This is a genomic window from Caballeronia temeraria, from assembly GCF_001544795.2.
Taxonomy (GTDB): domain Bacteria; phylum Pseudomonadota; class Gammaproteobacteria; order Burkholderiales; family Burkholderiaceae; genus Caballeronia; species Caballeronia temeraria.
Genome location: NZ_FCOI02000004.1, coordinates 168736 through 224539, shown reverse-complemented (window position 1 = coordinate 224539; position 55804 = coordinate 168736). Strand labels below are relative to the sequence as shown.

General features: G+C 64.0%; 57 protein-coding genes and 2 pseudogenes (2 of these 59 running past the window's edge). 37 read left to right on the top strand and 22 right to left on the bottom strand.

Annotation, left to right across the window (positions count from 1 at the left end; genetic code table 11):
* Window positions 1-56: the 3' end of a murein biosynthesis integral membrane protein MurJ gene (gene murJ, locus AWB76_RS08195; protein WP_061159629.1), read on the top strand. 1315 nt of this gene lie to the left of the window's left edge; the window shows 56 of its 1371 coding nt (coding positions 1316-1371); its start codon lies off the left edge, out of view; its stop codon occupies window positions 54-56.
* Between the two features lie 58 nt (window positions 57-114).
* On the opposite strand, the gene AWB76_RS08190 is transcribed toward murJ, so the two are convergent.
* Complete coding sequence (locus AWB76_RS08190) at window positions 115-3258, bottom strand: acetoacetate--CoA ligase (protein WP_061159628.1); 3144 nt, start codon at window positions 3256-3258, stop codon at window positions 115-117.
* 518 nt (window positions 3259-3776) lie between these two features.
* Between AWB76_RS08190 and AWB76_RS08185 the strand changes: the two genes are divergently transcribed.
* The 8 genes from AWB76_RS08185 (at window position 3777) to AWB76_RS08150 (ending at window position 11098) form a co-directional block, all read left to right on the top strand.
* Window positions 3777-4586, top strand: a complete 810-nt coding sequence (locus tag AWB76_RS08185) for an alpha/beta hydrolase (protein WP_244173264.1) — start codon at window positions 3777-3779, stop codon at window positions 4584-4586.
* A gap of 157 nt (window positions 4587-4743) precedes the next feature.
* Entirely contained in the window at window positions 4744-5439 is a 696-nt protein-coding gene (locus tag AWB76_RS08180; protein ID WP_061159626.1) for a CBS domain-containing protein, read from the top strand.
* An 80-nt stretch (window positions 5440-5519) separates the two neighbouring features.
* The gene (locus AWB76_RS08175; protein ID WP_061159625.1) at window positions 5520-5957 is read left to right on the top strand and encodes a MarR family winged helix-turn-helix transcriptional regulator; all 438 of its coding nucleotides are present in this window, start codon (window positions 5520-5522) and stop codon (window positions 5955-5957) included.
* A 59-nt stretch (window positions 5958-6016) separates the two neighbouring features.
* A complete protein-coding gene (locus AWB76_RS08170; RefSeq protein WP_061159624.1) occupies window positions 6017-7486 on the top strand; it encodes an efflux transporter outer membrane subunit in 1470 nt (489 codons plus the stop codon).
* Between the two features lie 31 nt (window positions 7487-7517).
* The gene (locus AWB76_RS08165) at window positions 7518-8711 is read left to right on the top strand and encodes an HlyD family secretion protein (protein ID WP_061159623.1); all 1194 of its coding nucleotides are present in this window, start codon (window positions 7518-7520) and stop codon (window positions 8709-8711) included.
* 58 nt (window positions 8712-8769) lie between these two features.
* Window positions 8770-10323 carry a DHA2 family efflux MFS transporter permease subunit gene (locus AWB76_RS08160; RefSeq protein ID WP_061159622.1) on the top strand — a complete coding sequence of 518 codons (1554 nt, stop codon included), beginning with the start codon at window positions 8770-8772 and terminating at the stop codon, window positions 10321-10323.
* Between the two features lie 76 nt (window positions 10324-10399).
* On the top strand, window positions 10400-10711 hold the full coding sequence (locus AWB76_RS08155; protein ID WP_082864392.1) for a superinfection immunity protein: 312 nt from the start codon (window positions 10400-10402) through the stop codon (window positions 10709-10711).
* A 192-nt stretch (window positions 10712-10903) separates the two neighbouring features.
* A complete protein-coding gene (locus tag AWB76_RS08150; RefSeq protein WP_061159839.1) occupies window positions 10904-11098 on the top strand; it encodes a hypothetical protein in 195 nt (64 codons plus the stop codon).
* Between the two features lie 14 nt (window positions 11099-11112).
* Here the strand turns inward: AWB76_RS08150 and AWB76_RS08145 are convergent, their stop codons facing one another.
* Both AWB76_RS08145 and AWB76_RS08140 read right to left on the bottom strand, forming a co-directional pair.
* Window positions 11113-12969: a sulfatase-like hydrolase/transferase gene (locus AWB76_RS08145; protein WP_061159620.1), complete on the bottom strand. Its 1857-nt coding sequence runs from the start codon at window positions 12967-12969 to the stop codon at window positions 11113-11115.
* Window positions 12970-13191: 222 nt separating this feature from the next.
* Complete coding sequence (locus AWB76_RS08140) at window positions 13192-14019, bottom strand: MetQ/NlpA family lipoprotein (RefSeq protein WP_061159619.1); 828 nt, start codon at window positions 14017-14019, stop codon at window positions 13192-13194.
* Between the two features lie 214 nt (window positions 14020-14233).
* Between AWB76_RS08140 and AWB76_RS40380 the strand changes: the two genes are divergently transcribed.
* The 5 genes and pseudogenes from AWB76_RS40380 to AWB76_RS08115 form a co-directional block, all read left to right on the top strand.
* Entirely contained in the window at window positions 14234-15220 is a 987-nt protein-coding gene (locus AWB76_RS40380) for a sulfonate ABC transporter substrate-binding protein (RefSeq protein ID WP_096031266.1), read from the top strand.
* A gap of 138 nt (window positions 15221-15358) precedes the next feature.
* The gene (gene ssuD / locus AWB76_RS40375; RefSeq protein ID WP_061159838.1) at window positions 15359-16507 is read left to right on the top strand and encodes an FMNH2-dependent alkanesulfonate monooxygenase; all 1149 of its coding nucleotides are present in this window, start codon (window positions 15359-15361) and stop codon (window positions 16505-16507) included.
* Window positions 16504-17286 carry an aliphatic sulfonate ABC transporter permease SsuC gene (ssuC, locus tag AWB76_RS08125; RefSeq protein ID WP_061159617.1) on the top strand — a complete coding sequence of 261 codons (783 nt, stop codon included), beginning with the start codon at window positions 16504-16506 and terminating at the stop codon, window positions 17284-17286. The genes ssuD and ssuC overlap by 4 nt, the downstream gene beginning before the upstream one ends.
* Complete coding sequence (locus tag AWB76_RS08120; protein WP_061159616.1) at window positions 17283-18074, top strand: ATP-binding cassette domain-containing protein; 792 nt, start codon at window positions 17283-17285, stop codon at window positions 18072-18074. Before ssuC ends, AWB76_RS08120 begins: the two co-directional genes overlap by 4 nt.
* Window positions 18075-18143: 69 nt before the next feature.
* Window positions 18144-18422, top strand: a pseudogene (locus AWB76_RS08115) (SDR family NAD(P)-dependent oxidoreductase); the annotation flags it as partial.
* A gap of 28 nt (window positions 18423-18450) precedes the next feature.
* Here the strand turns inward: AWB76_RS08115 and AWB76_RS08110 are convergent.
* On the bottom strand, window positions 18451-18924 hold the full coding sequence (locus tag AWB76_RS08110) for an Lrp/AsnC family transcriptional regulator (protein WP_061159615.1): 474 nt from the start codon (window positions 18922-18924) through the stop codon (window positions 18451-18453).
* Window positions 18925-19061: 137 nt separating this feature from the next.
* Between AWB76_RS08110 and AWB76_RS08105 the strand changes: the two genes are divergently transcribed.
* From AWB76_RS08105 to AWB76_RS08095, 3 genes are all read left to right on the top strand, one after another.
* A complete protein-coding gene (locus AWB76_RS08105) occupies window positions 19062-20435 on the top strand; it encodes an amino acid permease (protein WP_061159614.1) in 1374 nt (457 codons plus the stop codon).
* Between the two features lie 11 nt (window positions 20436-20446).
* Window positions 20447-21652, top strand: a complete 1206-nt coding sequence (locus AWB76_RS08100; protein ID WP_061159613.1) for an amino acid aminotransferase — start codon at window positions 20447-20449, stop codon at window positions 21650-21652.
* A 67-nt stretch (window positions 21653-21719) separates the two neighbouring features.
* Window positions 21720-23300, top strand: coding sequence for a class I adenylate-forming enzyme family protein (locus AWB76_RS08095; protein WP_244173263.1), 1581 nt, complete (start codon window positions 21720-21722; stop codon window positions 23298-23300).
* On the opposite strand, the gene AWB76_RS08090 is transcribed toward AWB76_RS08095, so the two are convergent.
* The 4 genes from AWB76_RS08090 to AWB76_RS08075 all read right to left on the bottom strand — a co-directional run bounded on the left by AWB76_RS08090 (window position 23257) and on the right by AWB76_RS08075 (window position 27321).
* Window positions 23257-24195: a 3-hydroxyacyl-CoA dehydrogenase NAD-binding domain-containing protein gene (locus AWB76_RS08090; protein WP_061159612.1), complete on the bottom strand. Its 939-nt coding sequence runs from the start codon at window positions 24193-24195 to the stop codon at window positions 23257-23259. The genes AWB76_RS08095 and AWB76_RS08090 overlap by 44 nt on opposite strands.
* Entirely contained in the window at window positions 24192-25118 is a 927-nt protein-coding gene (locus AWB76_RS08085) for a beta-keto acid cleavage family enzyme (protein ID WP_061159611.1), read from the bottom strand. Before AWB76_RS08085 ends, AWB76_RS08090 begins: the two co-directional genes overlap by 4 nt.
* A 33-nt stretch (window positions 25119-25151) precedes the next feature.
* Complete coding sequence (locus AWB76_RS08080; protein WP_061159610.1) at window positions 25152-26510, bottom strand: MFS transporter; 1359 nt, start codon at window positions 26508-26510, stop codon at window positions 25152-25154.
* Window positions 26511-26634: 124 nt separating this feature from the next.
* Complete coding sequence (locus AWB76_RS08075; protein WP_374729917.1) at window positions 26635-27321, bottom strand: Crp/Fnr family transcriptional regulator; 687 nt, start codon at window positions 27319-27321, stop codon at window positions 26635-26637.
* 107 nt (window positions 27322-27428) lie between these two features.
* On the opposite strand from AWB76_RS08075, the gene AWB76_RS08070 reads away from it, so the two are divergent.
* Window positions 27429-27842: an acyl-CoA thioesterase gene (locus tag AWB76_RS08070; protein ID WP_061159608.1), complete on the top strand. Its 414-nt coding sequence runs from the start codon at window positions 27429-27431 to the stop codon at window positions 27840-27842.
* An 11-nt stretch (window positions 27843-27853) separates the two neighbouring features.
* Window positions 27854-28627 carry an SDR family oxidoreductase gene (locus tag AWB76_RS08065; protein WP_061159607.1) on the top strand — a complete coding sequence of 258 codons (774 nt, stop codon included), beginning with the start codon at window positions 27854-27856 and terminating at the stop codon, window positions 28625-28627.
* 6 nt (window positions 28628-28633) lie between these two features.
* Here the strand turns inward: AWB76_RS08065 and AWB76_RS08060 are convergent, their stop codons facing one another.
* The 4 genes from AWB76_RS08060 to AWB76_RS08045 form a co-directional block, all read right to left on the bottom strand.
* The gene (locus tag AWB76_RS08060; protein WP_061159606.1) at window positions 28634-29839 is read right to left on the bottom strand and encodes a benzoate/H(+) symporter BenE family transporter; all 1206 of its coding nucleotides are present in this window, start codon (window positions 29837-29839) and stop codon (window positions 28634-28636) included.
* A gap of 17 nt (window positions 29840-29856) precedes the next feature.
* Window positions 29857-30135 carry a muconolactone Delta-isomerase gene (gene catC, locus AWB76_RS08055; RefSeq protein WP_035505070.1) on the bottom strand — a complete coding sequence of 93 codons (279 nt, stop codon included), beginning with the start codon at window positions 30133-30135 and terminating at the stop codon, window positions 29857-29859.
* 27 nt (window positions 30136-30162) lie between these two features.
* Window positions 30163-31290: a muconate/chloromuconate family cycloisomerase gene (locus AWB76_RS08050; RefSeq protein ID WP_061159605.1), complete on the bottom strand. Its 1128-nt coding sequence runs from the start codon at window positions 31288-31290 to the stop codon at window positions 30163-30165.
* Between the two features lie 105 nt (window positions 31291-31395).
* Window positions 31396-32319: a LysR family transcriptional regulator gene (locus AWB76_RS08045; protein ID WP_061159604.1), complete on the bottom strand. Its 924-nt coding sequence runs from the start codon at window positions 32317-32319 to the stop codon at window positions 31396-31398.
* Between the two features lie 177 nt (window positions 32320-32496).
* Here AWB76_RS08045 and catA point away from each other — a divergent pair, with 177 nt between their 5' ends.
* The 7 genes from catA to AWB76_RS08010 all read left to right on the top strand — a co-directional run bounded on the left by catA (window position 32497) and on the right by AWB76_RS08010 (window position 39162).
* The gene (gene catA / locus AWB76_RS08040; RefSeq protein ID WP_061159603.1) at window positions 32497-33432 is read left to right on the top strand and encodes a catechol 1,2-dioxygenase; all 936 of its coding nucleotides are present in this window, start codon (window positions 32497-32499) and stop codon (window positions 33430-33432) included.
* 113 nt (window positions 33433-33545) lie between these two features.
* Window positions 33546-34904 carry a Rieske 2Fe-2S domain-containing protein gene (locus AWB76_RS08035; RefSeq protein WP_061159602.1) on the top strand — a complete coding sequence of 453 codons (1359 nt, stop codon included), beginning with the start codon at window positions 33546-33548 and terminating at the stop codon, window positions 34902-34904.
* The gene (gene benB / locus AWB76_RS08030) at window positions 34901-35389 is read left to right on the top strand and encodes a benzoate 1,2-dioxygenase small subunit (protein ID WP_061159601.1); all 489 of its coding nucleotides are present in this window, start codon (window positions 34901-34903) and stop codon (window positions 35387-35389) included. Before AWB76_RS08035 ends, benB begins: the two co-directional genes overlap by 4 nt.
* A gap of 35 nt (window positions 35390-35424) precedes the next feature.
* Entirely contained in the window at window positions 35425-36453 is a 1029-nt protein-coding gene (gene benC / locus AWB76_RS08025) for a benzoate 1,2-dioxygenase electron transfer component BenC (RefSeq protein WP_061159837.1), read from the top strand.
* Entirely contained in the window at window positions 36450-37226 is a 777-nt protein-coding gene (benD, locus tag AWB76_RS08020) for a benzoate diol dehydrogenase BenD (RefSeq protein ID WP_061159600.1), read from the top strand. The genes benC and benD overlap by 4 nt, the downstream gene beginning before the upstream one ends.
* 19 nt (window positions 37227-37245) lie before the next feature.
* Window positions 37246-37653 (top strand): RidA family protein, encoded by a 408-nt coding sequence (locus AWB76_RS08015; RefSeq protein WP_061159599.1) that lies wholly within the window; start codon window positions 37246-37248, stop codon window positions 37651-37653.
* Between the two features lie 168 nt (window positions 37654-37821).
* On the top strand, window positions 37822-39162 hold the full coding sequence (locus tag AWB76_RS08010) for an MFS transporter (RefSeq protein WP_061159836.1): 1341 nt from the start codon (window positions 37822-37824) through the stop codon (window positions 39160-39162).
* A gap of 18 nt (window positions 39163-39180) precedes the next feature.
* Here AWB76_RS08010 and AWB76_RS08005 read toward each other — a convergent pair whose 3' ends face one another.
* Both AWB76_RS08005 and AWB76_RS08000 read right to left on the bottom strand, forming a co-directional pair.
* A complete protein-coding gene (locus AWB76_RS08005) occupies window positions 39181-39375 on the bottom strand; it encodes a hypothetical protein (protein WP_061159598.1) in 195 nt (64 codons plus the stop codon).
* Window positions 39376-39430: 55 nt separating this feature from the next.
* Window positions 39431-40270 carry a universal stress protein gene (locus tag AWB76_RS08000; RefSeq protein WP_061159835.1) on the bottom strand — a complete coding sequence of 280 codons (840 nt, stop codon included), beginning with the start codon at window positions 40268-40270 and terminating at the stop codon, window positions 39431-39433.
* 155 nt (window positions 40271-40425) lie between these two features.
* On the opposite strand from AWB76_RS08000, the gene AWB76_RS07995 reads away from it, so the two are divergent.
* The 3 genes from AWB76_RS07995 (at window position 40426) to AWB76_RS07985 (ending at window position 42398) form a co-directional block, all read left to right on the top strand.
* Complete coding sequence (locus AWB76_RS07995; protein WP_061159834.1) at window positions 40426-41466, top strand: zinc-dependent alcohol dehydrogenase family protein; 1041 nt, start codon at window positions 40426-40428, stop codon at window positions 41464-41466.
* 113 nt (window positions 41467-41579) lie between these two features.
* Entirely contained in the window at window positions 41580-42014 is a 435-nt protein-coding gene (locus AWB76_RS07990; RefSeq protein WP_061159833.1) for a universal stress protein, read from the top strand.
* 78 nt (window positions 42015-42092) lie between these two features.
* Complete coding sequence (locus tag AWB76_RS07985) at window positions 42093-42398, top strand: DUF1488 family protein (RefSeq protein WP_061159597.1); 306 nt, start codon at window positions 42093-42095, stop codon at window positions 42396-42398.
* 9 nt (window positions 42399-42407) lie between these two features.
* On the opposite strand, the gene AWB76_RS07980 is transcribed toward AWB76_RS07985, so the two are convergent.
* The 6 genes from AWB76_RS07980 to AWB76_RS42040 all read right to left on the bottom strand — a co-directional run bounded on the left by AWB76_RS07980 (window position 42408) and on the right by AWB76_RS42040 (window position 45580).
* Window positions 42408-42875 carry a universal stress protein gene (locus AWB76_RS07980; protein WP_061159596.1) on the bottom strand — a complete coding sequence of 156 codons (468 nt, stop codon included), beginning with the start codon at window positions 42873-42875 and terminating at the stop codon, window positions 42408-42410.
* 79 nt (window positions 42876-42954) lie between these two features.
* Window positions 42955-44037, bottom strand: a complete 1083-nt coding sequence (locus AWB76_RS07975; protein ID WP_061159595.1) for a PAS domain-containing sensor histidine kinase — start codon at window positions 44035-44037, stop codon at window positions 42955-42957.
* A 45-nt stretch (window positions 44038-44082) separates the two neighbouring features.
* Complete coding sequence (locus tag AWB76_RS07970) at window positions 44083-44313, bottom strand: hypothetical protein (protein WP_061159594.1); 231 nt, start codon at window positions 44311-44313, stop codon at window positions 44083-44085.
* Window positions 44314-44380: 67 nt separating this feature from the next.
* Window positions 44381-44641, bottom strand: a complete 261-nt coding sequence (locus AWB76_RS07965; RefSeq protein WP_061159593.1) for a hypothetical protein — start codon at window positions 44639-44641, stop codon at window positions 44381-44383.
* 156 nt (window positions 44642-44797) lie between these two features.
* Window positions 44798-45163 (bottom strand): hypothetical protein, encoded by a 366-nt coding sequence (locus tag AWB76_RS40750; RefSeq protein WP_157696079.1) that lies wholly within the window; start codon window positions 45161-45163, stop codon window positions 44798-44800.
* Between the two features lie 27 nt (window positions 45164-45190).
* On the bottom strand, window positions 45191-45580 hold the full coding sequence (locus AWB76_RS42040) for a hypothetical protein (RefSeq protein ID WP_244173262.1): 390 nt from the start codon (window positions 45578-45580) through the stop codon (window positions 45191-45193).
* Between AWB76_RS42040 and AWB76_RS07960 the strand changes: the two genes are divergently transcribed.
* The 5 genes from AWB76_RS07960 (at window position 45567) to AWB76_RS07940 (ending at window position 52147) form a co-directional block, all read left to right on the top strand.
* Window positions 45567-47087, top strand: a complete 1521-nt coding sequence (locus AWB76_RS07960; RefSeq protein WP_244173261.1) for a PQQ-binding-like beta-propeller repeat protein — start codon at window positions 45567-45569, stop codon at window positions 47085-47087. The two genes, AWB76_RS42040 and AWB76_RS07960, sit on opposite strands and share 14 nt — an antisense overlap.
* A 66-nt stretch (window positions 47088-47153) precedes the next feature.
* Window positions 47154-47726 (top strand): DUF1993 domain-containing protein, encoded by a 573-nt coding sequence (locus AWB76_RS07955; RefSeq protein WP_061159591.1) that lies wholly within the window; start codon window positions 47154-47156, stop codon window positions 47724-47726.
* 106 nt (window positions 47727-47832) lie between these two features.
* Window positions 47833-48522, top strand: a complete 690-nt coding sequence (locus tag AWB76_RS07950; protein WP_061159590.1) for an ABC transporter ATP-binding protein — start codon at window positions 47833-47835, stop codon at window positions 48520-48522.
* On the top strand, window positions 48519-51062 hold the full coding sequence (locus tag AWB76_RS07945) for an FtsX-like permease family protein (RefSeq protein ID WP_061159589.1): 2544 nt from the start codon (window positions 48519-48521) through the stop codon (window positions 51060-51062). The genes AWB76_RS07950 and AWB76_RS07945 overlap by 4 nt, the downstream gene beginning before the upstream one ends.
* Window positions 51062-52147 (top strand): lipocalin-like domain-containing protein, encoded by a 1086-nt coding sequence (locus tag AWB76_RS07940; RefSeq protein WP_061159588.1) that lies wholly within the window; start codon window positions 51062-51064, stop codon window positions 52145-52147. The genes AWB76_RS07945 and AWB76_RS07940 overlap by 1 nt, the downstream gene beginning before the upstream one ends.
* Before the next feature lie 119 nt (window positions 52148-52266).
* Here the strand turns inward: AWB76_RS07940 and AWB76_RS41520 are convergent, their stop codons facing one another.
* Entirely contained in the window at window positions 52267-52467 is a 201-nt protein-coding gene (locus tag AWB76_RS41520; RefSeq protein WP_167357737.1) for a hypothetical protein, read from the bottom strand.
* Window positions 52468-52504: 37 nt separating this feature from the next.
* Between AWB76_RS41520 and AWB76_RS07930 the strand changes: the two genes are divergently transcribed.
* The gene (locus AWB76_RS07930) at window positions 52505-53428 is read left to right on the top strand and encodes a peptidoglycan DD-metalloendopeptidase family protein (protein WP_244173260.1); all 924 of its coding nucleotides are present in this window, start codon (window positions 52505-52507) and stop codon (window positions 53426-53428) included.
* A 4-nt stretch (window positions 53429-53432) separates the two neighbouring features.
* Here AWB76_RS07930 and AWB76_RS07925 read toward each other — a convergent pair whose 3' ends face one another.
* The gene (locus tag AWB76_RS07925; protein WP_061159585.1) at window positions 53433-54596 is read right to left on the bottom strand and encodes a GGDEF domain-containing protein; all 1164 of its coding nucleotides are present in this window, start codon (window positions 54594-54596) and stop codon (window positions 53433-53435) included.
* Between the two features lie 140 nt (window positions 54597-54736).
* Here AWB76_RS07925 and AWB76_RS07920 point away from each other — a divergent pair.
* Together AWB76_RS07920 and gbd are read left to right on the top strand one after the other, a co-directional pair.
* Window positions 54737-54994: pseudogene (locus tag AWB76_RS07920) on the top strand (RNA polymerase factor sigma-70); the annotation flags it as partial.
* A gap of 74 nt (window positions 54995-55068) precedes the next feature.
* Window positions 55069-55804, top strand: partial view of a 4-hydroxybutyrate dehydrogenase gene (gene gbd / locus AWB76_RS07915; RefSeq protein ID WP_061159583.1) — the 5' portion only. It continues 404 nt past the right edge of the window; the window shows 736 of its 1140 coding nt (coding positions 1-736); the start codon lies at window positions 55069-55071; its stop codon lies beyond the right edge, outside the window.

The window sequence follows — 55804 nt, the reverse complement described above, 5'->3', positions numbered from 1 at the left end:
TCTTTCTGACGAACTTCGCGCCGGTCCCGGCCGCACCGCGTTCCGACAGCGCGTGATGCATCGATCGTCAGCCGCTTTCATCTCGATGAGCGGCCGACGATCCGTCTCGCGGTCCTACGTGCTCCGAACCATCACGCGATGAGCGCGGCGCTGCACTTCCGATTCGTCTTCGGCGCTGTAGTCGCGGTCGAGCGCGGCGGCAGCGGCATACACACCCGGCTCTTCGATGACGCCCGCATGGTTGCCCGGCACTTCCGCGACCGTCAGTCCGCCGCGCGCGATCTTCTGCCATAGCGGCAGCGGATCGCCCCGGTCTTCCTCGCGCGAGGCCGCGCGCACGTAGACGATCCGGCCGCCTTCGAACGGCTTCGGCCGATAGTTGTTCATCGCGGTGCGGAAGGTGTCGCGCATGCGCCGCAACACGGGCGGCATCGGATCAGCGCCGGGCGACGTCTGCGTCTGCGTGCGCGTTTGCGGCACGCGGCCGAGGCGCATCGCCAGCTTGTTCGCGGCGGCGGACATCTTGGCGCCCGCGAAAGCGGCGCGTTCACGCGGCGACATGCCCGCGAGCGTCTTCAACAGCCTGGCCGCATAATCGCGCCGGAATGCGAGCAGCGCGAACCACGGCAGCCAGCGTTCCTGCACATAGGTGTCGAGCAGGCACACGAATTCCGTCTGCTCGCCCGCGCCGAACAACTGCTGCGCGATCTCCAGCGCGATCAGCCCGCCGAAGGAGAATCCGGCGAGCGCATACGGCCCGTTCGGCTGAACCTTGCGAATCTGCTCGATGTACGTCTTCGCCATGTCCTCGACACGGCGCTGCGGCGCGCTCTCGCCGTCGAGCCCGAGCGCCTGCAAGCCATACACCGGGCGCTGCTTGCGCATGTTGCCGATAAGACGCGTGCACTCGAGCACCGAGCCCGTCACGCTGTGCACGAGAAAGAGCGGCGCGCCTTCGCCTTCGCGCATTGGCACGAGCACTTCGGAGGTTTGCGGCAATGCGCCTTTGTCGATGACATCGGCGAGCTTCGCGATGGTCGGCGCGCGCAACATCGTCGCGAGCGGAATCTGGCGTCCGATGATCGGCTGCAGGTCCGCGAGCAGACGCGCGGCGAGCAGCGAATGTCCGCCGAGTTCGAAGAAGTTGTCGTCGCGTCCAATCGGCGCAAAGGCGAACAACTGCTCCCATTTCGTCTGCAGCAGCCGTTCCAGTTCTTCCCGCGTCGCGTAACTGTGCGGCACGTCGCCCGCGCGATGTTGCAGGGCAGGATGCGTGCGGATCGCATCGAGCGATGCCGGATTGCGCAGCGCGGCGGCGTTGGTCACGTCGAGTCCGTTGACTGCATTGCGCACCGCGGTTTCCGTGAGCTTGCCGCTGTGCGTGACCGGCAGATCGTCGACGGCCGCGATCACGTCGGGCACATGCGCGGCGGACGTGCGGCGCACGAGCTCGCGGCGTATGCGCGCGATCAACGCGCCGTTCATCCGCGCGCCGGCTTTGAGCGTGACCAGCAGCACGAGCCGTTCGCCGATGGGATTGCCCGGCGCATCGGCGTTGCTGGTGTCGCGCATGCGCTGCTGCACGACAATGCCTTCGCGAATCTCGGGCATGTCGTTCAGCACGCGATAAATCTCGTCCGGTCCGACATTGATGCCGCGCACGACGAGCACGCCGTCGCTGCGTCCATGCAGCCGCGCCGTGCCTTCCGGCGGAAACTCGATCTGATCGCCATGCGTCCATACGCCGGCGTTGGCGCTGAAATAGGCTTTGTGAAAGCGCTCGCCTTCCGGATCATTCAGGAATCCTAGCGGACGTGACGGGAACGGATTCACGCACACCAGTTCGCCGACGCCTTCCGCGCGCGCGCCGTCGCGCCACGCCTGGACATCGAACGCGAGACTCTTGCATTGCGCTTCGCCCGCGTACACGGGAAGGTCCGGATTGCCCAGCACGAAGCAGCCGAGGATATCGGTGCCGCCGGAGATCGATTGCAGTTGCAAGGGCTTGACGTTGTCGCGGACCCATTCGAACTGCGCATCGAAGAGGATCGCGCCGGTGGACATCATCGAGCGGAGGTCGCTCAGGTCGAATTCGCGCGATGGCACGAGGCCCGCGTCTTCGCACATCTTCAGATAGGCGGGGCTCGTGCCGAACACGTTGACGCGCTGTTCGGCGACAAGCCGCCACAGCGTATCCACCGATGCGATCGGGCCGTCGTACGTCACGATTTCGACGCCCGATGCGAGCGCCGACAATTGCCAGTTCCACATCATCCACGCGCAACTGGTGTGGAAGTACATGCGATCGCCGGGCCGCAGGTCGCAATGCAGCCGATGCTCCTTCAGATGCTCGATCAGGCTTCCGCCCGCGCCATGCACGATGCATTTCGGCTTGCCCGTCGTGCCCGACGAGAACATGACGAAGAGCGGATGATTGAAGCCGAAGTGTTTCCATTCGACGCGCGCGGGGTCGCCGGCCGCGAGCAGCGCATCGAGCGAGTTGACGGGCGGCGCGGCGCGCACGGCCGACGGATCGCCGTCGAGGCTCACGATGCCTTCGAGCGAAGGCAGTGCATCGGCGAGCAAGCCCACTTTCGTGGCGAGCGGCGTGCCGGTGTCGAACGGCTGCGCGGCGGTGTGCGCGAACAGGAAGCGTGGTTCGAGCTGCGTGAAGCGGTCGAGCAGCGTTTCGATGCCCATCTCGGGCGCGGCGGTCGACAGCGTCGCGCCGATCGCGGTCACGGCGAGCGCGGTGACGATCGCTTCGGCGTCGTTGCGCATCACGCCCGCGACGCGGTCGCCTTCGCGCAAGCCCAGTTGCGTGAGCGCGTCGGCGAGGCGGGCCACGCGCGTACGCAGCTCGCCGCGCGTGAGATGCACGCGGCGGCCATCGGCATGACAGGCGGTGAGCGCGGGCGCGTCGGCGGGCGCGATGGCAAACCCGAGCAGATTATCCGCATAGTTCAGCGTCACGTCCGGAAAGAACCTCGCGTGCTCGCCTGTATCGCCGACACATACGGTTTCGGCACTACCCGACCATTTCAGGCCAGGCGTCCATTGCATGAAGCACTTCCAGAAATTCCGGTAATCCCGGACCGAGAAGTCGTGCAATTCGCTATAGCTTTTGAATGACCGGCCCGTATGTTCCTGTAGCGCCGCGGTGAACGCGGCCATCTGTGATGGTGTATTGCGGACGGATTGCTGGTCAAAAATGGGCAGGCGCGACTTCGCCTCGTATGGCGATTCCGAACGATCCATTCGTGTTCTCCCTCAGCGGTTTTGGCAATACCCGGGTCCCTTCGGTTTGCCATCTTATTTTTTTTGAATCTTTGAATTGTGCGCGGCGCCTTGAGCGCTCTTAAGTATCGAGGTCCGATTCCGGGCGGACCACTGTCATCGACGATGAAGCGTATCCAGACATATCGCCTCGTAATGTGCGGAGAGATACACAAGTCATCGGCTGGTTTAGGGGGCGCGTGGGGAATCGGTAGGAATGACGTCAGCCAGCGATAGAAGGCGTTAATAAAATTATGAAGAATTCAACTCGCAATCGGCGATATGTGGCGCGAATGTTTTTCCATCGAAGTAGTTGGCGATACGAAACAATAAAAAATTGAAAGGATAAAAATGATAATCGTCAGGGCGCCGTAAGCATAGCGTTCTATCTCTCGCAGCGATAACTTCCGCACGTACATGCGGAGTTGCGTATCCTCTAATGTCCACTGCACAGAAAACCCGATAGCACGATGCATCTTCCGGCAAGAAGAAAGTTTATTTTGCTCGCGCTGGCCGCATGCGTGGGTGGTGTGATCGCGGCGCGCGCGCTCGAACACGATAGCGAGCGCGCCGACGGCATCGCGTATGGCAAGGGGCCTCGCCAGCGGCTCGATGTCTATACGCCCGGCTCCGGCGCGCTCGGCAATCGTCCGGTCGTCGTGTATTTCTACGGCGGGGGCTGGCAAAGCGGTCATCGCAAGGATTCGCGCCCGATCGCGCAAGCGCTCGCCGCGCACGGCATCGTGACGGTCGCGCCTGACTACCGCATCTATCCCGATGCCGTCTTTCCCGGCTTTCTCGACGACCCCGCCGCCGCCGTGCGCTGGACGCGCGACCACGCGCGCGAATTCGGCGGCGATCCCGGACGCATCTTCCTGATGGGCCATTCCTCCGGCGCGCATATGGCGGCCATGCTCGCGACCGATCCGCGCTATCTCGCCGCGCAAGGCATTGCCAATACGTCGCTTGCCGGGATGATCGGGCTCGCCGGTCCATACGCCGCCATCCCGACGAGCGACCCGCACATGGACGAGATCTTTCCGGATGCCTTGCGCGCGGGCGCGTTGCCCATCGCGTTCATATCGGGCAAGGAGCCGCCGATGCTGCTCGCCGCCGGCACCGCCGACACCGATGTCGATCCGCGCAACAGCGATCGCTTCGCGGAAGCGCTGCGTGCGCATCATGACAACGTCGAGCTGAAGAAGTATCCGGGATACGGCCACGACACCATCATCGAAACGTTCTCGGCGGCGCGGCGCAAAGATTCGCCCGTACTCGCCGATGTCACCGCGTTCATCGCCGCGCATTGAGCCGGGCCGCGTCGGCGCGTCGCACCCGTGCGCCAGTGAAATGCTTGATGCAGGTCAATCGAAGATTGCACCGTGATCCTTAAAGTGACTGAGGGCCGCAGCAGGATGCCTCTGCGTCACTCGCGCGGCACTCTTCATTCGACCTCCGGAGTTCACGATGCAAGCACGCGATGTAATGACTTCTCCCGTCGTTTCCGTCACGCCCGAAACGAAGGTGCACGATCTGGCGCGTCTCCTGGTGCAGCATCGCATCAGCGCCGCGCCCGTCGTCGATCAGGAAGGGCGTGTGCTCGGCATGATCAGCGAAGGCGATCTGCTTCATCGCGAGGAAATCGGCACCGAGAAGCGCAACCGCCGCTCGTGGTGGCTCGACATGCTCGGCTCCGATGGCGGCGCCGCCGATTACATCAAGTCGCATGCGCCCACGGTTGGCGAGATCATGAGCCGCGGACCCATCTGCGTGAAGGAGGACACCTCGCTCGCCGATATCGCCGCGGTGCTCGAAAGCCATCACATCAAGCGCGTGCCCGTGTTGCGCGACGACCGTCTCGTCGGCATCGTCAGCCGCTCGAATCTCGTGCAGGCGCTGGCGTCCGTGCTTGCCCTGGAACCCGCGCCCGACGCACTCGCCAGCGACGCCGAAATCCGCGCGATGCTGATGGGCGATCTCACCGGCCGTGGCTGGGCCTTTCCGGGGCGCAATATCGTCGTGCGCGACGGCGTGGTGCATCTGTGGGGAACGGTGTGGTCGAGGGATCAGCTCGACGCGATGCGGATCGCGTCGGAAAGCATTCCGGGCGTGAAGCGGGTGGAAGATCATACGATTCCCTATCCAATCATGCCGGGGTTGTGAGTTCAGAAATCAGACTTGACAAAATCTGACTTTGCAGTAAATGTACGTTCCATGGCAGTTCGCCGCAGTGGAGAACAGGCATGGACCATTACACACCCGAAAGCTTCACCTTGACGCAGAGCGTCGGTTTCGCGGTCAACAAGGCGCGCAATCTTCTGGTCGCGGAAATCGACGCCGCTCTGAAAGACCTCGGCATCACCTCGCAGCAAATGGGCATTCTCCTGTCCATGCGCGACGGCGAGACGCAGACGCCGTTCGAACTGTCGAAACTGCTCGGCATCGACACGGGCCTCATGACGCGCATGCTCGACAAGCTCGAAACTAAAGGGCTGCTGCAGCGCGCGCGCAGTCTGGAGGATCGCCGTGTCGTCAATCTCACGCTGACCCGTGCCGGCGAAAAGATCGCGGACGAGTTGCCGCATATCGCGCCGGTCGTGCTGAACAAGCGTCTGAAGAAGTTCACCAAAAGCGAGTTTCAGGAGTTCCGCCGGCTGCTGAACAAGTTCGTCGAAGACTGAGCGCGCGACGCGAAAGGGTCCGCGCATTCTTTTCGTCCATATATCTGACAGGTCAGAAAATGAAAGAGCAACAAAATCTTCGTACGTCCGGTTTGCGAATCGCGCGAGCGGGCGTCTCGCTGATGTTCGCCGCCGTGCTCTCGGCCTGCGCGAACTACGCCGGCATTCATAGCGACAAGGACATCGCACAGCCGCAAAGCTACGCGACGCAGCAGAGCCTGCCCGCCGACGAAGGCCGCTGGCCCGCCGCCGGCTGGGCCGATCAGTTCGGCGATGCGCAATTGCGCGCGCTGCTCGACGAAGCGCTCGCCGGCAGCCCGACGCTCGAACAGGCGCGTGCGCGCATCGCGGCGGCGTCGGCATACAGCGAAACTGCGAAGGCGGGCACGCTGCCGCGCGCCGACGCGTCCTACTCATACTCGCGCCAACGCTATTCGGAGAACGCGCTCGTGCCGCCGCCGTATGCCGGTTCGTGGCAGTCGGAGAACAAGGGGCTGTTATCGGCGTCCTACGATCTCGATCTGTGGGGCAAGAATCGCGAGGCGCTCAAGTCCGCCGTGTCGCAAGTGCAGGCGAGCCGGGCGGATGCGGAAGCCGTGCGCCTCGCGCTCGACGCATCCATCGCGCGTTCGTACAACCAGCTCGCGCGGCTCTATGCGTTGCGCGACATCGCGCAGAACGAGGTCGACGAGCGCGGGAAGATCGTGCGCATCACCGCGGGCCGCATCGCGAACGGGCTCGATACCGAAGTCGAACGCAAGACCGCCGAGGCCGATTTCGCGTCGAGCCGCGCGACGCTATCCGCGCTCGATGGCCGCATCGTCGTGACGCGCTATCAGATCGCGGCGCTGCTCGGCAAAGGTCCGGACCGTGGCTTGTCGATCGCGCGCCCGCAACTCGGCATCGGCGATGACGTGCGTCTGCCGTCCAATTTGCCCGCCGATCTCGTGAGCCGCCGCCCCGATATCGTCGCGGCGCGCTGGCGTGTGGATGCGATGACGCACGACATCAAGGAAGCGAAGGCGGAGTTCTATCCCGACATCAACCTGAGCGCGTCGCTCGGGCTCGACGCCTTCGGGTTCGGCCGGTTTCTGACGGCGGCGAGCCGCACCATGTCGGCGGGCCCGGCGATCCATCTGCCGATCTTCGATGGCGGCGCGTTGCGCGCGCAACTCAAGGATCGCTATGCGGAGTTCGATTACGCCGTCGCGACCTATGACCAGACACTCGTCAACGCGCTCGCCGACGTCGCCACGACTCTCTCGCAGATCCATTCGACGGATACGCAACTCGTCGATGCGAACGTCGCGCAGGACGCCGCGCACAGCGCGCAGCAACTCGCGCTCACGCAGTATCGCGCGGGCCTCGCGAATCAACTGACCGTGCTGAACGCCGAGACGAATGCGCTCGCGGCCGAACGCGCCGTCGCGAATCTGAAGATGGACCGGCGCGACCAGCAGATCGCGCTCGCGGCCGCGCTGGGCGGCGGCTACACGGACACGTCGGGCGATGCCATCGCCGCACGCTGATCGACATACTCAATCGAACCGGACCACCGAGATGAGCGACACCCTGATCAAAGAACGCGCCGGCACGGATCAAGCGGATTCGGCCGCCGATGCGAAACCTCGCACCAAACGCACGCTGCTGCTTTCGCTGCTCGCGGCGTCGATCGCGATCGGCGGCGCGGGCTGGGGCGGCTATTACTACACGACGGGCCGCTACTTCGAATCGACCGACGACGCCTACGTAAGCGGCAATCTCGTGCAACTGACGCCCGAAGTGAGCGGCACGGTTGTCGCCGTGAACGCCGACGACACGCAGATCGTGCGCCAGGGCGAACCCGTCGTCACGCTCGACGCCGCCGATGCCAAAGTCGCGCTCTCCAACGCTGAAGCGAATCTCGCGCAGACGGTCCGGCAGGTGAGCAGCCTGTACGTCAACAACGCGTATTACGCCGCGACGGTCGCGCAACGCCAGTCCGATCTGACGCGTGCGCAGTCGGATTTGAAGCGCCGCATGGCGATCGCGGAAACCGGCGCGGTGTCCGGCGAGGACATCGCACATGCGCGCGATGCCGTGAGCGCCGCGCAGGCCGCGCTCGACGCGGGACGCCAGCAATCCGAGGCGAATCACGCGCTGACCGACCGTACGTCGATCGAACGGCATCCGAACGTGCACGCCGCCGCCGCGAAGGTGCGCGACGCGTGGCTCGACAATGCGCGCAACACGTTGCCCGCGCCGGTGACGGGTTACGTCGCGCGCCGCTCGGTGCAGGTCGGGCAGCGCGTCGCGCCCGGCGCGCCGCTCATGGCGATCGTGCCGCTCGACGGCGTCTGGGTCGATGCGAACTTCAAGGAAGTGCAGCTCGCGCATATGCGCATCGGCCAGCCGGTCACGCTCACCGCCGATGCATACGGCTCGAAGGTGAAGTACCACGGCCATGTCGAAGGCTTTTCGGCGGGCACGGGCGCGGCGTTCGCGGTGCTGCCCGCGCAGAACGCGACCGGCAACTGGATCAAGGTCGTGCAGCGCCTGCCGGTGCGCATCCGCCTCGATCAGCGCGAACTGGATGCGCATCCGCTGCGCATCGGGCTTTCGATGGATGTCGACGTCGAAACGCGCGATACATCGGGCACGCAACTCGGCGCGGCATCGACGACTTCGTATCGAACCGATGTCTACAGCCACTACGGCGAACAAGCGGATGCGCAGATCGAACGGATCATCGCGGAAAACGTGACGTCGCACTGACGCGATTTTTTGCGTCGATATATCTGACAGATCAGTTATTAACTCATCAGAGGATGCAATGAACCCGGCCACGCAACCCGCACCGCTCTCCGGCGGCAAGCTCGTCCTGGCGACCGTCGCCGTCGCGCTCGCGACCTTCATGAACGTGCTCGATTCGTCGATCGCCAATGTCGCGATTCCGACCATCGCCGGCAATCTCGGCGTGTCGGTCGACGAGGGCACCTGGGTCATCACGCTCTTCGCCGCCGCCAACGCGATCTCGATTCCGCTCACAGGCTGGCTCACGCAGCGTGTCGGTCAGATCAAGCTCTTCGTGTGGGCGATCCTGCTGTTCGTCGTGTCGTCATGGCTGTGCGGCATCGCGCCGAATCTGCCGGTGCTGCTGGCCGCGCGCATCCTGCAAGGCGCGGTCGCCGGGCCGCTGATTCCGATGTCGCAGGCCATTCTGCTCGGCTCCTATCCGAAGGAAAAGAGCTCGACGGCGCTCGCGCTCTGGGCGATGACCGCGACCGTCGGTCCGATCGCGGGACCGGCGCTCGGCGGCTGGATCACCGACAGCTATTCATGGTCGTGGATCTTCTACATCAACATTCCGGTCGGGCTGTTCGCGGCGGGCGTGACATGGGCGATCTATCGCGAACGCGAGACGCCGGTAAAGCGCGTGCCCATCGACAAGGTCGGTCTGATCTCGCTCATCGCGTGGGTCGCCTCGCTACAGATCATGCTCGACAAGGGCAAGGACCTCGACTGGTTTTCATCGCCGGTGATCGTCGCGCTCGGCGTGTTCGCGCTCATCAGCTTCGTGTTCTTTCTGATCTGGGAGCTGACCGAGCAGAATCCGGTGGTCGACATCAAGCTCTTCGCGGGGCGCAATTTTCGGGGCGGGACGGTGGCGATCTCCGTGGCGTATGCGGTGTTCTTCTCGAACCTCGTGCTGTTGCCGCAATGGATGCAGCAATATCTCAACTACCGTTCCGTCGATGCCGGTCTCGTCACCGCACCGCTCGGCATTTTCGCCGTGATTCTCGCGCCGGTGATGGGCAAGCTGATGCCGCGATCCGATGCCCGCGTGCTCGCCACGCTCGCGTTCTTCGGCTTCGCTGCCGTGTTCTTCATGCGCTCGCACTATACGACCGGTGTCGATACCTTCACGCTCGTCGTGCCGACGCTGCTGCAAGGCATTCCGACCGCGCTCTTCTTCGTGCCGCTGACGGCCATCATCCTCTCGGGATTGCCGCCCGCGAAGATTCCCGCTGCGGCCGGTTTGTCGAACTTCGCGCGCGTGTTCGCGGGCGCGGTCGGCACATCGCTCGCAAGCACGGGCTGGAATGACCGCACGATCCTGCATCATGCGCAACTCGTCGAGCAAGCGAGCATCCACAACCCCACGTTCGTCGATGCAATCGGCTCGTTGCAGGGCACGCTCGGCGGCAGCCGTTCGCAGGCGCTGGCGTTTTTCGAACGTTCGTTGACTGCGCAAGCCGCGATGCTCGGCCTCAACGACATCTTCTGGCTGTCGGCGGTGATCTTTATCGCGATCGTTCCGCTCATCTGGCTGACGAAGCCGGGCAAGGGCGCGGGTGCGGGCGCGGCGGGCGCGGGCGGGCACTGAACGGCGGCTTCACCGCGCGCGCCGATACCCTATAAATTGAAAATGTCGCCGGTGTCGAGTCAAAAGGAATGACATGATGCACATACTTCAAAACGTACTGCTGACCGTCGTGGCCATTGCACTCTACTTGCTGCCCGCGATCATCGCCGACCGGAAAAAGCGGCGTTCCGTGCTGCTGCTCGCGCTGTTCAACGTCATGTTCGGTTGGACCATCATCGGCTGGTTCGCCGCACTGTATTGGGCGCTTCATCCGGATAGCGTCAGGACGCTCCAGCGCATCGTGAAGAAGAACCGGTGTGCATCGACGCAAGGCACCATCGATGCAATCGTGTCGCGAGCGCATACGCGCAGCGCTCGCGCGACGGACGACCAGCGCGAGCGCCGATGATCGTCTCCCACTATACGGGACGACCCGGATTGCTTCGTCTGTGCGGCAGGCCCTACTATCGATTCCCGCTGCTATCGCGAACAGAGGTACCCCGGGGTCATGCGTCCTGAAGCGCGCGCTGAATTCATCGTGCGGCTTCGCAAGCCGGCGCAGACCTACATCACTTATTATTCGAACGATCGGGAGACACGTATGCTCAGCGCCCACGAATTTGCGACTCTCATGCTCGTCAAGGATGCGGCCGATCAGATCGTCGACCGGCATGAACTCGATACGCTTCTCGAACGCCAACTGGTTGCAATGGAGCAACTCGTGAGCGGCGCACGGCTGCCGCGCATCACCGAGGATGGCGATCTGCTGCTGCGCGCCGTGCGGCGCATGCATTGAAACGCGCATGTGCGTCAGATGTCCCCGATCTTGAACGGCAATTCGACGTTGCCTCCGCTGTTGATCAACTGCACATACTCGAGATAGCGCGCCTGCGCGGCGTTTTGCGGCGCGACGAGATTGCCCGGCAAAGGCGCCTGCAATTCGTTCGGCAGAATGTCGGAGATCAGTTGCCGATACAGCGCTTGCGCCGCCGGAGATCGATAGCGGTTGTCCACTTCGAGCCTGCCCGCTTCGGTCGAGTAATCGTAGTACTCCAGGTCGCTCGAACCGGTGATCGTCGTCGTCGACGGCGCCCAGTTCGAATACGTGCCGAGCTTGCCCGCATCGGTTCTCACACCGATGACGTGCGTCGCGGACTGATTGAAGTTCAATACGTCGGGAACGGTTTCATCGGTCGAGAAGACGACATACGGGCGGCCGGGCGCCGTCGAACGCTTCAGCATCGGCACGAGGTCGTGACGGTTCCCGTATAACTGCGCATAGTCGCCCGTCATCCAGTTTCGTCGTCCTCCATTGGCGATGGTCGCGAGCATTGGCAGAATATCGACGGACGATGTCAGACCGTCGCGCACGGTGGCGATATCGCCGGTGTACTGACCGGTCGGATCGACCACGATGAGGGGGACGTTGAACGCCTCTTCATAACACGTGCCGGTCTTGCCCGAGATCAGACCGTGCGCGCCCGCATAGTCGCCGTGATCCGATGTCAGAACGATGATCGTTTTCTTCGCGACGGCGGGCGGCAGCGAGTCGACGACGGCGCCTATCTTCGCATCCACGATCGACATGATCTGCGTATAGGAATCGAGGCCGCGTTTCCAGTAATGAAACGGCGCTTTGGCGATGCCTCGGGTCACGGACGGGGGCGGAAGATTCGGGTTCGTCGGATACGCGCTGATCTCGAAGCCCGCGTCGCGATCATCCTGCACGCCGCCCCACACCGCTTCCTGAATCGTGCGGTTGAACGTTTGCATGGGCGGCTTGTTCGATGCGAGCTGCGAGCCGGATTCCCAGTTCGGCGCGGTCGATGGATAAGCGAGCGGCGGCGGATCGCGCAGTGGATTCGATTCCCAGTCGTAAGTGGGCGGTCCAGCGGTGTAATCGATCCATTGCGTATAACCGTTCGGGTTATAGCGACTCGAATTGAACAATGCAGTGAAGCGCTTGAATTCCGTGCCGGCAGGAAAGAACTCCTTGTCATGCGGATTGACGAAGCCGACCGTCAGACACCACGGCGAGTCGCTTGGTCTGCGCCGTTGCAGCCATTGCGTGGCCTGATCAGCGATATTCGCGTCGTTCAGATAGCCGTCGCCGGGATCGCCTACCGTGCCTTGCAGATTGCTGCCCGTTGGATCGGGATACGTCATGCCGTCGAAGCCATAGAGCGACAGCGGGCGCGGCCCCTGATGCACGATCGAGAGATGCCATTTGCCGATATATGGCGTCGAATAGCCGAGCGACTTCAGGATCTTGCCGTAGGTCGGGAAATGGCGGTTCAGCACCGGTTGAATCGACAACTGCGTGTCGGGCGAATCGAGAATGGTCGTCAGCAGCCAGTTCTGCTGCGTATAGAGGCCCGTGACGAGCGTCGCGCGCGCCGGGCTGCACGCCGAGGCGGCGGTGTAGTGCCCGGAGAACTTGACGCCCTTTCGCCAAAGATCGAACGTCTTGGGCATATAGGCTTTCAGGAAGCCGGAAACATCGGTGATGCCCTGCGGAAACACGCACGGGAAGCGCATCTCGTCGAGCAGAATGAAGAGGATATTGGGCTTGTCGTTCGAGGCATTGCCGCTTTGAGCGGCGACGTTCGTCGTCGCGATAGCCGCACCGACCGCCGATGTCCTTTTGATGAAATCGCGTCTGTCCATGAGTAGGCATCCTAAGTAATGAATTTGTATTGATCGGATCAAATCGACCGGCACGATCGCTCGCGTGAGGACCGTGCCGAAGCCAGATCAAGGATAGGCGAAACCGTAGGGATGGAACGGCGGAATTCGTTTCACCGCATGTCGCCGATGCATCGGTGACATGCGGTGATCCGCACGAAGGTGCGGTTTCTGTCGGGTAGCGCGCGGCGAGCTATGCGCGCGTCATCGTTGCGGCGCGCCGTCCCATGCGGGCAGCGTCGCGCCGTGATACACGCTCAGAATCGAAGAAGCCACATTGGCCTGCTGATAACTCTCGACGAGTGCTTTGACCCACGGCGCCTGCGCATCCTTCGCATTGACCGCGATGAAGTTGCGATACGGATTGCTCTGCACCTTCTCCTGCGCGATGCGTTCCTTGCCGATATCGATGCCCGCCTTGATGGCCCAGTCGGTATTGACGACGGCCGCATCGAGATCGCCGATCGCACGGCCGACGATACCCGCATCCAGTTCCTTAATCTGCACGTGCTTCGGATTGCTCGCGATATCGCGCGCAGTCGGCAACAGGCCGACGTGATCGCGCAGCTTGATCACGCCATTGGCTTGCAACAGAAGCAGCGCGCGGCCTTCGTTGCTCGGATCGTTCGGCACGCCGATCGCCGCGTTTTGCGGCAACGCATCTAAGGCTTTCCATTTGCGCGAATACAGACCGATCGGCTGCACATACGTGTAGCCCACGGGCACGATGTCGTAGTGGCGCGCCTGAATCTGTGCATCGAGATAAGGCTTGTGCTGGAACGAGTTGGCGTCGAGATCGTGCTGCGCGAGCGCTTCGTTCGGCTGCGTGTAATCGGAGAAGGTCGTGACCTTCACCGTGATGCCGTGCTTCGCCGCATTAGCGGCCACGGCGCGCCAAACATCTTCGTCTTCGCCCGACATGATGCCGACGCGCACCGTCTGATTCGCTGCGAACGACGGCTGTGCGCTCACGACGCCGCACGCGAGCAGAAGCGAGAACAGAGTGGCTTTGAATGGATGTTTGATCTTCATGAATGCGCACGCATGCTGTTTGAGGAAGCGTGATGCTAGAGGCGCGGCGCGCGAGCGGCAAATAATATCCGGCGCTATCGATATGCGGAATGAAGAAGGATCGCCGCGCGAACTATCGATAGCACGATTTCTCGTTTAGCCCGCGGAACGTGCGTTGTTAGCATCGGCAGTATTGGCATCGGTAAGGATGTCTTCGCTCAACGAGGAAACACGTATGTCCGACCGCAAGAACACGCCCTTCATCCCTGCGCGCCGTCGCACGCTCTTCACGCTCGCCGCGCTCGGTGCGGGGCTGTCCGGCGGGCTCGCCACGCGCATCGCGCAGGCCGCCGATGCACCGAAGACCTTGCGCATCGGCTATCAGAAGTACGGCAACTTCGTCGTGCTCAAGGCGCGCGGATCGCTCGACAAACGCCTTGCCGCACAAGGCATCGCCGTGCAATGGCTCGAATTTCCCGCCGGGCCGCAACTGCTCGAAGGCCTCAATGCGGGCGCGGTCGATATCGGCACGGTCGGCGAAACGCCGCCGATCTTCGCGCAGGCAGCGGGCGTCGATTTCGTGTATATCGGCCACGAACCGCCTGCGCCGCACGCCGAGGCGATCGTCGTGCCGAAGGACTCGAACGTCCGTTCAGTCGCGGAATTGCGCGGCAAGAAAGTGGCGCTGAACAAGGGATCGAATGTGCATTACCTGCTCGTCGAGGCGCTCAAAAAATCGAACCTCGCCTGGGCCGATATTCAGCCGGTCTATCTCGCGCCCGCCGATGCGCGCGCCGCTTTCGTGCAAGGCAGCATCGATGCATGGGCGATCTGGGACCCGTATCTGGCTGCCGTCGAAAAGCAGGCGAACGCGCGTCAACTCACGGATGCGAACGGCATCGTGCGCAACGTGCAGTATTACCTCGCGACGCGCAAGATCGCGACGGCGCAGCCGCAACTGGTGCACGCGGTGCTCGAAGAACTCGATCAGGTCGATCGCTGGGCGCGCGACAACGTGCCTGCGGTGGCCGCGCAATTGTCTCCGCTCGTCGGCCTCGATACGGGCATCATCGAAACCGCGCTCAGGCGCTCGTCGTACGGCGTGCAGTCGATCGAGCCGGCCACGCTCGCGTATCAGCAGCAGATCGCCGATACCTTCACCAATCTCAAGCTGATTCCGAAGAAACTCGACGTGACCGAGGCGCGCTGGAACGTCGCGTAAAGCGAAGCCCCGGCGTTAGCACGATCACGCACATCCTTAGCGCGAATCGATGGTTTGGCTGCGCGCGACGCGTCGTTAGACTCGTACGAGCGCCGGCGCATCTCCGCGCGGCAAGCACTCATCCGACACACGATCAACATGAATGTTTTCTGGTTCATTCCGACTCACGGCGACAGCCGTTATCTCGGCACGTCGCAAGGCGCGCGCGCCGCGAATTACGATTACTTTCGACAGATCGCCGTCGCCGCCGATACGCTCGGCTATGAAGGCGTCCTTCTGCCCACGGGCCGTTCCTGCGAGGACGCGTGGGTCGTCGCGTCGAGCCTGATTCCCGCGACGAAGCGCCTCAAGTTTCTCGTCGCGATCCGCCCCGGCCTGAGCTCGCCGGGATTGTCGGCGCGCATGGCATCGACTTTCGACCGGCTTTCAAATGGTCGTCTGCTCATCAACGTCGTGACGGGCGGCGATCCGAACGAGCTTGCCGGCGACGGCATCTTCCACGACCACGATACGCGCTACGAAATCACCGACGAATTCCTCACGATCTGGCGCGGCCTGCTTGAACAGTCGCACGAGAACGGCAGCTTCGATTTCGACGGCAGACATCTGCAATCGCAGGGCGGCAAGGTGCTGTATCCGCCGGTGCAGAAGAAGCATCCGCCGCTGTGGTTCGGCGGCTCGTCGGCGGCGGCGCACGATATCGCGGCGAAGCATATCGACACGTATCTGACGTGGGGCGAGCCGCCCGAAGACGTCGAAAAGAAACTGACGGATATCCGCCGTCGCGCGGAGGCGGAAGGGCGCAAGATCAAATTCGGCATTCGCCTGCATGTGATCGTGCGCGAAACCGAGCAGGAAGCATGGGCGGACGCAGAGAAGCTCATCAGCAAGCTCGACGATGAAACCATTCGCCGCGCGCAAGCGTCATTCGCGAAGATGGATTCCGAAGGTCAGCGGCGCATGGCTGCGCTGCACGGCGGCAGACGCGACAAGCTCGAGGTGTATCCGCATCTGTGGGCGGGCGTCGGGCTGGTGCGCGGCGGTGCGGGCACGGCGCTCGTCGGCAATCCGGAGCAGGTCGCCGGACTGATGAAGCAGTATGCGGAGCTGGGCGTCGAGACGTTCATTCTTTCGGGTTATCCGCATCTGGAAGAGTCGTATCGCTTTGCCGAGCTGGTGTTTCCGCTCCTGCCGCGTCAGCAGCGCGAGCAGGCGAACGGGCCACTGTCCGGGCCGTTCGGGGAAGTCATCGGCACGGCGGAACTGCCGCGTGCATCGGCATCATGAAGCTGCAATCCATTGCCCGTCGCGCGCTGCCCTGGCTCGTGCCGGTGCTGATCCTGATCGCATGGGAAAGCGCCGCGCGCACGGGCGGGCTGTCATCGCGCGTGTTGCCCGAGCCGCTCGCGGTGGTGAAGGCGGCGTGGTCGCTGATCGAATCCGGCGAACTGTGGGCCAACGTCAAGGTCAGCGCGGGCCGCGCGCTCGCGGGCTTCGCGATGGGCGGCGGCGTCGGCTTCGCGCTCGGTCTCGCGACGGGTCTCTTCAAACCGGCCGAGGTCGCGCTCGATTCGACCGTGCAGATGATCCGCAACATCCCCGCACTCGCGATGATTCCGCTCCTGATCCTCTGGTTCGGCATCGGTGAAGAAGCGAAGCTGGTGCTCGTGGCGCTGGGCGTGTTCTTTCCGGTCTACGTCAACACGTATCACGGCATCCGCTCGGTCGATTGCGATCTGATCGAAATGGCGAAAAGCTATGGCTTGTCCGGTTTCGCGCTGTATCGGCATGTGATTCTGCCGGGCGCGTTGCCGTCGATACTCGTCGGCGTGCGCTTCGCATTCGGGTTGATGTGGGTGATGCTGATCGTCGCCGAGACCATCTCCGCGCAATCGGGCATCGGCTATATGACGATGAACGCGCGCGAGTTCCTGCAAACCGATGTCGTGGTCGTCGGCATCCTGCTCTATGCGCTGCTCGGCAAACTCGCCGACATGGCCGCGCGCGCCATCGAACGCACCACATTGCGCTGGCACCCGGCATATCAAACGAAGACGCAATCATGAATCTGATCGATATCGACACGCTGGCGCCCGCGTTCAGGCGCGTTGAAACGCCGGTGCGCGCGCCTTCTATCGGGCGCGATGTCGCCGTGTCGCTGCGCGGCGTGGACAAGCGCTTCGGCGAGCGCACGGTGCTGGACCGGCTGGACTTCGCGATCGAGCGAGGCAGCTTCGTGTCGATCGTCGGACGAAGCGGCTGCGGCAAATCGACCTTGCTGCGGCTCATCGCCGGTCTCGATCAGCCGACGGGCGGCGTCGTGCAGCGCCACGCGGCAGCGCGATCGGATGAACTGCAGGTGCGCATCATGTTTCAGGACGCGCGCCTGCTGCCGTGGAAGCGCGTGCTCGACAACGTGATGATCGGGCTGCCGCGCGACAAACGCGACGAAGCCCGCGCGACGCTCGTGGAAGTGGGTCTCGCCGAGCGCGAGAAGGATTGGCCGTCGCGTCTGTCGGGCGGGCAGCGTCAGCGTGTGGCGCTCGCGCGTGCGCTCGTGCATCGGCCGGATCTGCTTTTGCTCGATGAACCGCTCGGCGCGCTCGATGCGTTGACGCGCATCGAGATGCAGGGCTTGATCGAGCGCTTGTGGCGCGAGCACAAGCTGACCGCGCTGCTCGTCACGCACGATGTGCAGGAAGCGGTGTCGCTTGGCGATCGCATCGTGCTGATCGATGCGGGGCGCATCACGCTCGATACGGCGGTGTCGTTACAAAGGCCGCGCACGCGTACCGCGCCGGGCTTCGCGGAACTCGAAGAGCACGTTCTGTCGCGCGTGCTTCAGCGCGTCTGACCGTTCGGCTTTCCGCACGGCCCGTGCGGATTGAAGTGGATTATCGACCAGCGCCGTCCTCGCTATCCAAAAGGCGCGGTCGAGGTGCTGACGAAATACATGGCGAAGGAGCTGGCGCCGCGCAGGATCGCCGTCAACGTGGTCGCGCCGGGCGCGATACAGACGGACTTCAGCGGCGGCATCGTCCGCGACAATCCGGAGCTGAACAAGCGCATCGCGGATATGACCGCGCTCGGGCGCGCGGGCTTGCCCGATGATATCGGTCCGATGATCGCGTCGTTGCTGTCTGAGGATAATCGCTGGGTCAATGCGCAACGCATCGAAGTGTCGGGCGGTATGGCGATCTAAGCCCGCATTACGCGAGCGCGGCCCGCACTTACGCTTCGAGCGGCACCGCGCTCACACACTTCAACTCATCCAGACACACGCTCGACTTCACACCGCTCACGCCGGGAATGCGCATCAGCGTATCGAGCAGAAACTCCGACAAGCCTTTGAGATCCCGCGCGATCACCTTCAGCATGTAATCGATATCGCCGGTCACGGCGAAGCATTCCTGAATCTCCGCGAGCTTGCCGACGACGCCCTTGAACTTCGCGAGGTCGCGCACGTGGCCGCGCTCCATCGTCACCTGAATGAAGGCCACCACGCCGAAGCCGAGCGCCTGCGCATCGAGCCGCGTCTCGTAGCCCTTGATCACGCCGAGCTCCTCCAGCCGCCGATGCCGCCGCAGCGTTTGCGCCGGCGACAGATTGATCGCCTCCGCCAGCTCGAGGTTGGAGATGCGTCCACGCGACTGCAGAATCCCGAGCAAACGCAGGTCGATACGATCGATCTCGATGGTCTGCAATTTTATTTCTCCAATGCGTCAGTCGATGAAATCGAAACGCACAAACTAGGGTTTGTCTGCGCGCGTTAGGAAATCATATTGTGCCGTAACAAATTTACACTGATTCCCCTAAATCGAGCACACAAGGAGAGAGACACGTGACACATGAGGGACACGGCACGCTCAAACGCGGCCTGAAGAACCGTCACATTCAACTCATCGCGCTCGGCGGCGCGATCGGGACCGGGCTTTTTCTCGGCATCGCCCAGACGATCAAATCGGCGGGGCCGTCGGTGCTGCTCGGCTATGCGATCGCGGGCATCGTCGCCTTTTTCATCATGCGGCAACTGGGCGAGATGGTCGTCGACGAGCCGGTCGCCGGTTCATTCAGCCACTTCGCGGACAAGTATTGCGGCCAATACGCGGGCTTCCTGTCGGGCTGGAATTACTGGGTGCTCTACATCCTCGTGTCGATGGCCGAGCTGTCCGCCGTCGGCATCTACGTGCAGTACTGGTGGCCGGGCATTCCGACTTGGGTGTCCGCGCTCGTGTGCTTCTGCATCATCAACGCGATCAATCTTACGAGCGTGAAATCGTATGGCGAGCTCGAGTTCTGGTTCGCGATCGTGAAGGTGGTCGCGATCGTCGGCATGATCGGCTTCGGCGGCTGGCTGCTTTTCTCGGGCAACGCCGGACCGGAAGCGAGCGTGACGAATCTCTGGCGTCATGGCGGCTTCTTTCCGAACGGCGTCTCGGGTCTCGTCATGGCGATGGCCGTCATCATGTTCTCGTTCGGCGGGCTGGAGCTCGTCGGCATTACGGCAGCCGAAGCGGACGATCCTTCGCACACCATTCCGCGCGCGACCAATCAGGTGATCTATCGCATTCTGATTTTCTACGTGGGCGCGCTCGGCGTGCTGCTTTCGCTGTATCCGTGGACGAAGGTCGTGACCGGCGGCAGCCCGTTCGTGCTGATCTTCCACGCGATGAACAGCAACTTCGTCGCGCACGTGCTCAATGCGGTCGTGCTTACCGCGGCGCTCTCGGTCTATAACAGCGGCGTGTATTGCAACAGCCGCATGCTCTACGGTCTCGCGCAGCAGGGCAATGCGCCGCGCGCGCTTCTCAAGGTGAACAAGCGCGGCATTCCGCTTATGGCGCTCGGCGTTTCGGCGCTCGCGACGGCCGCATGCGTGCTCATCAACTATCTGATGCCGGGCAAGGCGTTCGAATTGCTGATGGGGCTCGTCGTGTCGGCGCTCATCATCAATTGGGCGATGATCAGCCTCATCCATCTGCAATTCCGCCGCGTGAAAGCGCGGGCCGGCGAGACGACCGTGTTCAAGAGCCTCGGCTATCCGCTCACCAACTATCTGTGCCTCGCGTTCCTCGCCGGCATTCTCGTGGTGATGTGCCTGATTCCCGATCTGCGCATCTCGGTCTATCTGATTCCCGTGTGGCTCGCGGTGCTCGGCGTGGGTTATGCCATTCGCAACCGTCGGCGCGCGAATGCGGCGTTGTCGCGTGTCTGAAGGAGACAGTCATGTTCGAACACATCGATGCCTATCCCGGCGATCCGATCCTCTCGCTGAACGAAGACTTCGCGAAGGACCCGCGCGCGAACAAGGTCAATCTGAGCATCGGCATCTACTACGACGATGAGGGCCGTCTGCCCGTCATGCGCGCCGTGCGCGAAGCCGAAGCGCAGTTGCTCGAAGCGCCCGCAGCGAAACCGTATTTGCCGATGGCGGGCCTCGCGGCATATCGCGATGCCGTGCAGTCGCTCGTATTCGGCGACGATGCGCCCGCCCGCAAAGAAGGCCGCATCGCGACCGTGCAGACGCTCGGCGGCTCCGGCGCGTTGAAGGTCGGCGCGGACTTCATCAAGCGCTATTTCCCCGGCTCGCAGGTGTGGGTGAGCGATCCGACGTGGGACAACCATCGCTTCATCTTCGAGCGCGCGGGATTTACGGTCGGCACGTATCCGTATTACGACGAAGCCACCGGCGGCCTGCAGTTCGACGCGATGCTTTCGGCGATCCGCGATCTGCCCGCGAAGAGCGTCGTGCTGCTGCACGCGTGCTGCCACAACCCGACGGGCGTCGATCTCGACGAGGCGCAATGGATCAGGCTGATCGATGTGATCGAGCAACGCGATCTGCTGCCGTTCATCGACATGGCGTATCAGGGCTTCGGCGCGGGCCTCGATGCCGATGCGTTCGCGATTCGCGAGCTGGCTCGCCGCAACGTGCCGGCGTTCGTCGCCAATTCGTTCTCGAAGAACTTCTCGCTCTATGGCGAGCGATGCGGCGCGCTCTCGGTGATCTGCGAATCGGCGCAGACGGCCGTGCGCGTGCTCGGTCAACTGACGAGCGCCGTGCGGGCGAACTACAGCAACCCGCCGACGCACGGCGCGACCATCGTCGCCCGCGTGCTGACGACGCCCGCACTGCGCCGATCGTGGGAAGAAGAGCTTGCATCGATGTGCACGCGCATCGCATGCATGCGCGGCGCGATCCACGAACGTCTTCGCGGCAACGTGCCCGACGCGATGCTCGCACGATACCTCGAGCAACGCGGCATGTTCACCTACACGGGTCTTTTCGCCGCGCAGGTCGATGCGATGCGCGAACGCCACGGCGTCTACCTGATCCGCTCGGGCCGCATGTGCGTCGCGGCGCTGAACGAGCGCAACGTCGAAGCGACCGCGAGCGCCATCGGCGACGTGCTGTCGAACGCATTCGCCTAGCCGCTCATTTTCGCCTCATTGTGCGCGGGCAGACTGCATCCATCGCTGATGAAAGAGGGATGCAGTCATGGAAACGTGTGATAAAGCGGCCTTCCGGTCGTATGTCGATGTCCTGCTCGATCGTCTCGATGCGCACGCCGGTCGCACGGTGCTGCGCTATCTCGACGAGGACGTGACGGGCGCGGCGTTTCGCGCATCGATCTACCGGTATGCGCGGGCGCTTGCGTCGTTCGGCGTCACGCGCCACGCGTTCGTCGCGATGTTCGCGCCGAATTGCCCGGATGCGCTCGCCATCCGCTACGCGACCAACCTGCTCGGCGCGACGACGATGTTCCTGCCCGCGATTGAATCGGCGGAACAGCGCGCGGCGTTCGTGACGCGCATGCAGCCGACGCTGCTCATCGCTTTCGCGCAGACGAAGCATCTCGTGCCCGCGCACAGCGGCGCGCAGCTCGCGTATGTCGGCGCGGGGCCGGCGCGCTTGCGTCTGGATATCCGTGCGCGCGTGCAGCACGATCTTCCGGTGCAAAGCCGCGCGCGGCCCGACGACCTCGCCGTGGTGGTTTCGTCGGGCGGCTCGACCGGCGCGCCGAAAGCGAGCCGCCGCAGCTTCGCCGCCTATTCGACGATGGTGAGCGCGCCGAGTCCCGAAGACCGGCGTCAACTCGTCAACGGGGCGCTGGCGTATCTGTCGCAAGTGCTCGTCGATAACACGTTGTCGGGCGGCGGCACGGTCGTGCTGAAGACTGGCTACGATCCCGCCGACACGCTCGCGACGATCGAAGCCGAGCGCATCACGGATGTATTGCTCGTCGAGCCGCAACTCTTCGAAACGATGGATCATCCGGACGTGCATCGGTGCGACCTGTCGTCGTTGCGCTCGATTGCGCATATCGGCGGATCGGCGCCCGCGATTCTGCGGCGGCGCGCGATCAGGCGGCTCGGACCCGTGCTCACGCACATGTACGGCGCGAGCGAGGCGGGGCTCGTGAGCGTGCTGACGCCATCGGACTATCTCGTCGATGCGAGCCTGCTGGACAGCGCGGGGCGCATCCGTTCCGGCGTCGACGTGCGCATCCGCCGCGCCGACGGCACGTTCGCGCATCACGGACAGCACGGCGCGATCGAAGTGAAATCGAAGGCGGTGGCGCAGGGCTATCATCGTCAGCCGATCGAAGCGGCGCATAAGTTTCGCGACGGCTGGTGTCTGACGGGCGATATCGGCTTCATCGACGCAAAGGGCTATCTGCACGTGACCGGACGCGGCGGAGATGTCGCCGAGATCGATGGCGCCGTCATCGGTCCGGCGCAGATCGAAACGCCGCTGTGCGCGTTGCCCGATGTCCGCTATGCGCGCGCCATCGCATCGGGCGATGCCGCTCGCGGTTACGTGTGGGACGTCGTGGTCGTGCCGTGGACGGGCCGGCGCGTCGATGTCGCGCGTTGCATGCGCGCGCTCGAATCGGCGTGCGGCGCGTCTGTTGCGAAGGCCGTGCGCATGGCCGCCTTGCAACGCGTGCCGCTGACCGAACAGGGCAAGGTGAATCGCGCGGCGATCACGTTCCGGTGCCGCGATGCATCGAAGCGCGGCCTCGAAGGCGCGGTCAGCCGTTCGCGCCTGAACGCGCCTTCAGAAGCGCCAGCATGATACGGTCGCGCTCCGTTTCCATCGATTCCGATGATCGGCCCGCAAGCGCCGCGTTCATCTCGTCGACGACTTTGCGCTGAAGCTCCGCAGTCAGTCGCGGCGCGCCGAGGTCATCCCACCAGCTTTGCATCGGCGGGCCGAGGTGATCGAGCGTGTGCCCGATGCCGCCTTCGCCGCCCGAGAGATGCAGATTCGCGAACGGTCCGAGCACGGCCCATCGCAGGCCGGGACCGTAGGCGATGGCATCGTCGATATCCGCGACGCTTGCCGCGCCGGTCGCCACGAGATGAAACGCTTCTCGCCAGAGCGCCGCCTGCAGCTGGTTGGCGATGTGGCCCATGATCTCCTTGCGCGGATGAATGGGCCGCTTGCCGATCGCGGTATAGAAGGCCATCGCGCAGTCGATTGATGCAGCGGAGGTCGCTTCGCCGCCGATCACTTCGACGAGCGGAATCAGATGCGGCGGATTGAACGGATGACCGAGTACGACGCGCGCCGGATGACGGCATGCGCGCTGCACGCGGCTCATCAAAAGACCCGACGTGCTCGACGCGATCACGACATTCTCCGGAATCGCGGCATCGATTCGTCCGAGCAGATCGAGCTTGAGGTCTTCGCGCTCGGGCCCGTTCTCCTGCACGAACTGCGCGCCCGCGAGCGCGCTTTCCAGATCGTCGTGAAACGTCAGCTTCGACAGCGATGCGCCTTCAGCGAGACCGATGCGTTCGAGCGTCGGCCAATGCCGCGCGACCGTCGTCATGAGCCGCTCGCGTGCGCCGGGAGCGGGATCCGTCGCCGACACGCGAAGTCCGCGCGCCAGGAAGTACGCGGCCCAGCTCGCGCCGATCACGCCCGTCCCGACGACCGCCACATGCTCGATTTCGTTCGCCTTCATTTGCAGGTCTCCAGAGACGCGCCCGCGACGTCTTTGCGCAAAGGCGAAAGGCCGATGATCTCGCGCGCTTCGGCGGGCGTCGCCGGTTCGTATCCCATCTCGCGCACGAGGCGCACGAGCCGTTCGACGAGCTGCACGTTCGTCGCCAGTTGTCCGTGCCGGTAATACAGATTATCTTCGAGCCCGACGCGCACGTGCCCGCCGAGCAGCAGCGAATTCATCGCGGCGGGCAATTGCGCCGCGCCGATCGCGCTGACGTTGAACACGGTGTGCGCCGGGAGATGATCGACCATCGTCTGCAACAGGCGCGGCGTATAGGGTAACGCGCCCTGAAACGCGTTCGCGCCGATCACGATGTTGATGAAATGCGGCGCATCGTCGAGGCCTTCGTCGAGCGCGCGCTGCACGTCCTGAACGATATCGGCGAGACCGAACACTTCCCATTCCGGCTTGATGCCGCGTTCCTTCATCATGCGGGCGATCTGACGGATGCGCGACGGCGGCGTGGCGACCAGAATCTCCTTGCCTTCGAAGCTCGCGATTACGGTCTGCGCATCGAGCGTGCACATCTCGACGCCATCGCCCTGCATGCCTTTCAGACGCTCTTCCCACATGATTTCCCACAAGCCGTTGTCCAGCTCGCGCACCATGTCGCCGTTGATGCCGCCGCCCGTGGAGTTGTTCAGGATGATGTCGCACTTGTCGCGGATCAGCCGGTTGATCTCGCTGTAGATCGCGGGATCGCAGGTCGCCTGATCGTCCGGACGGCGCGCATGCACGGCGACCACGCTCGCGCCGGCGTTGTAGCAGCGGTAGGTATCGTCGGCGATTTCGCGCGGCTGCGTCGGCAGGTTCGGGTTCATCTTCCTGGTCGCCATGCCGCCCGTGGGCGCGACCGTCACGATGACTTTGGGCTTGCTCATGTGTTCGTCTCCGATTGATGAATGCAGATTGCTTCAAGAATTTGCGCTGTCCGTTCCGACGCGCAGCGCGCGCCTCGGCAGCCCGATGAGCACCGTCAGGCAACCGACCAGCACCACCGCCGTCAACGCGAAGAGGCCCGTCTGAATGCTGCCCGTCGCGCCCTTGATCCAGCCGATCAGCGTCGGGCTGACGAAGCCGCCGAGAATGCCGAGCGAGCTGATCACGGCGATGCCTGCCGCCGCCGCGTCGCGGCCGAGGTACGTCGGCGGAATCGACCAGAAGAGCGAGCCGCCGCCGAAGATGAAGAACGAAGCGATGCACAGCAGCGTCATGACCGGGCCGACGTTCGCACCCGCGAAGGGCGTCGATGCCAGCGCGACCGCGCCGATAGCGAGCGTGCCGCCGACATGCCAGCGGCGTTCGCCGAAGCGGTCCGAACTGCGGCTGATGACGAGCACGCCGAGCGCGCCGAAGAAGTAGGGGACGGCGGTGAACCAGCCGATCGTCGATACGTTCGCGATGCCGATGCCTTTGATCATCGTCGGCAGCCAGAATGTCATCGTGTAGACGGCGCATGCGCAGCAGAAATAGACGAACGCGAGCACGTAAGTCATCGGATCGGCCAGTGCGGCCGCGAGCTTGCCGTGGCCGCCATGCGCGGCGTCATCCTTGTGATCGGCGCTCATGGCCGCGCGCACGGTCTCTTTTTCAGCTTGGCTCAGCCATGCCGCGTCGTCGGGCCTGTTCGGCAGCATGCGATAGAGCAGAAGGCCGATGAGCACCGTCGGCAAACCTTCGACGATAAAGAGCCACTGCCAGCCGTGCATGCCGCCGAATCCTTCCAGACCGCTCATGATCGTTCCGGACAGCGGCCCGCCGAGCACGCCGGTGATCGGCATGCCGAACAGGAAGAGGCCCGTTACGCGGCCGCGGCGCTGGCTCGGATACCAGTACGTGAGATACAGGATGATGCCGGGAAAGAAGCCCGCTTCGAAGAGGCCGAGCATCAGGCGTATCCCATAGAACTGCCACGGTGCCGAGACGAACGCGGTGGCCGCCGATGCAAGGCCCCACAGCACCATGATGCGCAGGAACGTCAGCCGCGCGCCGATCTTTTCGAGCAGCAGGTTGCTGGGCACTTCGAACAGCAGGTAGGTGACGAAGAAGAGTCCGGCGCCGAGACCGTACACGGCGTCGGAGAACGCGAGATCCTGCTTCATTTGCAGTTGCGCATAGCCGATGTTGATGCGGTCGAGAAATGCGAACACGTAGGCGATCAGCACGAGCGGCATGACTCGCATGCTGATCTTGCGAAAGACGGCGTCTTCCTCGGTGCGGCCTAGCGGGCTGTCGATGACCGCCGCGCCGGTCAGCGGACGAATGCGATTCATTGCGTGTCTCCCTGTCTGGTATGACACGCATTATTTCGGCGGCCTGTCATTGCAACTGTCGATCGGGCGACAGTCCGGGTCAGCGTATACGCGAAGGCATCGCTTCAGCGACGGCGCGAAGGCACTACTGCGCGATGGCCTGCAGCCCCGCGAGATCGAGTATGACGATTTCGCCGTATTCGGCGCGCACGAGACCGGCGTTCTTGAAGCGGCTCATCGCCTTGTTGCAGGTTTGACGCGACACGGCCGCGAGGTTCGCGAGTTCTTCCTGCGAAATCTGCACATGACGCGCGCCGCTCGCGTTCGACAAAGGATGGACCATGCCGGCCAGTGCCCGCGCGACGAGACTGTCGGTATCGAGCAGGCCGTGTGCCGCCGCGACGGCCATGAACCAATGCAAACGCTCGTTCACCTGAAACAGCAGGAACTCGTTGAACGAAGGCTGATGCTCGCGCAGCCAGTTGAACGTGGCGAGCGGAATCTGCGCAACGCGGCTGTCGCGCAGCGCGATGAGGTCCGACTGCCGTGGCGCGTTGCGAATCAGCGTGCCTTCGCCGAACCAGCTTCCCGCCGACTGGCCGCCGAGCGTCACGGTCTGCCCGTCGCGCGCGGTGATCGACCACTTGATGAGACCTTCGAGCATGCCGAACCACACATGTTGCCGCTCGCCGTGATGCCCGAGCACCTGGCCCATGACGACGGTGCGCTCGGACGTCTCGGCGCGCACACGCGCTCGCGCGGCTTCGTCCAGCCGCACGAACCACGACGACCGCGCCAGCAACTCGTCCAGGGTGAACGAGGGCGCGGACATGCGCTTGCGCCGGGTCATCGTTCTGAACCCGCGATTGTCGCGAGAACGACAGTGTCGTGGACGCGCGACGGGCACAATGACGGAAATCGATGGAGGATCATGGACTCATGAGCAAGGAAACTATCTACCGCGTCGACGTGCAGTTCGGCGACTGCGATCCGGCGGGCATTGTCTTCTTCCCGAACTTTTCGCGCTGGATGGACGCCGCCTCCCACGATTATTTCATTCAGTGCGGCCTGCCGCCTTGGCGCGCGATGACGGATCTGCCGAACTGCATCGGCGCGCCGCTCCTCGAGATGCATACGCGCTTTCATACATCGGTGACGTATGGAGAAACCATCGAGGTTCATAGCAGTATCGAGGAATGGCGCGGCAAGGTCTTTATCCAGAACCATCGCATCATGCGCGGCGATACGCTGATTTGCGAAGGCCGCGCGACGCGCGCATTGTGCGTCAAGCAGTCCGACGGACGGCTGAAGGCCGTGCCCGTGCCCGAGTTCATCCGCGCCGCGTGCGCCTGACGGAGCATTCCATGACGAGTTCGAATGCGCAACGCGTGCTGGTGACCGCCGGCGCGAACGGCATCGGCCACGCGATCACCGAGGCGTTCGTGTCGGCGGGTGCGAAGGTGTTCGTGTGCGACATCGATGAAGCCGCGCTCGGGCGACTGCAAGCGCACATGCCGGGCGTGACGACCTCCGTCTGCGATATGGGCGATCGCGCGGCCGCCGCACGCATGGTCGACGATGCCGCGGCTGCGCTCGGCGGAATCGACGTGCTCGTCAACAATGCGGGCATCGCCGGTCCGGCCGCCTCGGTCGCCGACATGGACCCGGACGCGTGGGAAAGCGTGCTGCGCGTGAATCTCACGGGCACCTTCGTCGTGACGCAACGTGCGATCCCTCATCTGAAGCAATCCGGCTCGGGCGCGATCGTGGTCATGTCGTCGCTCGCGGGCCGCTTCGGTTATCCGAACCGCAGTCCGTACGCCGTGACCAAATGGGGACTCGTCGGCTTCACCAAAACGCTGTCGCGCGAGCTGGGCGAGTTCGGCATTCGCGTCAACGCGATTTTGCCGGGTGCGGTCGAGGGTCCGCGCATTCAGCAGGTTCTCGAAGGACGCGCGTCGGCGAACGGCCGCAGCGTGGCCGAGGAAGAAGCGGCAGCGCTGGCGAATCAGTCGATCAAGCGCTTCGTCGATCCCGCCGATATCGCCGCGCTCGCCGTATTCCTCGCATCGAATGCGGGGCGCTCGATATCGGGCCAAATGATTCCGATCGACGGCGATTCGCAAAGCGCGTCGTGATTCCACTCAGGCTTTCTGCTTCGCGCTTCCCAGCACGAGATGCGCGAGCGCGCCGAGCACGATGCCCCAGAACGCCGAGCCGAGACCGAGAAAGCTCATGTTCGACGCCGTCGCGATGAACGCGATGAACGACGCCTCACGATGCGCCTCGTCCTGCACCAGCCCGACGACGTTCGCCGCGATCGCGCCGAGCAACGCGAGACCCGCGAGCACCGCGACGAACGCATTGGGCAGCGCGGCGAACAGCATCGCGACGGTGCCGGCGAAGCATCCGCCGATCAGATAGAAGATGCCATTGGCGATGCCCGCGACATAGCGATGCGCCGGGTCGCGATGCGCATCCGGCCCGGTGCACAGCGCCGCCGTGATCGCCGCGATGACGATCGTGATGCCGCCCGAGAACGCGACGGCGATCGACGCGAGGCTCGTCGTGACGAGCACGGGACGCGTCGGCGTCTGATAGCCGGAGACGCGCAGGATCGCGAATCCCGGCAGGAATTGCCCCGTCAGACTGACGATGACGAGCGGCAGCGCGAGACTCACGGTCGATTGCCAGGACCACGTGGGCATCGTGAAGACGGGGCGCGTCAGATGAAAACCGACCGATTCGAAATGCGTGAGGCCAAGTCCCACGGCGAGCGCGCAGCCGAACGCGAGCACGAGAATGAGACAGTAGCGCGGCGCCCATCGGCGGAAAACGAGAAAGCTCGCGAGCATGCCCAGCGCGAGCCACGGCGCGACGGCAACCGACTTGAACACATTGGTGCCGAACTGAAAGAGGATGCCCGCCATCATGCCGCAGGCGATGCCTTTCGGTATGCGCCGCACGATCTGATCGAACCATCCCGACACGCCGAGCGCGAAGATGCACGCGCCCGCGACGATATACGCGCCGATCGCCTCGCTCACCGGCATGCCGGGAAAGAGCGTGACGAGCAGCGCCGAGCCGGGCGCGGACCACGCGATGATGATCGGCTGCTTCAGCCACCCGCTCAACACGATGCCCGAGACGGCCGCGCCCATCGAGATCGACCAGACCCACGACGCGACCGCTTCATTGCCGACATGCGCCGTGTGCGCCGCCTGAAAGAAGATCGCGAGCGGTCCCGCATACGAGATGATGACGGCGAGCAGCCCGGCGCTCACCGCCGATACCGACCAGCCGCCTTGGCGCGCGGCGGGTGTCAGCGGCGGCTGCGTGTCGCGTTTCATCGGAACCGTTCGACGTGTCAGCGAATCGACGACGGATGGCGCGCGAGCGCGGTCACTTTCATCGTCATGTACGGAAACAAGGGCAGGCCCGAGAGAATCGTGTGGAGTTCATCGTGCGAATCGACATCGAAAACGCTGTAGTTCGCATATTCGCCGACCACGCGATGCAACTGCTGCCATTTGCCTTGCCGCTGCAACTCTTGCGAGTATTCCTTCTCGCGCGCCTTGATTTCGTCGGCTTTGGCGGCGGGCATGTCGTGCGGCAGATGAACGTCCATTCTGACGAGATAAAGCATGGTTTCCTCGATCGTGTGTCAATGAAATCAGGCGCGCTTGTCGCGGCGATAAAACGCAAGCTTCTCTTCATCGATGTGAAGACCCAGCCCCGGTCCTTCCGGCATATGCAGATCGAAGTCGCGATACTGCGGGCGCGCCGTCACGATGTCATCCTTCAGCAGCAGCGGCCCGAACAGTTCCGTGCCCCATGAAAGTTGCGGCAGCGCGCTGAATCCGTGTGCCGATGCAATCGATCCGATGCTGCCTTCGAGCATCGTGCCGCCATAGAGCGAGACGCCCGCCGCATCGGCGATGGCGGCCGTGCGCATCATCCCGTAGATGCCGCCGGATTTCGCGATCTTCAGCGCGAACACGTCGGCGCATGCGTGGCGCACGAGTTCGAGCGCGTCCTCTGGGCCGGTCACGGCTTCGTCCGCCATGATCGGCACGATGAAACGCGCCGCGAGTCGCGCGAGCGCGCCGCGTTGCTCGCGCGGCGTCGGCTGTTCGATGAGGTCGATGCCCGCCGCTTCCAGCGCCTCGATGCCGAGCGCTGCATCGGTTTCGCTCCAGGCCTGGTTCACATCGACGGTGACTTTCGCGCGATCGCCGAGCGCGGCCTTGATCTTCGAGACATGCGCGACGTCATCGCGCACGCTGCGCCGGCCGATCTTCAGCTTGAACGTGTTATGACGGCGTTCGGCCAGCAGCATGTCGGCTTCTTCGATATCGCGCTGCGTGTCGCCGCTCGCGAGCGTCCAAAGCACCGGCAGCGTTTTGCGCACCGCGCCGCCGAGCAGTTCCGACACTGGCACGTTCAGACGCTTGCCCTGTGCATCGAGCAGCGCGGTTTCGAGCGCGCACTTCGCGAAACGGTTGCCACGCGCGACCTTGTTCAGCCTGAGCATCGCGGCGTTGATGTTGGTCGCATCCTGTCCGACGAGCGCGGGCGCGAGATACGTATCGATGGTCAGCTTGATGCCTTCGGGACTCTCATCGCCGTAAGACAGGCCGCCGATGGTCGTGGCTTCGCCAATGCCCTCGATGCCGTCGCTCGTGCGCAGACGGACGATGACGAGGGTTTGCTGCTGCATCGTCGCCATCGCGAGTTGATGCGCACGGATGGTCGGAAGATCGACCAGAATCGCTTCGACGGAGGTGATTTGGGCTTTCATACCTGAAATGTCGGAATGGATGGGTTGTTGAGATATTGCGTGCCCAATTGCCGCCTGTCCAAGACCGTTCACGTCTAGTGTCATACCCGCCAGGTATGACGTGCTTCACCCGCCCCGATCCGTGCGCGGCGTATACGCGATCTTTTCCTCGTCGTACAGCCGGTAGATCAGTTCGAGCATCTCCTTGATGTCGCGCGATTCGTCGAGCGCGCGCATGCTCATGATGACCGGCGAGACGAGCGTGGGATCGTCGAGTTCCTTGTAGCTCACGTCGTCGCGTTTCAGGCCGTGCACGCTGCTCGGCACGACGGAAATGCCTTCGCCTGCCGCGACGAGGCCCAGCGCGATCTGCAATTCGCGTACTTCATAGGTCTTGCGCGGCGCGAGCGCGCGGTCCTGGAACGCCGCGAGCACCTGATCGGCATAACTCGGGCGCGGCGCCTTCGGGAAAATGATGAGCGTTTCGTTGACGAGATCGCGCAGCGAGAGCACGGGCTTCGCGAGCGAGAGCGGATGGCCGACCGGCAACGCGACGATCAGTTGCTCTTCGCGCAGAACCACACGGCGGATATTCGCATCCTCATGACGAATGCGCCCGAAACCGACATCGATGCGGCCATCTTTCAGCGCGCGGATCTGATCCATCGTCGACATTTCGTGCAGGCTCAGTTCGACGGTGGTGTTCTCGTCGCGAAAGCGGCGGATGATCTTCGGCAACATGCCATATAAGGTCGAGCCGACGAATCCCACCGAAAGACTGCGCTCGATATTGCCCACGCGCCGCGTCATGGATTCGAGCTCGGCCGTCTGCGCGAGCAGCTGCACGGCATGCGAATAGAAGAACTTGCCCGTCTCCGTGAGCTTGAGCGGCCGTGAGTTGCGTTCGAATAACTGCACGCCGAGCGTTTCTTCGAGCTGCTGTATTTGTCGGCTCAGCGGCGGTTGCGCGATATGCAGCCGCTCGGCGGCGCGCGTGAAGTTTCTTTCCTCCGCCACCGCCACAAAGTAGCGCAGGTGTCGCAGCTCCATTCAATACCTCCTGGATATAGCCCGATACTAAATCAGTGTTGGACTGGGCTTCTTTACGTCCATTATCCTGCCTTCACGCTCTGTTTCAACACCCGACTATACCTTCCGAGCATATCTGCTGCGGTGCTGAAGCGAGGGTTAACCCCCACCATAAAATTGCGAGATTCAGGAGCAGACATGAGCATCAAAGTGTTCGATACGAAGGAAGTGCAGGACCTGCTGAAGGCCGCTGCGAACCTCGGAAGTCAGGACGGCAGTGCTCGCGCCAAGGAGATCACGCATCGCCTGCTGAGCGACCTGTTCAAGGCGATCGACGACCTCAACATGACGCCCGATGAAATCTGGACCGGCGTCAATTACTTCAACAAGCTGGGCCGGGACGGCGAAGCCGCGCTGCTCGCGGCTGGCCTCGGTCTGGAAAAGTATCTCGACATCCGCATGGATGCCGAGGATCGCGAAGCGGACATCCACGGCGGCACGCCGCGCACCATCGAAGGCCCGCTGTATGTGGCCGGTGCGCCGGTGCGCGACGGCGTGTCGAAGATCGATCTCGATCCCGATGCGAATGCCGGCCCGCTCGTCATTCGCGGCACGGTCACGGGTCTCGACGGCAAGCCTGTCGCGAACGCGGTGGTCGAATGCTGGCACGCCAACTCGAATGGCTTCTACTCGCACTTCGACCCGACCGGCGCGCAAAGCGATTTCAACCTGCGCGGCGCGGTGAAGACGGGCGCCGACGGCAGCTACGAATTCCGCACGCTGATGCCTGTCGGCTACGGCTGCCCGCCGCAAGGTGCAACGCAGCAATTGCTCGACTCGCTCGCGCGTCACGGCAATCGTCCGGCGCATGTGCACTTCTTCGCGACGAGCGAGAAGCATCGCAAGCTGACGACGCAGATCAACATCGAAGGCGATCCGCTGATCTGGGATGACTTCGCTTATGCAACGCGTGAGGAGCTGGTTCCGCATGTCGTCGAAAAGACGGGCGGCACGGCGCTGGGCCTGAAGGACGATGCGTACAAGGAAATCGTCTTCGACATCCAGCTGACTCCGCTGGTGCAGGGCAAGGACAACCAGATCGTCCATCGCCCGCGCGCGTCCGTCACGGCGTAATCGCCGAACGCGCCTGAGCGGCGGCACGCCCGCCGCCGCTCGACTCTCCGCACGACCCCATTCGATACCGATGCATGCGCTCCGCCACGGAACCGCGCATAGGGAGAACTCATATGTCCGCCATCACCGACAAAGCCACGCAGCTCGACGAACTGCTGCAAAACGCCGTCCAGGACGACAAGGAAAGCGGCGTCTACCGCTGCCGTCGCGACATCTTCACGAACGCCGATCTGTTCGATCTCGAGATGAAGCACATCTTCGAGAGCAACTGGGTGTATCTCGCGCACGAAAGCCAGATCCCCAACAACAACGATTACTACACGACGTGGATCGGCCGTCAGCCTATCGTCGTGACGCGTGACAAGACCGGTGAACTGCATGCGGTCATCAACGCCTGCGCACATAAAGGCGCGATGCTGTGCCGCCGCAAGCACGGCAACAAGGGCAGCTTCACGTGCCCGTTCCACGGCTGGACGTTTTCCAACACGGGCAAGCTCCTGAAGGTCAAGGACGAAAAGACCACCGAATATCCGATCCAGTTCAACACGCACGGCTCGCACGATTTGCGCCGCGTGCCGCGCTTTCAGAACTATCGCGGCTTTCTGTTCGGCAGCCTGAATGCGGATTCGATCCCGCTCGAAGACTATCTCGGCGAGACGAAAGTGATTATCGATCAGATCGTCGATCAGGCGCCCGGCGGGCTCGAAGTGCTGCGCGGCAATTCCTCGTACATCTACGACGGCAACTGGAAGATGCAGATGGAAAACGGCTGCGACGGTTATCACGTCAGCACCGTGCACTGGAACTACGCCGCGACGATGGGCCGGCGCAAAGTGGAAGGCACCAAGGCCGTCGATGCCAATAGCTGGAGCAAGTCGGTCGCGGGCGTGTATGGCTTCGATCATGGCCACATCCTCTTGTGGACCAAGACGATGAACCCGGAAGTGCGGCCGGTGTATCAGCATCGCGAAGAGATCAAGGCGCGTGTCGGCGAGGTTCAGGCGGATTACATCGTCAATCAGACGCGCAATCTGTGCCTCTATCCGAACGTGTTCCTGATGGATCAGTTCAGCACGCAGATTCGCGTGGTGCGGCCGCTCGGCGTCGACAAGACCGAAGTCAGCATCTTCTGCTTCGCGCCGAAGGGCGAAAGCGCGGAGGATCGCGCGACGCGCATTCGTCAGTACGAAGACTTCTTCAACGTGTCGGGCATGGGCACGAGCGACGACCTCGAAGAATTCCGCGCGTGCCAGTCGGGTTACGCGGGCATCACGGCGATGTGGAACGATCTCTCGCGTGGCGCGCCGCTGTGGGTGCACGGTCCGGACGAAAACGCGAGGAACATGGGCATCAAGCCGCTCATTTCGGGCGAGCGCAGCGAAGACGAAGGTCTCTTCGTCGTCCAGCACGAATACTGGGTCAACGTGATGCGCGACGCGTTGAAGAAGGAACAAGGGGAGACACTGGCATGAGCTTCGATTACCTGAAAATCTGCGCGACGCTGTATCGCGAGGCGCGTCTGCTCGATGACCGTCAGTGGGACGAGTGGCTCGGGTGCTACGCGGAAGACGTCACGTACTGGATGCCCGCGTGGGACGACGACGATCAGCTCACCGACGATCACGAAAGCCAGATCTCGCTGATGTTCTACCCGGATCGCGGCGGCCTCGAAGATCGCGTGTTCCGCATCAAGACCGAGCGCAGCGGCGCATCGATGCCCGAGCCGCGCACGAGCCACAACGTGACGAACGTGGAAGTGCTGGCCGAGCGCGAGAACGAAGTCGATGTGCGCTACAACTTCGATACGCTCAATCATCGCTACAAGATGACCGATCATTTCTTCGGCACGATCTTCGTGACGTTGCGAAAGGTCGACGACATTCTGGTGATTTCGCACAAGAAGATTGTGCTGAAGAACGACTACATCCGGCAGGTGCTCGACGTCTATCACGTCTGAAGCCCGCGGTGACGAGACAGGAAGTAGGAGGCAACATGTCCAGCTACAACATTGCACTGAATTTCGAAGATGGCGTGACGCGTTTCGTCGAATGCAAGGCGGGCGAGAAGGTTCTCGACGCCGCATTCCGCGCCAAGATCAATCTGCCGATGGATTGCTCCGACGGCGTGTGCGGCACCTGCAAGTGCCGTGCCGAAAGCGGCAACTACGATCTCGGCGACGACTACATCGAAGACGCGCTCTCCGATGACGAGAAGGAAAGCGGTCTCGTGCTCACGTGCCAGATGGTGCCGTCGAGCGATTGCGTGATCGCGGTCCCGGCATCGTCGACGGCATGCAAGACCGCGCAGAGCAAGTTCGCCGCGACGGTCACGAAGATCGAGCCGCACAACGACGCCGCCGTCGTACTCGAACTGGATGTGGATGCCGCCACGCCCGCGCCGGTTTTCCTGCCGGGCCAGTACGTGAATATCGATGTTCCGGGCAGCGGCCAGCATCGCTCGTATTCGTTCTCGTCCGCGCCGGGCGCAACGAAGATCAGCTTCCTCATCAAGAAGATTCCCGGCGGCGTGATGAGCACGTGGCTCGAATCCGCGCAGACGGGCAACGCGGTCGAGCTGACCGGTCCGCTCGGCAGCTTCTATCTGCGCGCGGTTGAGCGTCCGCTCCTGTTCCTCGCGGGCGGCACGGGTCTCGCGCCGTTCCTCTCGATGCTCGAAGTGCTCGCGCGCGCGAACTCGCAACAGAAGATTCACCTGATCTATGGCGTGACGCGCGATCTCGATCTCGTGCAGGTCGAAGCCATCGAAGCGTACACAGCGCAGTTGCCGAACTTCACGTTCAGCACCGTCGTCGCCGATGCGGATTCGAATCATCCGCGCAAAGGCTGGGTGACGCAGCATATGCCCGCCGAATCGCTGAATGACGGCGATGTCGACGTGTACCTGTGCGGCCCGCCGCCGATGGTCGATGCCGTGCGCAAGCACTTCGACGAGAACGGCGTGAAGCCCAACAGCTTCCACTACGAGAAGTTCACTCCCAACGCCTCGCCGGTGACCGCATGAGCAAACAACGATTTGCCGGCAAGGTGATGGTCGTCACCGGCGCGGCGCAGGGCATCGGGCGGGGCGTGGCGTTGCGCGCGGCGGCGGAAGGCGCGAAGGTGCTGTTCGTCGATCGCGCGGATTTCATCGAGGAAGTGGCCGCCGAAGCGCAGGGCGCGGATACAGCCGGCTTCGTCGCCGATATGGAAACGTATGAAGGCGCGGCATCGGCGATGGCGTTCGCGGCGCGCACGTTCGGCGGCATCGATATTCTCGTCAACGGCGTCGGCGGCGCGATCCGCATGCGTCCGTATGCCGAGTTCGAGCCCGCGCAGATCGACGCCGAGATTCGCCGCTCGCTCATGCCGACGCTTTACGCGTGCCATGCGGTGTTGCCGCATCTGCTCGAGCGCGGACGCGGAACGATCGTGAACGTGTCGTCGAACGCGACGCGCGGGATTCGCCGCGTGCCGTATTCGGCTGCGAAAGGCGGCGTCAACGCGATGACACAAGCGCTCGCGATGGAATACGGCGAGCACAACATCCGCGTGGTCGCGGCGGCGCCGGGCGGCACCGAAGCGCCTCCGCGACGCGTGCCGCGTAATGCGAGCGGCGACAGCGAACGGGAAAAAATCTGGATGGGCGAAGCGGTGAAGCAGGTCACCGAATCGACCTTCTTCAAACGCTACGGCACGCTTGACGAACAGATCGCGCCGATTCTTTTCCTCGCATCGGATGAAGCGAGCTATATCACCGGCGCGGTATTACCCGTCGCCGGCGGCGATAACGGCTGATTTCGCGGGAGACGCATTCATGAGTGAACGCAAGGCTATCGTTCCCGCGGGAATGGAAGCGGTGTACGAAAAGATCCGCTATGCGCCCGCAATCAAGGCCGGCAACACGATCTACGTGTCCGGACAGATCGGCCGCGATGCCGCGATGCAACGGGTCGAGGACCGCGAGGCGCAGATCGTGCAGGCATTCGAGAATCTGAAGCTCGTGCTGGAAGCGGCGGGCGCTTCATTGAGCGATGTCGTCGACGTGACGACCTTTCACACCGATATGCGCGATCTGCCCTTGTTCATGCAGGTGCGCGACCGCTATCTCAACACGCATCCGCTGCCCGCATGGACGGCAGTGGGCGCGCACATGCTCGGCGGCGCTCCGGGTTATATCGTCGAGATCAAGGCAGTGGCCGTATTGACGGCGAACCCGTCGTAACACGCAAGCACTTCAACGCAGTCCGTCAACGAAAAACACATTAAACGCGAGCCCTTGCTGCGCCACGAACGCGGCAAGGAGAACGCGCGCGCGTTCATCGAGCCGTCGAAATCAATACAAAAAAGACCAACGCGGAATCACTGCAAGTCCTACATCAATGGAGACATCATGCGGCAAATAGACGTGCAAAAGCTATGCGACGATGCGCGGTTCGGCAAGTTTCACGTGCTGCTTCTGTTCTGGTGCGCGCTCATCATCATCTTCGATGGATACGATCTCGCGGTCGTCGGGATCGCGCTGCCGTCGATCATGAGCGACATGGGCATTCAGCCGACGAGCGCCGGCTTCATGGTGAGTTCCGCGCTGCTCGGCATGATGCTCGGCGCGGTGTTTCTCGGCACCATCGCCGACAGAATCGGCCGCGTGCCCGCCATCGTCATCTGTCTCCTGCTGTTCAGCATATTCACGGCCGCGGCCGGGCTGACGCGCGATCCGGTGACGTTCGGCATTGCGCGCTTTCTCGCGGGACTGGGCATCGGCGGCGTGATGCCGAATGTCGTCGCGCAAATGACCGAGTACTCGCCGCGCAAGATCCGCAGCACGATGGTGACGCTGATGTTCAGCGGATATTCCGTCGGCGGCATGCTGGCGGCGCTCGTCGGCAAGGGCATGATCGAGCGCTACGGCTGGCAATCCGTGTTTCTCGCCGCAGGGTTTCCGGCGCTGCTCGCGCCCGTGATCCTGAAGTACATGCCGGAGTCGCTGGCGTTTCTCGTTCGAAACGAGCGCTCGACGCGTCTGAAAGATATTCTTTCGCGCATCGATCCGCGCTATGTGCCGCAACTTGCAGACCGCTTTTCATTGTCCGACCGTGAAGGCGCGCCCGGTTCGCCGATCGCGCGACTGTTCGCCGAAGGACGCGGCACGAGCACCGTCATGCTGTGGATCGCGTTCTTCATGTGCCTGTTCATGGTCTACGCGCTGAGTTCCTGGCTCACGAAACTCATGGCCGGCGCCGGACACAGCCTCGGCTCGGCCCTCACGTTCGTGCTGGTTCTGAACTTCGGCGCGATGATCGGCGCGATCGGCGGCGGATGGCTCGCCGACCGGTTCAACATCAAATACGTGCTGATCGCGATGTACGCGCTCGCGGCGATCTCCATCAGCCTGCTGGGCGTGAAGGTTCCGGTCGCCGTGCTGTTCTTCCTGGTTGGTCTTGCGGGCGCGTCGACGATCGGCACGCAGATCGTCACGTATGCGTTCGCCGGGCAGTTCTATCCGACCGCGATCCGCTCGACGGGCATCGGCTGGGCGTCGGGCATCGGGCGCGGCGGGGCGATTCTCGCGCCCATCGTGATCGGCTTTCTCGTGAGCAAGGCCTTGCCGCTGCAGCAGAACTTCGTCGCCATCGCGGTTCCCGGCGTCATCGCGATGCTGGCGGTCTGCCTGATCGATGCGCGCCGTTCCCGGAACGACGGCATCGCCGTCGCCGCCGCCGATCCGGCCTGACAGCGTGCGCGCCCGGTGTCATTCCTTCGCGGGTTCCGGCTGCCGGGACTTGCGCGGCTCGACGGGCGCGCCGCGCTGCGTCGGCGCTCTCGTGCAGGCGTCGGGCGGCGTGACATAGGGCACGTCGTCGCAACAGCATGCATAGACCGGAAAGCCATAGGCGTTCGTGCGGATGATGGTCGTCGGCCCGTGCAGCGGGCATACCGCGTTCATGGCTTCTCCTCGATAGTCGATATTTTCATGGTACGCGCGGTAGGCCGGGGCCGTATCAATGCGACATCAGCACGGGCACGGTCATCGATTCGAGGAAGGTGCGCGTCGCGCCGCCCAGGACGAGCTCGCGCAGACGCGCATGACCATAGCCGCCCATCACGACGAGATCCGCGCCGAGATCGGCCGCGCGCGATAGCAGCACATCGCCCGCCGATGCCTCTGTGCCGGCCACGCCCGGCACGATCTCGACTTCGACGCCATGCCGCGCGATGCACGCCGCGATATCGCCGCCCGCGCTGCGCTCGCCGCGCGCGTCGCCGGCGTGCACATCGAGCGTGACGATGGTCGCGCGCCCGGCCGCCTTCAGCAACGGCAATGCGTCGTGGACAGCGCGCGCGGCTTCGCGTCCGCCATCCCACGCGATCATCGGAAACTGGCCGACGGCGGCGAAAGAGCCCGTGTAGGGCACGAGCAGCACCGGACGTCCCGCCGACAGGATCAGATGCTCGCGAAAGCCTTCGCCGATGAACGATTCGGCATCGCCCGGATCGTCCTGGCCCACGATCACGAGATCGGCGCAACGCGCGTGATGCGGCACCGCACGATCCGCCCCGCCACCCGGCGCGAGCCATTCGCCCGACACGCCCGCGCGGTTCAGCTCCGCGTGAAAGAGCCGTTCGAGCGCGTTGGCCCGTTCGCGGCGCATGGCGGCGTACTCGTCGTAATAGCCGGCGGAGCCTGCCATGACATTGAAGGCGCGCGCGTTCGGTTCGAAGACCGCGTAGAGGCCGATCACATAGGCGTCGAACTGTTTCGCGAGTTGCAACGCGGTTTCCAGCCGAGGATGGGCGCGCGCGCTCGTATCGAGGTGCACGAGAATCGTCCTGTAAGTCATCGATGACTCCCCGAGTCGGTTGAGCATGGACCGGCTCCGAGTCTAAGGAAGCGTCGCCGCACTTCCCTTGACTCAGATCAACTGGACGCGGCGGCCATCGCGATACGCTGGGCGCGGTCATGCACGTCGTCGTGCGCCACGCAAGGAGTTCGCGAATGAAGGCACTTGTCTATCACGGTCCCGGCAACAAATCACTCGACGAGCGGCCGCGCCCCGCGCTTGCCGCCGCAACCGATGCGATCGTTCGTGTGACGCGCACGACCATCTGCGGCACCGATCTGCATATCCTCAAGGGCGACGTCCCGACCTGCGAGCCGGGCCGCGTGCTGGGCCATGAAGGCGTGGGAATCGTCGAAGAAACCGGCGCGGCCGTGTCCGCGTTCAAGCCGGGCGATCACGTGCTGATTTCGTGCATTTCGTCGTGCGGTAAGTGCGAGGCGTGCCGGCGCGGCATGTATTCGCATTGCGCGACGGGCGGCTGGATTCTCGGCCACAAGATCGACGGCACGCAGGCCGAATACGTCCGCATTCCGCACGCTGATACTAGCCTCTATCCGATTCCGGCGGGCGTCGAGGAAGAGGCGCTCGTCATGCTCTCCGACATTCTTCCGACAGGTTTCGAATGCGGCGTGCTCAACGGCCGCGTGCAGCCGGGCAGCACGGTTGCGATCGTCGGCGCGGGGCCGATCGGTCTCGCGGCGCTGCTCACCGCGCAGTTCTATGCGCCGGCGCAGATCGTGATGATCGATCGCGACCGGCATCGGCTCGAAATCGCGCGCACGTTCGGCGCGAGCGGATGCATCGACATCGAGAGCACGGACGCGGTCGCCGAGATCATGCGTCTGACCGATGGCGCGGGCGTCGATTGCGCGGTGGAGGCGGTCGGCATTCCGGCGACTTTCGAGCTGTGCCAGCGGATCGTTGCGGCGGGCGGAACGATCGCGAATGTCGGCGTGCACGGCGTGAAGGCCGATCTGCATCTGGAATCGCTGTGGGATCGTAATATCAGTATCACGACGCGTCTCGTCGACACCGTCAGCACGCCGATGCTGCTCAAGACCGTGCGCGCGGGCAGGCTGCAGCCGCAGCAGCTCATCACGCACCGTTTTACGCTCGCGCGCGCGCTCGACGCGTACGACACCTTCGGCCGTGCGGCGGAAACGAACGCGCTGAAGGTCATTATCGAAATGACATGAGGATGGCGGACCGGCTGATCGATGTTTCCTTGGGGCGCATCGAACGCAAGCTCGTGCGCATCGACAAACTGACGTGGGCGGCGTGAACGGCGAGCGTGCATGCCGATACAACCATGTACCACACGATTCTTGTCGCGATAGACGGTAGCGAATGCTCGGAACGCGCGCTCGACGAAGCGATCCGGATAGGCGCGCGCGCGAAGATTTATATCGTTTCCGTGATCGATGTGGCCGCGCTTTCGTCATTTCCGGCGGCGTACCGCGTGGATGTGCGCGAGGAAAGCGGGCATGCGCTGGACATCGCGTACGCTCGCGTGCTCGACGCGGGCATCGCGTGCGAAACGGAGCTGGCCGAGACGCGCAACGTGACCGACACCATCGCGAAATGCCTGCAGCGGCGCGTGGAGCAGATGCCGGTGGATCTCGTCGTGATGGGCACGCACGGCCGCACCGGATTTCGCCGGGTGGCGCTCGGCAGCGTCGCGGAAGCCTTCGTACGACGCTCGACGTGCCCGGTCATGCTCACGCGCGCGAAGCAGGCGTCTTGATCCAGATCAATACGCGCCGCGCATCGGTGTCCAAGACTGAGTGGATATGTTCGCATCCACGGTCCACGAGGTATCGGCATGATCATCACGTTTCCGACCCAGCCGCCCGTCTATCAGGGCGATGCCCCTTCGCTCACGTTCGCCGCGTTCGCGGATGGCGAGCCGATCGAATGCACCATTTCCGCCGAGGCGCTGGAGGATCATTTCGGCGCGGCGTCATGGCGCGAGGAAGATCTGCAGCAGGCGTTCGAGAGCCATCGCGCATCGATCGAAGGCGCCGCCGAGCACGTTCTGAGCCGCGTCGGCGGCACGTCGGTCATGCTGCGCAGCGGATTTTTCCGCTTCCGCGAGGCGCGCGCCCAGTCTTCTTCAAGCCGCGCCTGAGCGATCCGTTCACGCGTGCGGTTCGCCAGTCTCGCTGCCCGGCACCAGCAGAACGGGACAGCGCGCGCGGCGCACGAATCCTTCGGCGACGCTGCCGAGCACGAGACGACGCCATCCGCGCCGCCCGTGTGTGCCCATGACGACGAGATCGGCGTGGAAATCGTCGGCGCAATGACGAATGCGCTGCGGGATGTCGTCGCCGAGATAATCGACTTCGCAGACGCGCGGGACGCCTTCGACGCCGGCTTGCGTCATGCGATCGGCGGCCGTCGCCGCGAGCCGCCGACCTTCTTCGAGCAGCGCGTCGCGCAGGCTGGGATAGAACGCGCTCGTGGCGTCGTAGCTGACGGGCTGAATGTCCACGACGAAAAGCGGCTGCATCTGCGCCTTGTTCGCGAGTGCGATCTGGATCGCTTCGTCGAGCGCGTGCAGGGAAGTCGGACTGCCGTCGATAGGCACGAGAATGCGCTTGTACATGGCGGCCTCCTGATTCGATGTGTTGGCGCTGACGTGCGATCGAGTCTACGGACAGGCGCGCCCGAGCGTTTGACTCAGGTCAAGGTTCGTCGCGGGCGGGTCCGGGAAGCGGAATATCCGCGCGGATGGAAAATCCCTCGCCCGGCGCGCTGCGAAACTCGATTGCACCGCCGAGCTGGCGCACGCGCTCGCCCATGCCGAGCAGGCCGAAGGTGCCGTCCGGACGGGCACGCGTAATATCGGCGCCGCGGCCATCGTCTTCGATCGTCAGAATGCAGCGCGAGCGCGCGCAGACGATCGAGATGCGCACCTCGCTCGCGTGCGCGTGACGCACGACGTTCGTGAGCGCCTCCTGCACGAGCCGGAAAATCGACGTGGACGCGGCTGTGTCGAGTCCGTCCTCGTCGCCGTCGATATCCAGACGGATCGCGAGGTCGAAGCGGCGGCGAAAGTCGCAGACGAGCCAGTCGATGGCGGCGAAAAGCCCGAGGTCGTCGAGCACGGGCGGGCGCAGGCCCGCCGAGATGCGCCGCACGGAGCCGATGATCGTATCGATCTGCGCGAGCGCCTGCTGCACGACATGCGCGTCCGCCGCGCCGGTCCGGAGTATCGACACCTGCATCTTCAGCGCGGCGAGCTGCTGGCCGAGATCGTCGTGCAATTCGCGGGAGATCGACGCGCGCTCGTTTTCCAGCGCGCTCTGCACATGCGCCGACAATTCGCGCGCATGTTGCAGTTCCGCGAGCCGCAAGCGGTCGGTCATGTCGCGCGTGATCTTGGCGAAGCCGATCAATGTCCCCTGCGGATCGTGCAGCGCGGTGACGACCACGTTGGCCCAGAAGCGGCTTCCGTCTTTGCGGATGCGCCAGCCTTCGTCCTCGACGCGCCCGGCGCGCGCCGCCATCTCCAGCTCCTGCTGCGGCTTGCGCGCCGCGATGGCGTCGGGCGGATAAAACACGGAAAAGTGACGGCCGACGATCTCGCTCGCGTCATAGCCCTTGATCCTGCGCGCGCCGTTGTTCCACGTCGCGACGCGGCCGTAGGCGTCGAGCAGAAAGATCGCATAGTCTTCGACCGCTTCGACGAGCAGGCGGAAAGGCGTGTCCGTCGGCAGCGAAGGCGGCAATGGGGCGTGCGGGTCGTCGGGTCGGGTCGCGGTCATCGTTGCTATGGCCAGGGGCGCACGCAACGTCGACGCGTTGCGCCGCTATTGCCTCGTCAACTGGAAAGGCGGCAACGGCAGTTCGTCACCGTCGATGAAGGCGGTCGCGCAGCGGACTGCGAAACCGAGCGCGCCGTCCTTGCTGGCGAACGCGCCGAGATTGCCGAGCGAGGTTGCATGGCCGTCCTCTTCGAGAATCTTTGCGGTTGCGACAAACGCATTGCCTACACGCGTGGCGGAGGGCTGAAAAGCCGCTCCCCGATGATAGATGATCATAGGTTTGACTGGTCGGGATGATCGAAAGGCGCGAGCGGCTTGCGCGCCGCGTCACGCGCCGGAGAGTTCAGCGTTGCTGGCTCATGCTTGCGGCGGCGGACCAGCGCGGGTGCTGCGCTGACTGCCGGTGATCGATTTCGGCCATGCCATAAGCGACGGCATAGCGAACGGCGCCGCTCGCGCTTGTGAATTCGCCGAGCATGCCGCTCGAGCGGCGCGTGCCGCAGGGATCGCGCACGACGAGCATGGCCGCATATCCGTCACGCTCCGATATGGCGATCGCGCTCAATACGTGCCCTTTATAGATCACGTCATCCGGTTGGGTCATTGTTCTCTCAGGTTCCCTGTTTATAGGCGAGGCAAATCTGCCGTTTGCCTTCATTTCCTTTTCGGTAAGCGTAACCGTTCAATTTTTGTCGCCTTAACCGATTTAAGCTTTTTTACGTTTTCCCGGTGAACGCTTAAGTTTCATGGATGGCGCGCGTCAGGTACCGGCTTTACTGCGCATGGCGTCGACGAATTTCGATATCGATCGCGCCGCGACGACGAAGATCGCGCCGGAGAGTCCTGAGTCGGATCTCATCAGCAAATCGGTCACGTAGAGCGCTGCGAGTGCAACGAGCGGGTGGCACATCACCTGTGTGGTCAAGCGTTTCATTTGCGTCTCACCTCGAAAACCGCTGGGAATCGGGCAAGACCTCAAATAAAAAATGCCGCTGCGGATCGAGTCCTGTCCTGAGTCGTAATGTGCCTGTCGGGTTCGCTCGCAGTCCTGCTCAGGTGTCGGCGCTTTATGCCCGATCGTCCGTGTTTTTCCGCTCAATTTCCGGTATTCGTCTGACTGATACATAAAGCCCGCCGACGATTCCGCCAAATCCTAGCGTTCAGCAGACGACCGCCCCCGTGTTAAGCCGTTGCAGACAATAATCGCGACTGCACCTGGGCCGGCCCCTCCTGAAACGGAGATTTCGCACATGAAAGGGCACTTATCGGTTGGCGTGATCGCAGTCGCAATCGCAGCAATCGTCGGCGGGTGCAGCGGAGGAAGCTCCAGCTCCGATCCCTCCGCGACCTCATCGGGCGGCGCGTCGTCGGCTTCCGGTCCGGCTGCCGCGTCGAGCCCTTCGGCGGCATCGTCGGCGACCGGTGCGAGCGGTGCGAGCGCGCCGTCGAACGCAAGCGCGCCGGCCAGCGCAAGCGCGCCGTCCTCTTCGAGTTCGCCCGCGACCAGCTCGCCCTCCGCATCGACGCCAATGGATGTCACCACGTATCACAACGACATCCGCCGCACCGCGCAGCAACTCGCCGAGACGCGCCTCACGCTCGCCAATGTCAACTCGGCGACGTTCGGCAAGATCGGCACGTATGCCGTCGATGGCGCCGTCGATGCCCAGCCGCTCTTTCTCGCGAACGTGCCGATCGCGGGCGGCACGCATAACGTGCTTTACGTCGCGACCGAGAACGCGAGCCTCTATGCCTTCGATGCCGACACCGGTGCCGTGCTCTGGCGCATCTCGACGCTCGGCGCGGGCGAAGTCCCGAGCGACGATCACGGCTGCGACCAGACCACGCCGACCATCGGCATCACGGCGACGCCGGTCATCGACCGTTCGCGCGGGCCGAATGGCGCGATGTATGTCGTCGGCATGTCGAAGGACAGCGGCGGCGCGTATCACCAGCGCATCCACGCGATCGACATCGCGACGGGCGCCGAACTCTTCGGCGGTCCGACGGAAATCACCGGCTCGTACCCCGGCACCGGCTCGGGCAGCGTGAACGGCGTCGTGCCGTTCACGCCGGGCCAGTACATCGAGCGCGCGTCGCTGCTGCTAATGAATGGCGTCGTGTACACGGCATGGAGTTCGCATTGCGACGCCTTGCCTTACACCGGCTGGGTCATCGGCTACAGCGCGGACACGCTCACGCAGACGGGCATTCTCAATGTCACGCCCAACGGCGAAATGGGCGGTATCTGGATGGGCGGCGCGGGCCTGGCATCGGACGGCACGTCGATCTATTTCCTCGACGGCAACGGCACCTTCGACGCGACCATCAACGCGCAGGAAATGCCCATCAAGAACGATTTCGGCAATGGCTTCCTCAAGGTCACGCCGTCATCGACGCTGGCGCTTCAGGTGACCGATTACTTCGAGCCGTCGAACACCGTGTCGGAGTCGAATCAGGATCTCGACCTCGGCGCGGGCGGCGTGCTGGTCCTGCCCGACGTCACCGATATCAACGGCAACGTGCAGCATCTCGCGATAGGCGGGGGCAAGACGCGCGTGCTCTACGTCGTGAACCGCGACTCGATGGGCAAGTTCGATTCCAACGCCGACCACATCTACCAGCCGCTCTACTCGACGATCACCGGCCCGGTGTTCACGGCGCCCGCGTTCTACAACAACACGATCTATATCGGCCCGGCGGGCGATCACCTGAAGGCGCTGCCGGTCGTGAACGCCGTGGTGGCCACGACCGCGTCGAGCCAGACCACGAGCCCGGCGGGCAACTGGAATTTCCCGGGCCTCGCGCCGGTCATCTCCGCGAACGGCAACACGAACGGCATCGTCTGGGGCGTGGAAAACACGACGCCCACGGCCGTGCTGCACGCCTACAACGCGAGCAACCTCGCGAACGAGCTTTACAACAGCAATCAGGCGGGCACGCGCGATCAGTTCGGCAACAACAAGTTCATCTCGCCGACGGTCGCGAACGGCAAGGTCTACGTCGGCACGAAGACGGGCGTCGTCGTGTTCGGTCTGCTCGGCGAATGATTCGCGCGACACGGGTTGGGCTGGCGTCGATATAAGATCGCGTGACTCAACCCGTGGAGCGTTTTCATGCAACTTACCCGTCTTCTCGTTCCCGCTTTCGCGCAGACGCTGAAAGGCCTGTCGACGTGGCTCGACAAGAGCGCCGCCTATCAGCAGGACAAGGGCGCAAGCGCCGATGCGCTCATGACCTTGCGACTCGCCCCCGATATGTTCCCGCTCGCCGCGCAGGTGCGTTTCGCGTGTTTTCAGGCGCTGGAGCCGGTCTACCGGCTGCGCGCGGAAGACGTGCCGCAGACGTTGCGGCGCGTGCGCGAGCAAGGCGCGCATTCGAACGATGCACCGGGCACGTTCGCCGATGCGCAGACGTGTATCGCCGCCGCGCTCGCGCTTCTCGCGGACCTCGCGCCCGATGCGCTCGATGCCGGCATCGACGCGCCGATCGCGCTCGATCTGCCGAACGGCATCGTCTTCGATATGACCGGCGAACAATACGCACGCGACTGGTGTCTGCCGCAGTTTTATTTCCACGCGGTGACCGCGTACGCGATTCTGCGCAATCACGGCGTGCCGCTCGGCAAGCCGGATTATGTGGCGCATATGTTCGCGTACATCCGGCCGGGCACACTGCCGCAGGGTTAAAGCGCCTCAAGTGCCCTCAGCGCCTCATGGATTCGGCTGAATTCGCGAGACTTCGGCACAATGCTTGCGCAAATCCATCCGCAACATCGTGCCCAGCCTCCCAGCCATGCGACCCGCCGACCCGGACGTTTCTCCTGCCCTCGAATGCCGCCGCCTCACGAAGACCTACGGCAGCGGCCGCATCGTGCTCGACGCGCTCGATTTCGCGCTCGGCGCGGGCGAGTTCGTCGCGATCATGGGCGATTCGGGCGTCGGCAAGTCGACCCTGCTCAATCTCATCGCGGGCCTCGATACCGCCGACAGCGGCGACGTGCTGATCGACGGCGCATCGATTTCCACGCTCTCCGACGACGCCGCCACGCGCCTGCGCCGCCAGAAGCTCGGCTTCGTGTTCCAGGCATTTCACGTGCTGCCGCATCTGACGCTGTTTCAGAACGTCGCGGTGCCGCTCTTGCTGAACGGCATGCCACCCGCGCCCGCGCGCGAGATGCTCGCGGCGGTCGGCCTCGACGGACGCGGCGACGACATGCCGCGCCAGCTTTCCGGCGGCGAGCTGCAACGCGTGGCGATCGCGCGGGCGCTGGTGCATCGGCCGCGCCTCTTGCTCGCCGATGAACCCACCGGCAATCTCGATCCGCAGACCGCGCACGAAGTGCTCGAACTCCTGCGTGCCGAAACCAAGGCGACGCGCGCCGCGACCGTGATGGTCACGCATTCGGAAGCGGCGGCCGCGTTCGCGGATCGCGTCGTGATTCTGAGCGACGGCGCATTGCACGCAGCGACGCTCGCACGATGAGCGATATCGCCGTCACACGCGGACTTTTCGACACGCTCACGCGCTGGCTGCTCGGCGCGCAATGGCGCAGTCATCGCGGCCGCGCGCTCGTCGCCATGCTGACGATTGCGCTCGGCGTTGGGCTCGGCTATGCGGTGCAGCTCATCAACGGCGCGGCGTTCAACGAGTTTTCCGCCGCCGCGCGCAGTCTGTCCGGACAGGCGGATTTGCAGGTGCGCGGCGCCCAGCCTTTCATCGACGAGAACGTGTATCCGCAACTCGCGACGCATGCGGGGGTGGCGGTCGCGAGTCCGGTGCTCGAAGTGGATGTCGCCGTGCCCGGCAAGAACGCGCCGCTCAAGGTGCTCGGCATCGACGTGTTCCGCGCGAAACGCATCGCGCCGGATCTGACGGGCGTGCCGTCGCCGGATGCATCGCTCGATGTTTTAGCCGATGACGCCATCTTCCTTTCGCCCGCCGCGCTCGCATGGTTCGGCGCGCGCGATGGCGGGCACATCGAATTGCAGAGCGGCACGTCGCCGGTGAAGCTGCGCGTCGCGGGCGGCATCGCGCGCACGCGTCCCGGGCAGCGCATCGCGGTGATGGATATCGCCGCCGTGCAGAACCGCTTCGGTATGACGGGCAAGCTTTCCCGCGTCGATCTGCAACTCGCGCGCGGCGTCGATCGCGATGCGTTCCGGCAGACGCTGCAACGTGAACTCGGCGCGCGGCTCGTCGTGACCGGAACCGACGATGTCGAAAGCCGCACGGACCGGCTGTCGCGCGCGTATCGCATCAATATGAACGTGCTTGCGCTGGTCGCGCTTTTCACCGGCGCGTTTCTCGTGTTTTCGACGCAGGCGGCGGGCGTCGTGCGCCGCCGCGCGCAATTCGCGATGCTGCGCGTGCTCGGGATGACGCGCGCATTGCTCGTGCGGCAGATCATGCTCGAAGGTGCGCTGCTCGGCGTGGCGGGCGGCGTGCTCGGCATCGCGCTCGGCTTTAGCGTCGCGGCGCTCGCGCTGCGTTTCTTCGGCAGCGATCTCGGCGGCGGATATTTTCCGGGTGTCGAGCCGCGGGTCGTCTTCGAGCCGGTCGCGAGCGCGATCTTTCTTGCGCTCGGCATTGGCGTCGCGCTGGCGGGGACGCTCGTTCCCGCGCTCGAAGCGGCGCGCGCACGGCCCGCGCCCGCGTTGAAGGCCGGCAGCGAAGAGGCCGCGCTCGCGCCGCTCGGCACGCCGTGGCCCGCGCTCGCGTGCCTCGCGATCGGCGCGGCGCTGACGCAGGCGCCGCCCGTCTTCGATGCGCCCATCGGCGGTTATGTCGCCGTCGCGATGCTGCTCGTCGGCGGCATCGCGCTGATGCCGCGTCTCACCGCACTCGTGTTTCGCCGCGCGATGAAACCGCGCAACGCCATCTCGACACTCGCGCTCGCGCGTCTCGCGAATGCGCCGGGGCAGGCATCGATCGCAATGGGCGGCGTGCTGTCGAGCTTCACGCTCATCGTCGCGATGGCGATCATGGTGACGAGCTTTCGCGTGTCCGTCGAAGACTGGCTCGCGCATCTGTTGTCGGCGGATCTCTATGTGCGCATGGCGTCGAGCGGCGACACCGGCGGCTTGCAGCCCGATCAGCAGGCACAGATCGCCGCGGCGAGCGGCGTCGCGCATGCCGCGTTTACGCGCGCGTCGAAACTGACGCTCGATCCTGCAAAGCCGCCGGTCGCGCTGATCGCCCGCGAACTCGACGCCGCCGATCCCGGCGCGACTCTGCAAATGACCGGCGATGCATTGCCGCGTGCCGCATGGCGCGCGGGCGAGACGCCGGTCTGGGCATCGGAAGCGATGGCCGATCTGTACGGCTATCGCGTGGGCGAACGCGTGAGTTTGCCGGTGGGCGGCGCGGGCGAGCGCTTCGTCGTCGCGGGCATCTGGCGCGACTATGTGCGGCAGACGGGCGCGCTGCAAATGCGCATCGCGGATTATCGAAGGCTCACCGGCGATACGACCGCGACCGATATCGCCATCACGTTGCGGTCGGGATCGAGCGCGGCGCAGGTCATCGACGCGATCAAAAAGCTGCCCTTCGGCGACACGCTCGAATTCTCGCAACCGGGCGAGATTCGCGCGCGCACGCTGACCATCTTCGATCGCAGCTTCGCCGTGACGTATTTGCTCGAAGCGGTGGCGATCGTGATCGGGTTGTTCGGCGTCGGCGCGACATTCTCGATGCAGACGCTCGCGCGCTCACGCGAGTTCGGCATGCTGCGGCACGTCGGCCTGACGCGCGCGCAGATTCTCGCGTTGCTCGCGTCCGAAGCGGGCTGGCTCACGCTGCTCGGCATCGCGATGGGCTGCGTGCTCGGCTTCGCGATCAGCCTGATTCTCGTGTTCGTCGTGAATCCGCAGTCGTTCCACTGGAGCATGTCGCTGCACATTCCCTGGACGATGATCGCCGTCATCGCGTGCGTGATGATGATGTCGTCGTGCGCGACGGCGGTGCTCGCGGGCCGGCGCGCCGTGTCCGTCGATGCGGTGCGCGCCGTGCGGGAGGACTGGTGATGCGCGCGCTGCTTCTCGCGTTGCTCGTCTCGTCGATGACCGCGCTCGCCGGCGAGCCGCAGTTCGCGCCCGTCGTGCCGGGTCATGCCATCGACTGGCCGAAGGACAGCGGCGCGCATCCGCCGTATCGCACGGAATGGTGGTACGCGACCGGCTGGCTCGATACGCCGGATCATCAGCCGCTGGGGTTTCAGATCACGTTTTTTCGCTCGAATACGGGGAAAAAGCAGGGCAAGAGCGCGTTCGATCCGTCGCAGTTGATCATCGCGCATGCGGCGCTGTCCGATCCGGCTTACGGGCGGCTCGTGCACGATCAGAACGTCGCGCGGCAGGGTTTCGGCCTGGCGTACGCGAAGGAAGGCAACACCGACGTCAAGCTCGACGCGTGGCACATGACGCGCGCGGCGGACGGCAGTTATGCGGTCGTCGCCGATGCCGCCGGCTTCGCGCTCCATCTCACATTCACGCCGACGCAGCCGCCGATGATCCAGGGCGAGCGCGGCTATTCGCGCAAAGGGCCGTCGCCGGAACAGGCGAGCTATTACTACAGCGAACCGCAACTGAAGGTGACGGGCAGCGTGGTGCGGCCATCGGCGTCGGGGAAGGCGAATGCGGGCGTCGCGGTGACGGGCCGCGCGTGGCTCGATCACGAATGGTCGAGCACGCTGCTTTCGTCCGACGCGGCCGGTTGGGACTGGCTCGGCGCGAATCTCGACGACGGCTCCGCGCTGATGGCCTTCAAGGTCCGCGCCCGCGACGGCCACGCGGTCTGGGCGCACGCCGCGCTGCGCGATCGCGATGGCCGTGTGCAGCGATTCGGCCCGAATGACGTGGAATTCACGCCCGAGCGGAAGTGGCGCTCGCCGCGTACGAACACGGTTTATCCGGTGGCGATGAACGTGCGCGTCGGCGGGATGCGATGGCGGCTGAATCCGCTCATCGACGATCAGGAACTCGACTCGCGCGATTCGACCGGAGCGCTGTATTGGGAAGGCGCGGTGACGCTCGACGGGGACGGCGGGAAAGGGCGCGGATATCTCGAGTTGACGGGGTACGCGAAGACACTGGAAGTCGGGAAGCGCTGATTTTTCGCTAATAGCGTGCAATTGCGCTCAAACAGCAGTCAAAATCTAAAAAAGGGGCAGCTTAAGCCTCGTTTAAGAATCTTCTCATAGTCTCGACGCAACCCGCTTTCGTCGACTTGCTACTTCATGCCCGCGCGCAGTTTTTCGTCAAAATCCCCGACGATCCGCCCCATTTCGCGGCAGATCGAATAACGCGCGCGCCGACATCGCTCGCGGCCCGCGCGCCGCGCCTTCTGATCTCTCGAACGATGCGCCGCGCGCGTCGCTCGTTTCGCCTCCCCGCCCATGCCGTTCTCTCCCTCCAACGCCTTGCCCGGCAAGGCAGGCAGACTGCTTTTTACTTGCGCGATCGGATCCGTGTGCACTGTCGTGATCTGCAACGCGGTGCATCGGCCGCATGCGCCGTCCGCCGACAAGGACGACGCGCCCGCCGTGTCGCTCCGGCAACGCGCAGCGCCCGTCCAGCCCGCATCGACGTCACCGCCCCCACCGCCGGCGCGCACGACCGAAAGCGCGACCGTCGATCAGACATTCTCCGACGCCGCGCAGAGTCTGGGCCTGGGCCAGAGCACGATCGCGACGCTTACCGAAGCCTTCGGCAGCAGCGTCGACATGCGCCGCGATCTCAAAAAGGGCGACACGCTCAGCGTCATCTACGATCGTCCGCAAGGCGGCCAGACCGCGCACGACGAGCCGCTCGCCGTGCGGCTGACGACGGGTTCATCGTCGCACGACGTGTTTCTGTATCGCGATCCGGAAGGCGAACCGCGCTACTACTCGAAGGACGGCAAGAGCACAAAGCCCGCGTTCTCGCGTTATCCAGTCGTGTTCACGCGCGTATCGTCTGACTTCTCGTTGCGCAGGTTCGATCCGGTCGTCCATCGCTGGCAGAGTCACGATGGCGTCGATCTCGCCGCGCCCATCGGCACGCCCGTGCATGCGACGGCGCAAGGCAAGGTGACTTTCGTCGGCAGGCAAACGGGATACGGCAAGGTCATCATGCTCGAGAATCCGCCGCCGTACTCCACCGTGTACGCGCATCTGTCGCGCTTCGCGAAGGGCATCAGGAACGGCGGCACGGTGAAGCGCGGGCAGGTGATCGGCTATGTCGGCGAAACTGGCTGGGCGACGGGGCCGCATCTGCACTACGAAGTGCACGTCGACGATGTCGCGATGGACCCGCTCACCGTCGATCTGCCCGGCGACGATCGTCTGCATGGCGAAGAACGGCAGCGTTTCGCGAAAGAAGCGAAGAGTCTGAGCGAAGCGCTGAACGGCTGACGCTTCAGGCGACGAGCCCGGCCGGTTCGCGCACCGCCGCCGATACCCAGCGACTCTTGCCCGCGCGCTTGGCTTCGTAGAGCGCGTTGTCGGCATCGCGCAGGACGCCGTCGAGTTCATCGTGATGATGATCGAACCGCGCAACGCCGATGCTCACGCCGATGTCGAGCATCACGCCGGCATCGGTGAGAAAGGGCTTCGACAGTTCGCGCACGATGACATCCGCGAGCGCGAGCGGTTCGGCCTGCGGCGGCGTGACGATCACGAATTCGTCGCCGCCGAGCCGCGCAACCAGCGATCCTTCGCCCGACACATGCCGCAAACGCCGCGCGACCAGCGCGAGCAGCGTGTCGCCGACTTCGTGACCGTGCGCATCGTTGACGGCCTTGAAGCGGTCGAGATCGAGATAGAGCAGCGCCGTGCGCGCACTGTCGCGCGCGTGTCCGGGCTCGCGCGAACGCACCGCCTGGAAGAGCCCGGCGCGGTTGAGCAGGCCGGTCAGTTCGTCGTGACGCGCGCGGCGGTCGTTTTCCTGCTCGGCTTTCATCGTCGAAACGAGCATGCCGTTCAGGCGCCACGCGGCGGCGCTCATCGCGAAAAGATAAAAGGGGATTTGCAGCACGGTGAGCCAGAGCGTCGGCTCGCCCGCGAGCACTGCGCCAATGCAGCACGGCCCGAGCGACAGAAAAATCATCACCGCGACGAGCCGCGGCGCGCCGAAATTGCGGAAGCAGATGCCGCCGACCATCGCGGCCGCGGATAAAAACGAGAGCGTCGCGGCGATCCAGTCGCCTGATAGCACGGAGACCAGCGCGCCGTAGCCGACCGTCGCGCCCCACAGCGGCGCGAGCAGCACGTAGGTATCGGTCGGCGTGGATTTGCGTTCGCGCGCGCGGCGGCGGGCAACGACGAGCACGACGAGCCGCATGAGACACACGGCGATTTCGAGCGCGAGCCAGATATGAAACGCGGCCGTCGGATGCCTGCGAGCCAGCACCCACGCGACGGCAACGGTATTCAGCACGCCGCCCGCGAAGATCGGCAGCGTGCCGAACAGGCTCCCGACGAGGGCGACGCGGATCGCGCGGGGAATATCGGCTCCCGCGTGCAGCAACCACGTGGCCGCACGTCCGCGCGGCAGGGTGAACACCTCTGTAAGTTGGTCCATATCGGTTTTTTGGCGGCGGTCCGGTCTCGCGATAGAGCCGACCACAGATCGGATAACGGTCGTTCGCATTGAAACTTTAGCGACGCCGCCGATGACCCAAAAACGCGCGAAAACCATGCAATCGGGTTCGCGCACACCTGCCGCAGCAGGACGCGGTGCGTCAGCCGATGGGCTCCATCGCGCGCATGGTGCGCAATGCGTCGAGCGATGCATGCCGGCGGCAAAGCCTCGAGAACATCTATCGCGCGGACGAGGACGACGGTCTCGACGTGCCTTCGCAGGAACGCACGCCCGAAGCGCGTGCGCAGGCGTGCGACACGCTGCGCTCGCGCGGTTGCCCGAGCGCAATCGGGCAGACGCTCGTGCATTTCAGGGTGCGCGACGCCCAGCAGCATTGCAGTTAAAGCGTTGAAAAAAACGCACGACGGCGCGCGCTCTTATACTGACGGCACCGACCCTCCCCCAGACACTCATGTCCCTCATCAATTACATCACGCAAATTCAATTCGACTTCGGCGCGGTGCGCCTGCTTGCGAGCGAGTGCGAACGCATCGGCATTCGCCGTCCGCTGATCGTGACCGATGCCGGCATCCGCGCGGCAGGCCTGCTCGATAAAGTAATCGATGCGCTCGGTTCATCGTCGCCCGCGCCCGTCTTCGATGCGACGCCGCCCAATCCGAACGAAGCCGCCGTGCGCGCAGCGGTGGCCATGTACAAGGAACATCAGTGCGATGGCGTGATCGCGGCCGGCGGCGGCTCGTCGATCGATCTCGCCAAGGGCGTCGCCGTGTGCGCGACGCACGACGGTCCGCTGCAAAGCTTCGCGGTGATCGAAGGCGGGCTTGCGCGCATCACGGCGAAGACCGCGCCCGTCATCGCCATTCCGACGACCGCCGGCACCGGCAGCGAAGTAGGCCGCGGCGCGATCCTGATTCTCGACGATGGCCGCAAGGTCGGCGTGATCTCGCCGCATGTCGTGCCGAAAGTCGCGATCTGCGACCCGGAACTGACGCTCGGTCTGCCGCCGATGCTCACCGCCGCAACCGGCATGGACGCCATCGCGCATTGCCTCGAAACGTTCATGGCGCCCGCGTTCAACGCGCCCGCCGATGGCATCGCGCTCGATGGTCTGTGGCGCGCGTGGCGTCACATCGAACGGGCCACGCGCGACGGCTCGGACCGCGCCGCGCGCTGGAACATGATGAGCG

Coding starts and splice junctions, on each gene's coding strand:
- AWB76_RS08190 (WP_061159628.1), bottom strand. CDS start 3,258: ATGGATCGTTCGGAATCGCCATACGAGGCGAAGTCGCGCCTGCCCATT.
- AWB76_RS08180 (WP_061159626.1), top strand. CDS start 4,744: ATGCAAGCACGCGATGTAATGACTTCTCCCGTCGTTTCCGTCACGCCC.
- AWB76_RS08175 (WP_061159625.1), top strand. CDS start 5,520: ATGGACCATTACACACCCGAAAGCTTCACCTTGACGCAGAGCGTCGGT.
- AWB76_RS08170 (WP_061159624.1), top strand. CDS start 6,017: ATGAAAGAGCAACAAAATCTTCGTACGTCCGGTTTGCGAATCGCGCGA.
- AWB76_RS08165 (WP_061159623.1), top strand. CDS start 7,518: ATGAGCGACACCCTGATCAAAGAACGCGCCGGCACGGATCAAGCGGAT.
- AWB76_RS08160 (WP_061159622.1), top strand. CDS start 8,770: ATGAACCCGGCCACGCAACCCGCACCGCTCTCCGGCGGCAAGCTCGTC.
- AWB76_RS08155 (WP_082864392.1), top strand. CDS start 10,400: ATGCACATACTTCAAAACGTACTGCTGACCGTCGTGGCCATTGCACTC.
- AWB76_RS08150 (WP_061159839.1), top strand. CDS start 10,904: ATGCTCAGCGCCCACGAATTTGCGACTCTCATGCTCGTCAAGGATGCG.
- AWB76_RS08145 (WP_061159620.1), bottom strand. CDS start 12,969: ATGGACAGACGCGATTTCATCAAAAGGACATCGGCGGTCGGTGCGGCT.
- AWB76_RS08140 (WP_061159619.1), bottom strand. CDS start 14,019: ATGAAGATCAAACATCCATTCAAAGCCACTCTGTTCTCGCTTCTGCTC.
- AWB76_RS40380 (WP_096031266.1), top strand. CDS start 14,234: ATGTCCGACCGCAAGAACACGCCCTTCATCCCTGCGCGCCGTCGCACG.
- ssuD (WP_061159838.1), top strand. CDS start 15,359: ATGAATGTTTTCTGGTTCATTCCGACTCACGGCGACAGCCGTTATCTC.
- ssuC (WP_061159617.1), top strand. CDS start 16,504: ATGAAGCTGCAATCCATTGCCCGTCGCGCGCTGCCCTGGCTCGTGCCG.
- AWB76_RS08120 (WP_061159616.1), top strand. CDS start 17,283: ATGAATCTGATCGATATCGACACGCTGGCGCCCGCGTTCAGGCGCGTT.
- AWB76_RS08100 (WP_061159613.1), top strand. CDS start 20,447: ATGTTCGAACACATCGATGCCTATCCCGGCGATCCGATCCTCTCGCTG.
- AWB76_RS08095 (WP_244173263.1), top strand. CDS start 21,720: ATGGAAACGTGTGATAAAGCGGCCTTCCGGTCGTATGTCGATGTCCTG.
- AWB76_RS08090 (WP_061159612.1), bottom strand. CDS start 24,195: ATGAAGGCGAACGAAATCGAGCATGTGGCGGTCGTCGGGACGGGCGTG.
- AWB76_RS08085 (WP_061159611.1), bottom strand. CDS start 25,118: ATGAGCAAGCCCAAAGTCATCGTGACGGTCGCGCCCACGGGCGGCATG.
- AWB76_RS08080 (WP_061159610.1), bottom strand. CDS start 26,510: ATGAATCGCATTCGTCCGCTGACCGGCGCGGCGGTCATCGACAGCCCG.
- AWB76_RS08075 (WP_374729917.1), bottom strand. CDS start 27,321: ATGTCCGCGCCCTCGTTCACCCTGGACGAGTTGCTGGCGCGGTCGTCG.
- AWB76_RS08070 (WP_061159608.1), top strand. CDS start 27,429: ATGAGCAAGGAAACTATCTACCGCGTCGACGTGCAGTTCGGCGACTGC.
- AWB76_RS08065 (WP_061159607.1), top strand. CDS start 27,854: ATGACGAGTTCGAATGCGCAACGCGTGCTGGTGACCGCCGGCGCGAAC.
- AWB76_RS08060 (WP_061159606.1), bottom strand. CDS start 29,839: ATGAAACGCGACACGCAGCCGCCGCTGACACCCGCCGCGCGCCAAGGC.
- catC (WP_035505070.1), bottom strand. CDS start 30,135: ATGCTTTATCTCGTCAGAATGGACGTTCATCTGCCGCACGACATGCCC.
- AWB76_RS08050 (WP_061159605.1), bottom strand. CDS start 31,290: ATGAAAGCCCAAATCACCTCCGTCGAAGCGATTCTGGTCGATCTTCCG.
- AWB76_RS08045 (WP_061159604.1), bottom strand. CDS start 32,319: ATGGAGCTGCGACACCTGCGCTACTTTGTGGCGGTGGCGGAGGAAAGA.
- catA (WP_061159603.1), top strand. CDS start 32,497: ATGAGCATCAAAGTGTTCGATACGAAGGAAGTGCAGGACCTGCTGAAG.
- AWB76_RS08035 (WP_061159602.1), top strand. CDS start 33,546: ATGTCCGCCATCACCGACAAAGCCACGCAGCTCGACGAACTGCTGCAA.
- benB (WP_061159601.1), top strand. CDS start 34,901: ATGAGCTTCGATTACCTGAAAATCTGCGCGACGCTGTATCGCGAGGCG.
- benC (WP_061159837.1), top strand. CDS start 35,425: ATGTCCAGCTACAACATTGCACTGAATTTCGAAGATGGCGTGACGCGT.
- benD (WP_061159600.1), top strand. CDS start 36,450: ATGAGCAAACAACGATTTGCCGGCAAGGTGATGGTCGTCACCGGCGCG.
- AWB76_RS08015 (WP_061159599.1), top strand. CDS start 37,246: ATGAGTGAACGCAAGGCTATCGTTCCCGCGGGAATGGAAGCGGTGTAC.
- AWB76_RS08010 (WP_061159836.1), top strand. CDS start 37,822: ATGCGGCAAATAGACGTGCAAAAGCTATGCGACGATGCGCGGTTCGGC.
- AWB76_RS08005 (WP_061159598.1), bottom strand. CDS start 39,375: ATGAACGCGGTATGCCCGCTGCACGGGCCGACGACCATCATCCGCACG.
- AWB76_RS08000 (WP_061159835.1), bottom strand. CDS start 40,270: ATGACTTACAGGACGATTCTCGTGCACCTCGATACGAGCGCGCGCGCC.
- AWB76_RS07995 (WP_061159834.1), top strand. CDS start 40,426: ATGAAGGCACTTGTCTATCACGGTCCCGGCAACAAATCACTCGACGAG.
- AWB76_RS07990 (WP_061159833.1), top strand. CDS start 41,580: ATGTACCACACGATTCTTGTCGCGATAGACGGTAGCGAATGCTCGGAA.
- AWB76_RS07985 (WP_061159597.1), top strand. CDS start 42,093: ATGATCATCACGTTTCCGACCCAGCCGCCCGTCTATCAGGGCGATGCC.
- AWB76_RS07980 (WP_061159596.1), bottom strand. CDS start 42,875: ATGTACAAGCGCATTCTCGTGCCTATCGACGGCAGTCCGACTTCCCTG.
- AWB76_RS07975 (WP_061159595.1), bottom strand. CDS start 44,037: ATGACCGCGACCCGACCCGACGACCCGCACGCCCCATTGCCGCCTTCG.
- AWB76_RS07970 (WP_061159594.1), bottom strand. CDS start 44,313: ATGATCATCTATCATCGGGGAGCGGCTTTTCAGCCCTCCGCCACGCGT.
- AWB76_RS07965 (WP_061159593.1), bottom strand. CDS start 44,641: ATGACCCAACCGGATGACGTGATCTATAAAGGGCACGTATTGAGCGCG.
- AWB76_RS40750 (WP_157696079.1), bottom strand. CDS start 45,163: ATGTATCAGTCAGACGAATACCGGAAATTGAGCGGAAAAACACGGACG.
- AWB76_RS07960 (WP_244173261.1), top strand. CDS start 45,567: ATGGATGTCACCACGTATCACAACGACATCCGCCGCACCGCGCAGCAA.
- AWB76_RS07955 (WP_061159591.1), top strand. CDS start 47,154: ATGCAACTTACCCGTCTTCTCGTTCCCGCTTTCGCGCAGACGCTGAAA.
- AWB76_RS07950 (WP_061159590.1), top strand. CDS start 47,833: ATGCGACCCGCCGACCCGGACGTTTCTCCTGCCCTCGAATGCCGCCGC.
- AWB76_RS07945 (WP_061159589.1), top strand. CDS start 48,519: ATGAGCGATATCGCCGTCACACGCGGACTTTTCGACACGCTCACGCGC.
- AWB76_RS07940 (WP_061159588.1), top strand. CDS start 51,062: ATGCGCGCGCTGCTTCTCGCGTTGCTCGTCTCGTCGATGACCGCGCTC.
- AWB76_RS07925 (WP_061159585.1), bottom strand. CDS start 54,596: ATGGACCAACTTACAGAGGTGTTCACCCTGCCGCGCGGACGTGCGGCC.